Here is a 57,671-nt window from a genome sequence, read left to right as displayed (position 1 = left end):
GTTGATATTGCCGAACAGCGTGAAGCTGTCGCGCACCCGGAACTGCGCGCCGATATCGTTGTTCACCAGCAGATCGCCGTCCACGCCGTTCAGCAACGGATTGAACTTGCCGCCGCCGACATAGCGGATCCGGGTGTCGAAGCCGAATCCGTCGTCCTGATAGGTGAGGCTCAGCACGCCGCGCCATTTGGGGCCGCCGCTGTTGACCTGCAGGCCGCTGCCGCTGTCGCCGACGACGCCGGCATAGTTGAGCGCATTGGGCGCGCCGCCGGTTCCTGTATCGAAGCGCGTCCATTCAGGAATTCCGGAAAGCGCGTCGTGTTCTTCAGCCTGGCCGTGGTGTGGACTTCGCCATCCAGCGCGTTTCGAGCTTTCAATGCCTCGCCAAGGGCATCTGCCGGGTGTGAGTCAGGTGGCTTGCTAGCGCCCTATGATGAAGCATGGAGAGTGGAGCAGACTCGCCACTGAATGCGGCGGCCTTGTCGCGCGGCTCGCCGCGGTTGCCCCAACGAGATCGTCAGCGCGCATCCCGGGTACACGCGAAATTGCTCGCGGACCGCGTGGACCCCGAGCCGCGATAGACCGCCTTTCCGGGATAGGGGCAGATCGGCCGCTGCATTTCGATTGCGCGCCTGTCCTCGCTCGAGAATTTCGTCGCGACGATGCGGTCGGGCGCAGTGCCTCCATTCGTCCATGCGATCAGGGCCGAGAAGATATCATGATCCGCGTCGTCCACCGGCGGCCGTGGCGGGATGCCGAGCGTGGCGTTGAACGCGTCGGGGCCGGTGCCTCCGCCGCAGTGCATCATGCCCGGCGCCAGGAACAGGCGCGCATTGTCCTCGATCTTGCGCCCGGCACCGAGTTGGGCCGCCTGCCGTTCGTAAAAGGCCACCGACTGCCCCGGCGCCACAAGCGTGTCGGCCAGGCCGTGGTAGATGATCAGCTTGCCGCCGCGCGCGACGAACGCCTGGAGGCTGCCGCGCGTCGCATCGTTCACGATGCCGTCCAGACGCGTCTGGACCTCGGGCATGTCACGATCGAAATCGAAACCCTTCCAGTCCCAATCGGCGCCGAAGACCCATTTGAACAGTCCTCCGAAGGGCGGCTGGCCGTTGATCGGCGTCTGCAGGAACGACCAGCCGAACGTGTCCGGCATTTCACTCCCCGGCAGCCAGCCGAAATAGCGCGGCTTGCCATCGCGGCTCGCCGGCCCCGAATAGAAGGCGCGCGCGGTCGCGATCTCGCTTTCGGTCAGGCAATTGTCCGATGCCCCGCTCTTGCATTGCAGCACGGCAGGGTCGAATTGGCAGCTCATCGGATCCGAAACAAAGGGGTCTCCGGCCAATCCATGGCCCTGGCGCCAGCAGGTCGCGATGGCGGCCTGGTTGAGCAGCTTGAGCTTGCCGGCCGAAAGCGGGCTGGCCGGCGTGCGGTGCGCGGCCGCATAATCCCAGAGCACCGCCGCATGGCCCCATGTCCGGTTGATCACCGGAGCGCCCACAAGGATGCCGTCATAATCGGCCGGGTAGTACAGCGCCTCTATCAGGCCCTGCTGACCGCCCGTCGAACAGCCGGTGTAATAGGAACGCTTCGCATCCCGGCCATAAAAGGCTTTGGTGATCGCCTTGCCCGTCGTGGTCATCGCATGCGTGGACAGGCGCGCCCAGTCCCGCCACTTGCGCGGCTGGCCGATGAGCGCATCACCCTCGAGCGGGGTTGCCGGGGCGGTGCCGGTGTCGGTCGTCGCGGTCGCGAAGCCGCGCCGCAGCCCATCGGCCATGCCCGAATAGCCGGAGGCGAGGATGCCGGCGAAACCGCCATTGCCGTTGCCGTGGAAGACGCCGGCCCACCCGTCCACGGGCAACCAGATCTCCACACCGACATCGGAGTCGGGCGCCGAACGCACGCGCGCGACCACGCGGCAGAAACTGCGATAACCCGGCGTCTCCCCCACGACCGTCGTCTCGGCGGCCTTGGCGGGAACGAGCGCCGCACTCACGATGCCTGTGTCGGGAAGGCGTAATTTTCCAAGCGCCTCGCAACGTGCGGCCATCGCCTCGGGCGCCGGCGCCTGAACCGGCGCCGCGACCGCCTGTGGCGGCACGGTTGGCGCCGCCATCAAAGCCGCCGCGACGACGACACCCCGTCTCCGATGCATCGATCGTCTCCGCAAATCCGACTGTCCCGTCACGCACCAAACCTCCATCAACCGGGCTACGGGCCTCATGCGCATCCCTTCCCTGCCACGGGCAGCACCGGCGCATAGGCGCCGACGCGCCAATCCCATGGCTGGGCACCACTCGCGCGACGCCGACACATGATCCGTTCGTGCAGGTCGAAAACACCCGGCATGAACCTCGGCGCCATGCGCGGCTTGCCTTCGAAGCGCATGAACGCATTGTCGGCACCGAATGGCAACCACTCGGGTGCCCGTTGCGCAATGGGACGGCCGGTGCGGGCGAAGCTCGTCCAGTAATCGAGCATTGCGTCCGCGATTTGCCGCTGGCCCGCATCATCGGGAATTCTGGGCCAATTGGGCGGTGTGGCAGCGAAATTCCCGAACAGGAACGGCACTTCCGACGCGTGAAAGCCGGCCAGGCCCGCTGCATCGGCGCTCGGGTAGCTGTGGCTGAACAGATAGAGATAGGATGGCTGGCCGAGCCGCGCCTGGGCGCGGACCATGCGCTCCATCGCCCAGGCATATATGCCGTCCCGGCTCGCATCGAGCCGGGCCTGTTCCGGGTGAGCGGCGGGATAGAGCCGCAGATAGGCTTCGGACAGGTCGCCGTAACGCGTGCGGATATCGGCCGCATACGCCTCCTCATTAGCGGGCAAGGGCGGCAGGAGCTGGCGCAGGCTGCGCGTCTCACCGCTGTTGAGGCCGGCGATGATCGGCACCGGGGCCTGCTCGCCGCGATCGAACGTATCGACGAGCTGGCGCTTCAGGAGATGCCCGTCGATCGTGCCATAGGGCAGGAAGCCGGCCATGGTGGATGCGACGCTCAGCGCGCGCGCATCCATGGCGCGCAGGTCCGCGATGGACTTCGCACCCAATTTGCCGGCGAGCGTGGCCCCGATCGCCTCGGCCGACTGCTCGCCATGGCGCCCGTCTCGCAGCTCCGGCATGGTGAACATATAGCCGCTCTGCGCGATCGCCCTGCCGAAGAGGCCCCGCGCGCGCGGCGAGGCAAGAAGATATTCGATGCTGAGCGCCCCCGCGGATTCGCCGAAGATCGTCACGTTGCGCGGGTCGCCCCCGAACGCCCCGATATTGCGGCGGACCCATTGAAGCGCGGCGATCTGGTCCTGCAGGCCGTAATTGCCGGAAATGCCCTCCGGCGTCTCCCTGCCGAGCTCGGGATGCGCCAGATAACCGAGCACGCCGAGCCGGTAGTTTATCGAAACAAGAATGATGCCGCGCTTCGCGAATTCCCGGCCATCATACATGGCCGACTGGGCGCTGCCCCAGATCAGGGTGCCGCCGTGAATCCAGATCATGACGGGCGCGTCGCGGGCATTTTCGGGCGCCGTCACGTCCAGCGTCAGGCAATCCTCGCTCATGTCGATCTCGCCGCGATTATACGGCCCCTGCGCCATGGGCGGCTGGATACAGGCGGCTCCCCGGCCTTGCGCCTCCCTGATCCCTTTCCAGCGCGGCAAGGGTTCCGGGGCACGCCAGCGGCGCGCGCCGAGCGGAGGCTTCGCATAGGGGATAGCGCGGAACTTGCGGGCGCCATCCTCCAGCACGCCCCGCACCGATCCGGCGGGCGCGCGGACCACCGGATGCGGCGCCATCGCCCCCTCCCCGGTTTCGGCATGAACCGCCGCCGACAGGGCAAGCCCGACAAGGGCGATCAGTGCGCGGACCGGCATGGTCATGCCGCGCTCGGCGCCGGACTGGAGGACGATTGCCTGATCAGCCGGGCAAGCCACAGGAACAGAAGCGCCGCGATGAGGTACATCGGCGCCAGCGCGTAAAATCCCATGCGCAGGGCATGGTCGCCATAATCCGGGCGAAAGAAGTCGCTCGCCATGCCGACGAAGGTCGGCCCCAGGCCCAGCCCGATCAGGTTCATGACGAGCAGCAGCAATGCACCGGAAATCACGCGCGCGCCCGGATCGACCTCGCCCTGGACGAAGGTCACGGTCGCGGGGAGGAAGAAGGAATTGAGGAACAGCGGCACGCACAGCAGCGCCAGCGACGTCTCCCAGCGATCCGCGGCGGCGAAGCCCAGGAAGAATGGCAGGGCCAGGACGAGCGAGAATGCGGGAATGGTCGCATAGGCGGCCTTGTTCGCGGCGCCGAAGCGATCGATCAGGCGCCCTGAGACGAAGATGCCCGCCCCCATGCCGAGGCCGACGGCCAGCGCATACCAGATCGCCACCTCCTCCAGCGCCATGCCCTTCTCGCGCATCAGGAACAGGGTGGCGAAGTTGCTGAGGCCATAGGTGATGAAATTGGCGGCGCCGCTGGCGAGCGCCGCGACCGCCAGGATCCTGTTGCCGAAAAAGCCGCGGATCGCCTGTCCGAAGCTTTCGCCGCGTTCGGGCGCGATCGGCGCAAGGGGCGCCGGATCGAACCGGCCACGCTCGGGCTCGGGCACGATCATGTACACGACCAGCGCGGTGACGACGCCGATCGCGCCGACGACATAGAAGGGAACCCGCCAGTCATAGGCGGCCGCGAGCGACGCACCGAACGCCACGCCCAGCGCCGAGCCGAGCGGCGGGCCGAGATTGAAGATGCCCATCGCCGTACCGCGCCGCTCGCGCGGGAAGGTATCCGAGATGATCGCATAGGAAGGCGGCACGCCGCCCGCCTCCCCGACGCCAACCGCCATGCGGGCGACGACAAGCTGGCCGTAGGTTCCAGCCATGCCGCAGGCGGCCGTCGCGGCGCTCCACAGGCCGCAGGCGATCGAAAGCACCTTCACGCGGTTCGTCCGGTCCGCCAGCCAGCCGACCGGAATGGCGATGAAGCAATAGAAGAGCGCGAAATAGAAGCCGGTGATCCGGCCAAGCTGGCTGTCGGTGATCTGCAGCCCGTCCTGGATCGGCTTGGCCAGGATCGAGACGAGCTGGCGATCGAGGAAGTTCAGCACATAGACGAAACACAGCATGCCGAGCACGAGGCCGCGATTTCCGTGCGCGCGCTCGCCCGCGTCGACCATGCCTGTCTTCACGATTCTTCTCCCGCGCGCGGCCCCGTCCCGGCGGCATGTTCGTCCCGCCAGCGCCGTGCCCGGTCGATATACCATGGCAGAACATCCGGCGTGGCGGTCGCATCGGCGTTGATCACCTTCGCGACCGGCCATCCCGCGAACAGCCGCTTGATCGGCAGCTCCTGTTTCTTTCCGGAGAGCGTGCGGGGAATGCCCGGCGCGGCGATCAATCGATCCGGCACGAACCGTGGCGAGAGGCTGGTGCGGATCGCACCCGCCACGGCCGCTTCCATCGCCGCGTCGACCGCATGCCCGGCCGCCGGGACCACGAACATGATCAACTGGCTGTCGCCGCCCTCGCGCTCCACATCCACGATCATGGTGTCGGCGATCGCCGGAAGCGCCTCGACCGCCGAATAGATCTCGGCCGTCCCCATGCGCAGGCCATGCCGGTTGATCGTCGCGTCGCTGCGGCCCGATATCGTGCAGCCGCCGTCCGCCCCGATCGTCAGCCAGTCGCCATGGCGCCAGACGCCCGGCCATTCGGCGAAATAGGCGTCGCGGTAGCGACTGCCGTCCCCGTCCCCCCAGAAGTATAACGGCATGCTCGGAAAGGGGCGCGTGCAGACGAGCTCGCCGACTTCGCCGATCACCGGTTCGCCGCGTTCGTCCCAGGCCTCGATCGCGGCGCCCAGATGACAGCATTGCAGCCGCCCGGGCGTGTCGGGCAGTTCGGGATTGCCGGCCATGAAGGCGGCGGCGATTTCCGTTCCGCCGCTGACATTGCACCACCAGATGTCCGGACGGCCCATCCCGGCGAACTGCGCGGTCCCCCAGCGCTGGACATCGGGCGGGAGCGGCGATCCGGTGCTGCCCAGCGCCCGGATATGATCGAGCCCGCCGATCCGGGCAAGATCGAGCCCGGCCTTCTGGCAGCTCGTGAAGAAGGCGGCGCCGGCGCCGAACCAGGTCGTCCGCGTCCGCGCCGCGAAATCCCAGAGCCGGCTCCAGTCGGGATCGGCCCTGGATCCGCTGGGCGATCCGTCGAACAGGCAGATGGTCGTGCCGCTCAGCAGCCCGCCGACCTGGATGTTCCACATCACCCAGCCTGTGGCGCTGTACCAGTGGAAACGGTCGCCGAACGTGTTCGCGGCGTAGCTCGGCCCCAGATCGAAATGAAGCTGCCCCGCGCAGGTCGCGAGCAGCACTCCGCCATGGCCGTGCACGATCGGCTTGGGCAGGCCGGTCGTTCCGCTCGAATAGAGAATCCACAAGGGGTGGTCGAAGGGCAGCCATTCGGGTTCGAAGGCCGCGACCATGGCGTCGTCGCGCGCGACCGCAGTGTCGAAATCGATCGCGCCCGGCACCTCGGCCTTGCCGAAGCCGCTGGCGATGACGAACAGACTATCGATATCGGGAAGCCCGTCGCGGATCTCGGTCACGGCGGCGCTGCGGTCCATCGACTTGCCCGCATAGAATACGCCATCGACGGCGATCAGGGCCTTTGGCCTGATCTGCCGCAGACGGTCGAGCACGGCATTGGTGCCCATGTCAGGCGAACACAGCGTCCAGATCGCGCCGAGGCTGGCGCAGGCGAGCAGTCCGACCACGGCCGCGGGAATATTTGGCAGATAGGCCGCCACCCGGTCGCCACGCACAATCCCGCGCCGCCGCAGTTCGAGCGCCAGCGAAGCCGCCTGCCGCCGCAGTTCCGCCCAGGACAGGACGACGCCCTCGCCGCGCTCGTTCCCGGCCACGATCGCGGGCTGGCCCGCCGCGTCGGCCGGATCGGCATGGCTGAACAGGTGCCGGGCGTAATTGACCTCGGCGCCCTCGAACCAACGCACCGCCGGCATGGTCTCCTCGCCCAGGACCGTGGAGAAAGGCGTCGGGGATTCGATCCGGCCATAGTCCCAGATGGCGCGCCAGAATCCGTCCAGATCCGTCACCGACCAACGCCGCAAAGCCTCATAGTCCGAAAAATCGAGATCACGCTCGGCGCGAAGCCACTGCGTGAACAGGCGGATCTGCGGAACGGGGCCGGAAACGATCGCACTCATCGAACAATAGACCTTGCTTCAATCTGGAAGGGCGGACGGAGGCGCATGGGTGAACGGCTGCACCCCTTCTTGTCGGTCATTCCGGCGAAAGCCGGGATCTCACTTGTCCTTCTGCGACCGTGAGCAGGCAGGGAGATTCCGGCTTTCGCCGGAATGACCATTTGTAATCTTCTGTTTTAAAATGCTTTTGTTGACGTTCGCCCATCAGAATGCGGTGCGGAGGCTCATCGCCGCGTAGCGGCCAATCGCGTTGTACGTTCCGCCGATGCCGTCCGTGCCCGGGAAATAGGGCGGGGTGGCATCGAAGACATCGTTGATCTGCAGCGCCAGTTCCGTGCCCTTGGCGAAACTTGTGTCGGGCAACCGCACCGACAGGCGCAGGTCGACGGTCGTGTAGCTCTTGGCCTTGTAGACGCTCGTTCCGGTCGGGGTCGCGAAGGGCGCGGTGACGCCGCTGCGATGATTGACGAAGTTGACGAACGTCACCGGTCCGGCGGTCAGGCCCAGCGTGGTGCGCAGGGTGGTCCGCGGGATGCCGGCGTCGAGCGAGTTGCTGACCGCCGATGTCGGCGACAATTGCGTCCGGTATTTCAGGATGTAGTTGCCCGCGATGCCGCCAAAGATCGTGCCGAAGCCGGTCGTGCTGCGATAGCGTATGTCGAAATCGATGCCGTTGGTCTTGCGGATGCCGAAATTGCCCTGGCGCAGGTCCAGGATGTTCCCGGTCGTCGGCACCGCCGCGAAGGTGTAGAAGAAGGGGACCGTGTTCGCGATCGCCGAACTGACCTGCGCCGCGCTCGGGTTGCGAATGACCAGCGACGCGAAGGTCGGATCGGTGAAGATGAGCGCGCCCAGGCCCGATGGCGTTCCGATCACGTCGTCATATTTGATGTCGTAGAAGGTCGCGCCGGCGCTGAAGCCGGGCGCGAATTGCGGGCGAAGGTCGACGCCGAGCGAGAAGGTGCGCGCCTTTTCAGGCTTGAGGTTCTGGTTGCCGCCGAAGAGCAGGATCGTGTTGACCTGGGTCGCGCCGCGCAGCGGATCGCGGGCGCCGAAGGCGTCGACCAGCGCCGCGGCCGAATAATAGGATCCGACGGTGGAACCGAGATCGCGAAGGCCGGGCGCCCGGAACGATCGGCCATAGCTGCCGCGCAGGTTGATGCCCTGGACCGGTTCCCAGGTGATGCCGACCTTCGGATTGGTGGTCGAACCGAAATCGCTGTAATGATCGTAGCGCCCCGACAGCGACAGCGCGAGGCTGTGGAACATCGGCACCGCATTGCCCGCGCCGAAGACGGGTACGAACAGTTCGGCGTATAGCGACTGGACGCTGCGCCCCAGATCCTCGGGAAAGCCGACCCCGCCGCTCGATCCGCGCTGCCTGTAGGTTTCCCGGCGATATTCGCCACCAAGAGCGACCTTGACGGCCCCGCCCGGCAGATCCGCCAGCGATCCGTCAACCTTGGCGGCCGCGATCCAGGTCCGCTGCCGGTTGGTGAAGTCGGTGGGGTTGTCCAGGATGGCCGCGACGACGGTCGGGCTGGTCCCGAACCCGAAGGGATCGAGCGCCGTCGCGGTCGTGGTGCCGGCGGCGGCCGTCGCCAGCGCCGTGGTGTTGATGCCGGGCTGGAAGGTATCGTTGCGCGACCAGTTGAACGTCCCGAAGACGCTGGCCTTGAAGTCGCCGGGCAGCTTGACGTCGATCCCGGCCGTCGCATTGCCCGACCGCACGCGGAAGGTCTGGTCGAAATGATCCGCGCCCACGAGCTTGTCGGGCCGGAAATCGACGAATTCGAACACCGCTCCCGTCCCGGGAGGAGCCCGGAAGAAGGGGTTGGCCGGGGTCAACAGGATGAGGCTCTGTCCCGGCAAGGCAGCCTGGACGACGTCCTTGCGGTCCGAATAGAGCAGATCGCCCCACAGGGTGATGCCCGACGACAGATCCTGCCGGGCCGAGAGGAACACGCTGTGCGTGCGGTTCTCCGGAACCAGATCGACCGGGCCGCGCGCGTCGCAGGTGTTGATGCCGGGGGCGAGCGTGGGCGCGGCATAGATCGTGCCGGCGAACAGGTTGACGTTCGCGTCCGGGCAGACGGTCGATCGCGTGTCGACGCCGCCCGCCGCCCGGAAATCGAGCGAACGGTAACGGCGGTCGGCGCCCGTGATGTTGCTGCTCTCGGAATATTGATAGGCCGCGACGAACGATCCGCTGCCCCAGTCGTGCCCGAAGATGCCGCCCGCGTTGAACGCATGATAATCGTCCGCGAAGCCGTAGCGGACATTCGCCTCGAACCCCGAGACGCGCTTGCGGGTGATGAAGTTCACGACGCCCGCCACCGCGTCCGAGCCGTAGATCGCCGACGCGCCGTCGGCGACGATCTCGACGCGCTCGATCGCGAGTTCGGGAAGAAACGGATAATCGGGATTGGTCTGCTGCGTGCTCCCCGAGATCAGGCGATGCCCGTTCATGAGCGGCAGAGTGGCGCTCGGCGGCAGGCCGCGCAGACCGGGGGCGAAGGAACCGAGCCCGCCGTTGCTGGTGCGCGGCGCGGTGTTGAAGCTGTTGAGCTGCGGCACGGTCGCCAGCAGTTCCGGGGTGCTGGCCGCGCCGATCAGCTTCGCATCCTCGCGCGACACGCTGATGAGGCCCGATCCGGTCGGCGGAATGCCGCGAATGCTGGTTCCGGTGACGACGATCTCCGCATCGGAGTCCGCCTCTTCCGCCTGCGCGCCATCGGCGGCGGCCTGGGCATGGACGGCGGCGGGCGCGCCCAGCATCGCGGCCGCGATCGCGGCTCCGCACAGCATGCGCGCACGGCATCCCGTGAGACTGGTTCTGATCGACATGATGATCCTCTCCCCTCGCTGCTCAATTCCGGTCGCGGATGCGTCCGCCGCCGGACTGTGCCGGCTTGATGTCGTGCTTATGGTTTGCCAGAGCAGTTTGTAAGAGCATCAGCGGACATCACTGTGTCTTTGGCGGACACATGACATGCGGAGAAGAACCATCATGGCTGTCGACGATGAACAGGGCGGCCCGGCGAACCGCAACGCGCGCGCGGGATTTCCGTCGCTCAATCAGCGCATATTCGCGCCTTTCAAGCTGGCGACGGTCATCGACACGGTGGCGGGTCGCGGGATCACGCCGGAAACCGTGCTCGATCGCACCGGACTGACGCTCGCGGAGGTGCGCGATCCCCACACGCTGACCTCGATCGGGCAATATCTGATCGCGTGCGAGAACATCGTGTGCGCCGGCGCCCAGTTCAGCGATGCCTTCGCGATCGGTTCGCGGCTCCATCTGTCGGCTTACGGCATGTACGGATATGCGCTGATGTGCTCGCCCACCATGCGCGACTTCTTCGATTTCGCGGTGCGATACCAGCCGCTTGCCACCCCCACCGTCCGCCTTGGCTGGCGCACCGAGGGAGAGGTCGCGATCTGGCAGTTTCGCGAAATCTATCGCGACGTGATGAGCAGCGACCTGCGCACCTTTCTGGTGCGGCAGCAGATGAAGATGACCTACACGCACATCCGCGACACGGCCGGGGCGGACAATCTGCCGGTCCGCGCCCTGTTCGCGCTGGCGGAGGACGCCCACGCCGCGGAGGACGCGCGCGAACTCTCCTGCCCCTGCCTGTATGGGCAGGATGCGAACGAACTCCATTTTCCGATCGGCATCCTCGAACAGACGCCCGAACTGGGCAACCGGCTCACAAGGGCGATGCTGGAAGAGACGTGCGACCGGCTGATCGGACAATCCAGGATCTCCTCCGGCCTGTCCGGCGAGGTCTATCAGCTCCTGCTGCTCGCCCCGAACCAGTTCCCCTCGATGACGGCGATCGCGGAACAGCTCGGCCTGCAGGAGCGCACGCTGCGCCGCCGCCTCTCGGCCGAGGAGACAAGCTATGGGGAGATCGTCGACGACGTCCGCCGCAAGCTGGCGATCGAATATCTGCAGACGACCCGCATGAGCGTCGACGACGTGGCCTGGAAAGTGGGCTTCAGCGACAGCGCGAACCTGCGCCGTGCGATCCGGCGATGGACGGGCCAGACCATCAATGAAATCCGCGCGCGATAATCCTGCGCGGGACACGCCGGGAGATCATCGCCGCCGGGATGGCCGCCCCTGCTCGCGGCTGACCAACTGGCGCCGCGATACGATCAACATGCTAGAGCCGCGCCGCCACCCAGTCGCAGATATAGCTGCATGACGGCTCCATGTTGTCGGCGCTCACATGCTCGACGCCGCCTTCGCGGTCGGTGAAGAATTTGAGCTCCAGATCGGGGCTGTTGAGCGCCTGGTCATGGCTCTGGTGCGCGTACTCGATCGGTATCTGCCGGTCGTTGGCGCCATGGGTGATCAGATACGGGATCGTCATCCGATCCATGTGGCCGTTCAGCGTGATTTGCGGGACATGGGCCATGAACGCCTCCATGTCGGGCTGCCCCCAGACCCACATGACGTGATCCCAGTAATGCGGCACGGGCCGGTCGCCCTCGCGCTGGAGGCGGCGGGCCTGGAGTTGCCCCCAATCATGGTTCGCGCCCCATGACACGCAAAGCTTGAAGCGCTTCTCGTAGCAGGCGGCGCGCGGCGCATAATATCCGCCCAGCGACCAGCCCATCATTCCGATCCGATCGGCATCGACATCGCCGCGCGTCTCGAGATAGTCGATCGCGGCGCCCGCCCAGCGTTCGCTGTCGTGGATCGCGGCCAGGCCCTTCAGGCGCAACGCCTCGCCCACCCCGGGATGGTCGATCGCCAGCATCGCGATGCCGCGCTTCGCGAACTCGTCGCGCATGCACAGCACGATCATCTCCTTCACCGAATCGAGCCCGTTGCAGAAGACCATGCAGGGCCACGGCCCCTCCCCATGGCCGGGCACGAACAGCCCGGGATAGCTTGTCCCCTCATAGGCGATCTCGACCCGCTCCGCGGGCAGGCCGGCGGCGATCGCCTTGTCCATCGTCGCCAGCATCGTCGCGTACATGGCCTTGCGCGGCGCATAGCTGCGGCTCTGCATGCGTTCGGCCGTGACGTAATAGGCGGTGGCGCGCTTGTACTTCTCACAGGCGCTGAAGCGGCGGCCGGCCGCCATCGCCTCGTCACCGAGCATCGCCAGCCGCTCGGCCATCGCGCCCCAGGCGGTGAAGAAGGCTTCGGTGCCCTTGTCCTCCCCCTCCCGCGCGATGGCGCGCACCTCCCCGTTCGCGCGGTCCATCTCTCCCATCGCGCCCCCCATGCCGATGCAGATGTTGACCGAGAGGTTCCAGACGTAATTGCCGGGGAAAGGTTCGTACATGCGAGCGTCCTTTGACGAGGGATCAGTCGGCCCAGTGGACCATCGGCAGGCCCGGAACCGGGCTCTGGAATGCGGGTATGCGGGTGGCGCGCAGCCCGCCGAGATAGACGGTGGAGAGGTCCGGCCCGCCGAAGGTGATGCTGGCGAGCCACGGGCAGATCGCGCCGCCACACGCCATCATCGTATCGAAGCCGACCGGATCGCCGCTCGCGAACTCAGCCTCGAAGCGGGCCGTGGCGGCGGGATCGCCGTCGTTCATCACCTCGATCAGATCGCCTTCCGGCGTGATCGCCACCAGGCGATCGGCGAAGATCATCGTCGCCCAGAGATTGCCGAACGCGTCGAAGGCGATGCCGTCGACCACCCCGTCACCGAGCGAGGACGGGCCGTAGACCTCGCGGTCGGTGAGCGAGCCATCGGGCTGGACGCGCAGCCGCGTGACGCGCTTTCCCGTGGTTTCGGCGACGTAGAGCCACTCCTCCCCGGCATCGAGGCGGATTTCGTTGGTGAAGCGGAAGCCGTCCGCCACGATGCGCGGTCCGTGCTCGTCCAGCAGGAAGATATAGCCGTCCGCCAGATTGGCATTGACCGCGTCGCTCCAGGGATTGACCCGGGTCGAGACCGTCACCCACAGCCGGTCCCTGCTGTCGCGCAGGACGAAATTGACCTTGCCGATCGGCTTGCCGTCGATGCGGTCGGCCAGCACGCGCACCTCACCGGTGCGGGTCATCACCTCCAGCCGGTCGGTGCCGAAATTGGCGATGAGGATATCGCCGTTCCGCGCGAAGGCGAGGCCGTTGGGCAAGGTGCCGGCGAGGAGGCTCGCCGCCGCGTCCGCCACGGGATCGAAATGCGGGTCGGGCTTGAGCGCGATGAGCGTTTGCGTGCCGTCGGGCGCGATGCGCATCACGCCGCCGCGCGCATCGGCACTCCAGAGCGCGCCGTCGCGCGCCGCGAGGATGCACTCCGGGCGTTGCAGGTCGCGCCCGACATAGCGGATCGCCGCCGGGTCGACCCGCCAATCGAGCAGGGGATTTGGGGGTCGCGCCGCCATTCAATCCTCGAAGATCGCCACGGCACGGGTCCAGCCGGCCGAGGCCGCGCGGATCTTCATCGGGAAGCAGGCGATGGTGAAGCCGGTCGCGGGCAGCGCCTCCAGATTGTGGAGCTTCTCGAGGTGGCAATAGCCGATGTCGCGCCCGGCCTTGTGCCCCTCCCAGATCAGGCCGGCGTCACCCGTCTCCAGATATTTCTCTCGGGTGTGGACGAAGGGCGCATCCCAGCTCCAGCCGTCGGTGCCGGTCAGCCTTACGCCGCGCTCCAGCAGGTACATGGTCGCCGCATACCCCATTCCGCAGCCGGCGGTGACATAGTCGTCCCCCCCGTAGCGCTTGCCTGCGGCGGTGTTCACCACCACGATCTCCAGCGGCGAGAGCCTGTGCCCGATCCGCGCGAGTTCGTTCTCCACATCGTCCGCGGTGACGACATAGCCGTCCTCGAAATGGCGGAAGTCGAGCTTCACGCCGGGCTGGAAACACCAGTCGAGCGGCACCTCGTCGATGGTGATGGCGCGCTCGCCCTTGTTCATGGTCGAGGCGAAATGATACGGCGCGTCCAGATGCGTGCCATTGTGCGTGATCAGTTCGATCCGCTCGATCGCCCACGCTTCCCCATCGGGCAGATCGCCGGGCGCCAGTCCGGGAAAGAAGCCCGCCAGGTCGGGAACCGACATCTTGTGGTCGATGTAATCGATCTTCGGCCGGAAGGGCGGCGGATCGGAGATCACATCGTTTTCCAGATAGATGGACAGATCGACGATGGTGCGCGCCATGATCAGAACTCCACGCGGTCGCCGCCCTTGAGGCCCAGCATCTCGCGCGCCTCGCTCGGGGTGGCGGGTTCATGTCCCATCTCGGCCAGGATGCGGACGATCTTCTCCACCTGCTCGGCATTGGAGGCGGCAAGCTGCCCGCGTCCGATGAACAGGCTGTCCTCCAGCCCGACACGGACATGCCCGCCCATCAGCGCGGCCTGGGTGAGGAAGGGCATCTGGTGCCGGCCCGCGGCCAGCACCGACCATTGATAACTGTCCCTGCCGAACAGCCGGTCGGCGGTCTGCTTCATGAACATGAGGTTGTCGAGATCGGGGCCGATGCCGCCGAGGATGCCGAAGATCATCTGGACGAAGAATCCCGGCTTCACCAGCCCGCGATCCAGGAAATGCGCCAGGTTGTAGAGATGGCCGACATCGTAGCATTCATGCTCGAACCGGGTGCCCGATCCGCTCAGGCTCTCGAGGATATGGGCGATGTCGCGGAACGTGTTCTTGAAGATATAGTCGTCCGAATTGACGACATAGCCCTCTTCCCAGTCGTGCTTCCACCGGGTGATGCGCTTGGCGGCGGGGAAGAAGGCGAAATTGATGCTGCCCATGTTGAGCGAGCACATTTCGGGCTTGAAACGCTCGGCGGCCGCGAGGCGCTGTTCAACCGTCATCGTCACCGCGCCGCCGGTGGTGATGTTCACCACCGCATCGGTCGCCTGCTTGATGACCGGCAGGAAGCGGTCATAGATTTCCGGATCGCCGGTGGGGCGTCCGTCCTTGGGCAGGCGCGCGTGCAAATGGAGGATCGCCGCCCCGGCCCGCGCGGCCGCGATCGACTGGTCCGCGATCTCCTGCGGAGTCACCGGCAGCGCATCGGACATTGTCGGCACATGCGCCGATCCCGTCACCGCGCAGGATATGATCACTTTCGCCATGTCAGTAGTCCGCCATCAGAGCATGGGTGGCCTCGCCCAGGAGCTGGCCGGGCCGGGCGGCGGGGTTCTGGATTCCCGCCCATTGTTCCATTTCCCAGTCCGCGATCTGGGTGGAGCAGTCGATCACGAACCTGGCGCGGTCGAAGCGGCGGGCCATGAACTCGTCGAGCAGATCGGCCAGCGGCCGGTCGCTGCCGAGCAGTTCGCCCAGCAGCACCGCGTCCTCGATCGCCATCGCCGCACCCTGCGCGAGATGCGGCGTGGTGGCGTGCGCACCGTCGCCGATCACGATCACGCGCCCCTTGTGCCAGGGGGCGGGCAGCAGCAGATGCTCCATCGGCTTGTAGACCACCGCATCCGCATCGGTGATCGTTTCCCTGAGCGCGGCGACCAAGCCGGTATAGCCATCCAGTCGCTCGCGCATCAGCGCGGGAAGCTGCTCGCGCGGCATGCGCGGATTGCCCGGCTCATGCGTGACGAGGAACATGTACATCAGGTCGGGTGACATCGGCACCAGCCCCACCTTGGTCCTGGCGCCGTAATAGACATGGCCCCATTCGACCTCGGCGGGACGCGGGAAATTGTAGCGCCACACCGCCTGTCCGCTGAACTGCGGCGCGGGGCTGGAACCGAACAGGCGCGTGCGGATGTCCGAATACAGCCCGTCCGATCCGATTACGAAATCGTAGCGGGCGGCCCTTCCGTCCGTGAAGCTGACATCGACGCCGTCGCCATCGTCCGCCATCGTCCCGATGCCCACCCCGGTGCGGATGTCCGCGCCGCTCGCCCGTGCCGCCTCCAGCAGCACGCGCTGGAGAAGCGGGCGGGTGATGCCGTTGACGGGCGGATGGCGCGGAGAGGCGTCGCTATGGTTGGGCGCATCCATGATGTGCTCGCCATGCGCGTCGAAGATGCGCCAGCCGGGAAAAGCCCCGCCGAGCCGAACGCACTCGTCGGCCAGGCCGATGCGGTCGAGCGCGCGCAGCGTGTTGTTGGGCTGGATGATCCCGACGCCATAGACGCTGTGGTCGGGATTGATCTCGACCAGATCCACCGCGATCCCTTGCTGCCGGAGCGCCGTCGCCGCGGTCAATCCACCGACGCCGCCGCCCACCACCAGTATCCTCGACACCGCCGCCATCAGTGATGCTCCCCGCTGGCCGGCTCGATCCCGGTGATGTGCCGTACGTCCCATGCGGGCGGCTTCATCAGGAAGGGCGGCAGGTTATGGACGAAATGCGAATAGGCGAAGAGCGGCTCGGCCCAGTCGCGCGGCACCCAGCTATCGTCGATATAATCGGCGTCGGCGCCATATTCGGCCTCGCCGCCCGCCGGACACGGCAGATAATAGAAGAGCGCTGAATCGATGCGGTGCCGGCCAAGGCCCAGATGGGACGGCTCCCAGCCCTGGCGGACCATATGGTTGGCCCCGACCATGATCTCGTCGATATCCTCCACCCCGAAATTGGCGTGATGGAAGCGCAGCATCCCGTCCATGCCCGGAAACGGCGCATTGGCGTTGAGCAGCAGCAGGTTGTGATGGTTGTTCGCCCCCGGCGCGCGCAGATACTGGCCGAAGCCGCGCTGGTTGTCGGAAAGGCGGAAGCCCAGCCGCTCGATCATGAACACCGCCGCCGCATCATAGCCCGGCACGGCGAACACGACATGCGCGATCACCTTGGGCATGGCGCGCAGCCGCCATTTGCGGTGCTGGTTGAGCCGGTTGACACGGCCCGGCGCGTTCACGGGATCGGGCGCCGACACCACCGGCTTCTTCGCATGGATCCGCAGCGCCATCGGAAGCCCGAAATCGGTGAGGAAATGCACAGTTCCGTCTTCGTCCCGAAGCAGGTCGCGATCGCGCCCAAGGTCGTCCGCGAGCGCTTCGAGCGCGCCGCGGTCCTCCACGCCCCAGACGATCTCGCGCACGCCGATCCCCTGGATATCGGACATGGGCAGCGACGGATCCTGCTTGTGCCGGATGATCACCCGCGATCCCTCGGCCAGCAGGAAGACCGCTTCGTCATCGCCGCCTCGGGCAAGCGGCAGACCGAAATCCGCGAAGAAACGCGTGCATTCGGCGACATCGTCGACGCCGTAGATCAGTGACTCGATACCGGTAATGCTCACGCGGCCTTCCCCTGCGAAACTTGTGATGCGATCGTGTCGAAATTGACGGCGAGCCCCTGTTCGGCGAGCTGCCGTGACGCCGCCGCGTGGATATCGAGCACCGTGCGGACCGATGGACGCTCGGAGAGCCGCCGGTCATGGTCCTGGAGGCGCGGAAAGGCCGACGCGTCCAGGCCGCAGCCGGTCACGCGGAACCATATCCAGTTGATATAGACGTCGATGATCGACCAGCGCGCGCCGTACCACCAGGGCCCGGCGGCCAGGCGGGCCTCGATATTCAGGAATTCGGCGGTGATCGCCGCCTCGGCCAGCGCGCGGACATTGGCGGCTGCCTCGGGCCGGTCGCAGAAGAAATGCGGCAACCGCATGCGCGTGACGATCGGGTGCAGCCCCGACGCGCACCAGGCAAGATCGGCCAGCGCGCGCGCTTCCTCAAAGGCGCCGGTCGCGTCCGGCAACAGGCCCGCCCGAGGAAAGACGCGCGACAGCCAGTGCAGGATCGCCATGTTCTCGGTAAGCGGCGCGCCGTCGATCACCAGGGTCGGCACCCGGCCGCGCGGATTGAGCGCGCGGAACCAGTCCGAGCGGTGGTCGCCGCGCACGAACGAAATGAGCTTCGCTTCATAGGCCGCACCGGCTTCCTCAAGCGCGACCATGGTGACGCGGGCGCACGTGTCGGGCGCGTAATAGAGCGTCAGGTCCATCATCTGTCCTCCTCACCGACCGCGAAGCGATCGAGATCCTTCGCGACGGTGACCGGGCCGGTGAACCGCCCGGCCAGGCCGTGCACATAGCCCGCGTCGCTGGTGTCGCCGTCGCGTCCGGGAACGAGGTGGCTGAGCACCAGCGCCCTGACGCCCGCGCGCGCCGCCATCTCGCCTGCCTGCGCAGGGGTGAGATGATTGGCGTCCATATGTTTCATGAAGCCCTCCAGCGCAGACCCTGAGAAACCGCTCGCGGCCAGGTCGCGCGCGATCGCGGCGCGATCCATCACCTCGCTCACCAGCATATCGGCGCCCTTCGCCAACGCCTCGACCCGGCGGGACGGACCGGTATCGCCCGTGAGCACGATGCTGCGTCCTGCCGCTTCGATCCGGTAGGCATATGAGCGCGCGGTGCGGGCGGACTCGGTGCCCGGGGCGAAATGATAATGGTCGTTGACCACCGCGAACACGCGGATCGCCTCGTCCTGATAGACCAGCGCGGGGCTGTCCATCTCCGCAGCCAGATCGCGGACCTCGACGCCGCTCGCCATCGGGGGCGGCGCTTTCGGCCCCAGCGTCACCGGCGCCAGTTCGATCGGGCGATATGCCTGCACCAGCCCGGCGACCATCCCCAATGTTCCCGGCGGCCCGATCACCGGCAGCGGCGCATGGCGCATCTGCACCCAGCGGTTGGCGATCAGCGGCCCCAGGCCGCCGACATGATCGAGATGATGGTGCGTCAGGAACACGGCGCGCACCGAGGCGAGCGGAAGCCGCGCGGCCTCCATCTGCCGCTGCGTGCCTTCGCCCACGTCGAACAGGTAAACCGCGTCGCCCACCCTCACCGCGTTGGCGGGCTGGGCACGGCGGGTCTGCACCACCGGCCCTCCCCCGGTTCCGAGCGTCACCAGCTCGACCGGCGGGTTCGCCGCCACGGCTGGAGCACATGATATCGCCGCCAGCAGCAAGAGCGCGCCGCGCATGGGATCAGAACTCGATCGCCGCGCGCAGGCCGTAGGTGCGCGGCGGACGGAGAATGTTGAACACCACCGGGAACACCGGCCGCAGGCTCGCGCCGGCATAGACGGTCTCGTCCTCGAGATTGTTCACATAGGCGGTGAGCGACCAGTTCCGCTCGGACTTGAGCTGCACGAACAGGTCGGACATCATATATCCGCCCTGGCGCTCCTCCGGCAGATATTCGGGCGAGAGATAGCGGCCGGATTCGATCCGCGTCCGCGCGCCCAGCAACAGCTCCAGCCCGCCGCCCAGCGGGACAGTCCGCTCATAGCCGAGGTTGAGGCTCCATTTCGGGGTATTGATCTGCGGCCGTCCCGAACAATCCACCAGGAAGGTGGTGCCGGGCGCGGGCAGGACATAGCCGGGCACGCTGGTCACCGTCGTGCCGCAGGTGGTGCGCGGCGGCGTCGGACTCGCCGAGGCGGCGAGATAGGTGAAGTTGGTGTATTTGGCGTTGAGATACTGGAGGTTCGCCGTGAACAGGTCATCGGGCGTGATCTGGAAGCTCAGCTCGGCCTCAGCGCCGTAGATGCGCGACGCCCCGGCATTGGTGGTGGTCAGCGCCGAGCCGACGACGACCTGCCCAGCGGCGTTCAGGTTGCGCACCGGGCCGATATAATTGATCTGCTGGTCCTTATAGTCCCAGTAGAACGCCTCCAGATTGAGCTGGAGCCGGTTGTTCATGAAACGGTTCTTGCTGCCGATCGTGTAGGCGGTGATCTTTTCGGGATTGAAGGTGTTGTCGAGCGCGGCGACGAAGAAACCGCCCGATTTGAAGCCCGTCGCGACATTGGCGTAGACCAGGTTGCGCGCGCCGGCGTCCCATTCGACGCCCGCCTTCCATGTCACCTTCTCGAAGCTGAGCTTGCCGCCGACGAGCACGGGCGGGACGGTGTTGTTGAACGGATCGACGGGAGTCCCCGCGAAGATGCCGGTCTGGGTGAGCGCGGTCGATTGCTCCTTGCGCTCCTTGCTGTAGCGGATGCCGCCAAGCGCGCGGAAGCCGGGAGCAAGTTCATAGGTGGCCTGGCCGAACAGCGCCGCGCTGCGATTGTTGAGGTCGACCGCGAACTTGGTGCTGAGCACGGTGCCCTGGACGAAATGGTTGAAGGAGTTCTGGTCCTCGTCGAAATAATAGCCGCCGAGCACGTATTTGAGCGGTCCGTCGCCGTTCGAGGACAGGCGGATCTCGAGGCTCTTCTGCTTCGCCACCTCGATCACCCGGCCGTAATAGCCGCCATTATAGGTCAGGTAATTGGGCCGGCTGTCGCGATAGCCGGGGATCACGGTCAGCGTCGCGAAGCCCAGATCGGCGTCGATATTGGCCGAGATGCCCCAGAACTCGCTGTCGACGAAACCGTCACGCTTCGGACGCAGCACGCCCGGCAGCGTCGGGCTGTCGGTCTTGGCCGGGGGCGGCAGCGCGCTCGCAAGGATGCCGGCGTAGAGCGCCGCGGTGCTGACCGGATCGGCCGAACCGATGCGCCGATCGATATCGGGCGCGCCCGGAACCAGCGGCGAAGGAACGAGCACGCTTCCCGGACCATTGCCGCCCTGATGGAAATAGTCGGCGACCAGATTGATCGAGACTGTGTCGCTTGGCTCGAACAGGAGAGACGCGCGCGCGGCTTCTCCGCTCTCGTCGTCGTAACCGTCCGAAAGATAGCCGTCGCGCCGCGACAGGCGGCCCGCCACGCGCAGGGCGGCGGTGTCGCCGAGCGCCAGATTGAGCGCCGCCTGCCCGCGCACCAGGTCGTAATTGCCCACTTCCAGCTCGACCGAGCCGCCATTGTGACCCAGCTTCGGGCGTTTCGGAATGACGTTGATCGCGCCGCCGGTGGCATTGCGGCCATAGAGTGTGCCCTGCGGGCCTTTCAGCACCTCGACCCGCTCGAGATCGTAGAAGGTGCCGAGCAGGCCGGCCGGCCGTGCGACGTAGATCTGGTTGAAGTTGAACGCGACCGGGTTCTCGGTGAAGGCGTTGCCCACCAGCGCGCCCACGCCGCGCAGATAGAAGCCGACGGACGTGCCGGTCGCCGGCTGCACCACCAGCGAGGGGACGAGCTTCGTAAGCTGGGTCACGTCCGACACGCCGGCGTTGGAGAGCTGCTGCGCATCAACCGCGGACACCGCGAGGGCGGTGCGCTGCAGGCTTTCCTCGCGCCGCTGCGCGGTCACGACGATGTCGGCCAGCCCTTCATTCTCTTCGCCCGCGGGCGCGCCGGACTCCTGCGCCGATGCCGTCGCGCTCATGGCGATGGCCAGCGCGGCGACCGATGCGCGCAGCGCCAGCACGCGCGTCCCCTGGATGAATCCTCTCATCTCCCTCTCCTCCTCAGCGCCGCCTTTTGTCCCCGGCGGCTTGCTGAGTGGAATGTGACGCGGTGCACCCGATCCGCAAAATCACATCGGGGATGGCGAACTACAATCAGGGCTTGTGGTTCGAATCCAGCTTCCCGGCCAGTTTGCGGAAGGTATGGCGGATATAGAGATGCGCCGGATCGCTCTCGTTGCGGACATGCCACATCATATGCTCGTCGAGCGTCGGCACCGCGACCGGGCATTCAAGCACCTTGAGGCGGAGCGGCGGCGCCAGCGTCCTGGCCAGCCGCCGCTGCGCCGTCGCGACGAGCGGGGTGCCCGGCACCATGAACATCAGCGCGGAAAAGCTGGGCGCGGTCGCGGCGATCTGCGGCTCGAATCCGATATGCCGCCACGCGTGTTCGACCAGCGTCTCGATTCCGTTGCCGAACCGGACGACATTGTGGAGCGCAGCGCGATAGTCCGCGAGCGACATGGTTTCCGCCGGATGGCTGCGGCGATCGACCACGCAGACGAAATCATCCTCGAAAAGCTGCTCGTTGAGGATGTCCGCGCTGGGGCCATGATCGTTGTACAGCCCCCAATGCGGAACCGTGATGCAGAAATCGAGATCGCCATGCTCCAGCCGGCGAAAGCTGGTGCTGTTGAGGGACTCGACGCGCACGGTCATGCGCGGCGCCTCGGCGGCGAGCAGGCTCATCAGCTTCGGCAGCACGATCAGCGAGGCATAGTCGGACATGGCGAGCCGGACGATCCGCGTCGCCCGCGCCGGATCGAAGCTCGGCTGGGTCGCCAGCGCCGCCTCCACGCGCAGCAGCGCCTCGCGCACCGGGACGACGAGCGACTGGGCGAGCGGCGTCAGCTCGAAATGCCGGCCGACGCGGACCAGCAACTCGTCCTCGAAAAAGTCTCTGAGCCGCCGGAGCGCGCCGCTGGCCGCCTGCTGCGTCACGAACAGCTTCTCGGCGGCACGCGTCACGTTCCGCTCGGCCAGCAACGCATCGAGCGCGCGCAAAAGGTTCAAATCGAAATGGCTGAACTGCACGCGCGCCTCCGGTCCGGGCCGCAGATTGACACCGAATTCGGGCGATACGCAAACCGCCAGGCCGTTCGGCCGCCGGTCCGGGAGTTTCCCGAGTCGGCCTGGCGCGCGCCGTGCCCCTTGCGTGATCGTCTCTCGGCGAGAAAACGGCCCATGTCCGCCGCGCCCCTCCATAATACTCACACACTAGAGAGTGAATATTGACATATGCATGTTTAGCCCTCATTCATTCCCCACGAGGCCGGCGTTCGAACGGCAGAACTGGAGAGGACATGATGAGGGGAAGGCTTTTCACATCGGTTTGCGCCGGCGCGATGATCATGGCGTCGGGCGCGGCCGCGGCGCAGGACGCGTCATCGACCGGCGACCAGGCCAATGAGCGCGGCCCCGGCGAGGACATCATCGTCACCGCGACACGGCGCGAAGAACGTATCCGCGACGTTCCGCTCAGCATCACCGCGTTCACGCAGGAAGCGCTGACGGAAAAAGGCATTGTCGGCTTCGAAGGCATCGGCCGCGAAACGCCCGGCGTGGTGCTCAACCGCCCCACCCAGAACTTCAACAATTTCACCGCGCGCGGCATCGCGACCAACGGATACAACGCCAATCTGCAGAGCTCGGTCGCGGTCTATATCGACGAGCTTCCGATTTCGACGATCGGCAACACCACGGTTGTCGATCCAAACCTGTTCGACGTGGAGCGCGTGGAGTTCCTGCGCGGCCCGCAAGGCACGCTGTTCGGTTCGGGGTCGCTCTCGGGCGCGATGCGGATCCTGACGAAGAATCCCGACCTCAACCATTTCGACGCCTCGGTTCTCGTCGATCTCGGCCTGACCGGCTCCGACTCGCTACGTCAACGCTACAATGCGATGGTCAACGTGCCGCTGGTGGACGATCGGCTCGCGATCCGTGCGGTGGGCTTCTATCGTCACGAGGAAGGGTATCTCGACAATGTCGGCACCGGCGTGAAGAATTCCAACACGCTGGTCGATTATGGCGGACGGGTCAGCCTGTTGTGGAAGCCGACGGACCGGCTGTCGATCAAGCTGCTGGGCTCGTACGAATACAGCAATCCAAAGGATTCATCGCTCACCAGCCCGTCGCTCGGCCGCGAAAAACGCATCTCCGACGAGCCCGACCGTTTCACCGGCAAGCAGCTGATCGCGAACGCGACGATCAACTATGAGTTCGATTTCGCCAAGCTCACGAGCTCGTCGACCTATTCCGATTTCGACCAGCGTTTCTATGTCGACCTGGCCGGCACCTTCGCCCCTGGCTCGTTCCCCGGCGCCCCGATCGCGTTCGGCCTGGACGCGGACGCCTATGACAAGGTGTTCGTCCAGGAGACGCGGCTCGCCTCGACGCTGGACGGTCCCTTCCAGTTCGTGGTCGGCGGCTTCTATATGCATCGCCGCCGCGACGTCGATTATTTCTACCGGTCGAACCCCGCCTTCCTCCAGGCGCGCGGCATCACCGGATTGCCCGACAAATATTTCCAGAAGCAATACACCCATCAGATCAGCGAGGAACTGGCGGGTTTCGGCGAGCTCACCTATCGTTTCTCGGATCGCTTCTGGCTGACCGGCGGCATGCGCTACGGCCGGATCTCGGCCCAGGGCTTCACCGAGGCGGGCGGCTATCTCGCGACGGCGTTCGGATTCAACTATTATGACTATGCGCTGCTCGGCCTCCCCGTGAACTTCAACACCTTCACCCCCTATGCGGCGGTGACGGGCGTGAAGGCGAAGGGATCCAAGCCGTCATGGAAAGCCAGCGCCAGCTTCAAGCCGAACGACGACATCACCACCTACGCGACATTCTCAACCGGCTTCCGCGCCCCGATCGTCAACGCCTTCGCGGGCCGGCCGAGCCTGGTGAATCCCAACGACATCATCATCCCCTATGGCGCGTCGTCGGACGATCTGAAAAGCTACGAGCTCGGCGCCAAGGCGCGCTGGCTGGATGGGCGCGTCAGCATGAACGTGGCGGCCTATCTTATCGACTGGAGCAATATCCAGGCCCAGGCCAACCGCGTGTCGGACTCGGTGCAGTTCGCCACCAATATCGGCGCGGCGCGATCGAAGGGCTTCGAAGTGGAGATCGGCCTGCTGCCCGGCAGCGGCTTCGCCATCGGCTTCAACGCGGCCTATAACGATTCGAAGATCACCGAGCTCACCGCGGCGGAGGCCGCGATCTCCGGCGCGGTGCTCGGCCATCGCCTGTCCGCCCCGCGCCTGCAGGGCGCGCTGAGCGTGGCCAATACATTCGACATGGGGCCGGACATGCAGGGGACGCTGGCCGTCAGCACCCAATATGTGGGATCCTATAACAGCTCGTTCCCGAACACGCCGGGCAACCCGCTGCGGCCGCTCTCGACCTTCGGCAAGACCGACGAATATGCCAACGTCAACCTGACCTTCGGCGTGAAGAAGGGGGCGCTGTCGGGCCAGCTCTATGTCGAGAACCTCTTCGACGACCATTCGATCACCTATATCCATCCCGAAGCCTTCCTGGTCAGCCGGTTCGGCACGATGCGGCCGCGTACGATCGGCATCCGCATTGGTTACGGCATCTAGGGCGATGGCGGCCGTCGATCCGTCGTCCGCCCGTGCCGCGCGGCCCGCATCGGCGGCCGCGCGGCCGGACGGGCGCGCCTGGTTCGTGCTGGGCGTGCTCTGCTTCGTCTATGTGCTGAACTTCCTCGACCGGCAGTTGCTGTCGATCCTGGCCAAGCCCATCCGCGACGAGCTTGGGCTGACGCACGGCCAGATCGGGCTGATCAGCGGGCTCTATTTCGCGCTCTTCTACGGCGTCATCTCCATTCCCGTCGCATGGTTCGCCGATCGCGCGAACCGGGTGAAGGTGCTCTCCTTCGCATGCGCCTTGTGGAGCGCCGCGACCGTCGCGTGCGGCTTCGCCGCCAGCTATCCGCAACTCGCGGTGGCGCGCATGACCGTCGGCATCGGCGAGGCGGGCGGCGTTCCGCCATCCTACGCGATCATCTCCGACTATTTCCGGCCGGGCACGCGCGGCACCGCGCTCGGCATCTACAATCTCGGCCCGCCGCTGGGCAACGCGCTGGGCGTCGCGTTCGGCGCGTCGGTCGCGGTGGCGTTCAGTTGGCGCGACGCCTTCATCGCGGTCGGCGCGATCGGCGTGGTCACGGCGGTGATCGTATGGTTCACCGTGCGCGAGCCGCGCCGCGGCGGGCTGGACATGCCGGCCGACGCCGCGCCCGACACCTATGCGCCGCCGCCCAAGGCGCCATTCGCCGCGACCTGCCGCATGTTCTTCACACGGCGGGTGCTGCTGCTGGTCGCGCTCGCGACCGCCGCCAACCAGTTCATCACCTATGCCGCGGGCAATTTCGCGACATTGTTCCTGATGGAGGAAAAGGGGATGACGCTTGAGCAGGTCGCGCTCTGGTATGCGCTGCTGATCCTGTTCTCGATGGGCGGCGGCATCTTCCTGGCCGGGCGGCTCGTCGACAAGTTCGCGCCGCGCGACAAGCGCGCCTATGCCTTCATCCCCGCGATCGGCCTGAGCGTCGCGGTGCCCTTCTTCGTCGCCTTCATCTGGGCGCCGGGCTGGGAACTGGCGATGATCATGCTGATCGTGCCGTTCGCGCTCAACTATTTCTATCTCTCCCCGGCGGTCGCGCTGGTGCAGGAGGAAGTGAAGCCCAATGAGCGGGTGCTGGCGGGCGCGTTGCTGCTGCTGGTGATGAACCTTGTCGGGCTTGGACTCGGACCGACCTGGCTGGGCGCGGCAAGCGACTGGTTCGCCGCGCACGGCCATGACAGACCGCTGCAATCGGCTTTCTTCACGCTCGTGCCATTCTACGCGCTGGCGATCCTGCTTTTCCTCATGCTGGCCCGGGCGATCCGGAAGGAGGACGCATCATGATCCGCGCGTTGATCGCGCTTTCCGCGCTCGCCATGGCGGGCGACGCGTCCGCGCAGGTGATCAAGGCGCCCGCCGGCGCGGTCGAAGGCAAGGCCGTGCGTGGCGTCTCCGTCTTCAAGGGCATCCCCTTCGCGCAGCCCCCGATCGGCCCGCTGCGCTGGAGAGCCCCGGTGGCGCTCGCGCCCTGGCAGGGCGTGCGCAAGGCGCAGGCATTCGGCCCGGCGTGCATCCAGCCGCGCCCGCGCGCGGGCAGCATCTACGCCAACCCGCCCGAGGCGATCTCGGAGGATTGCCTCACCCTCAATATCTGGATGCCGGAGAATGCGAGGAATGCGCCGGTGTTCGTCTGGCTGCACGGCGGCGCGCTCAGCACCGGCTATAGCCATGAGGGCATGTATGACGGCGCGAAGCTGGCCGCGCGCGGCGCGATCGTCGTCACGGTCAATTACCGGCTCGGCGTGCTCGGCTACATGGCGCATCCCGGACTGAGCGCTGAATCGCCCGACGGGGTATCGGGCAATTACGGGCTGCTCGACCAGATCGCGGCGCTGCGCTGGATAAAGGACAATATCGGCGCGTTCGGCGGGGACGCCGGCAATGTGACGATCGCGGGTGAATCCGCGGGCGCGCTGAGCGTGATGTATCTGCTGGCCGCGCCGCCGGCGCGCGGCCTGTTCCACAAGGCGATCGCGCAGAGCGCCTATATGATCTCCACGCCGTCGCTGAAGGAGGCGCGTTTTGGCGAACCGGCGGCGGAAGCCGTCGGCACCAGGCTCGGCGCCGCGCTCGCCGCGCCGGACATCGCCGCGCTGCGCGCGATCGACGGCGAGAAGCTCACCGCCGACGCGATGAAAACCGGCTACATGCCATGGGGCACGATCGACGGGAAAATCCTGCCGCGCCAGCTCGTCGAAACCTTCGATCGCGGCGAACAGGCGCCCGTGCCGTTGATCGCGGGCTTCAATATCGGCGAAATCCGCTCGCTTCGTTTCCTGGCGCCGCCAGTCCCCGCGAACGCGGCCGCTTATGAAGCCGCGATCCGGGAGCGCTATGGCGACCTCGCCGATCCCTGGCTGCGCCTGTACCCGTCGCGCGACCTGGAACAGGCGGTGCTCGCCGCGCCGCGCGACGCACTCTATGGCTGGACCTCGGAACGGCTGGCAATCGGGCAGCGCGCGATCGGCCAGCCCGCCTATCTCTATCTGTTCGCACATGGCTATCCGGCATCGGACGAGAACGGCTTGCATGGCTTTCATGCCGCCGAAATCCCCTATGTCTTCGGCACCGCCACACGCACCCCGCCCTTCTGGCCAAAGATTCCCGACAGCTTGGCGGAACGCCGCTTTTCGGACGCGATGGCCGACTATTGGATCTCGTTCGCGCGCGACGGCAAGCCGGTCGCGAAGGGGCAGGCCGCATGGAGCGCCTATGGCCGCGACGCCGCCTTCATGGCCTTTGCCGACATCCCGCGCCCCGGCGTGCGGCTGATGCCCGGGATGTTCGCGGTGCACGAGGCGGCCGTCTGCCGTCGCCGCGCGGCGGGCAACCTGCCCTGGAACTGGAACACCGGCATCATGTCCCCGCTGCTGCCCAAGAAAAGTGCCGACTGTCCATGATCCACGGTTCGATGCAGGATTTTCCGCTGACGCTGAACATGTTCCTCGATCATGCGGCCCGCTGGCATCCGGAGGCCGAAGTGGCCACGGCGCGCGAGGACGGCACCATCGCACGGATCGGCTATGCCGGGTTGCGTGCGCGCAGCCTGGCGGTGTCATCCCTGCTGGCCGGCTTCGGCATCGGCCAGGGCGATCGCGTCGCGACGCTCGCCTGGAACAGCCAGGCGCATGTCGAGACCTGGTATGCCGTGATGGGCATGGGGGCGGTTTGCCACACGCTCAATCCGCGGCTGGCCGGTGCGCAGCTCGCGGCGATGGCAGTCCAGTCGGGTGCGCGCATCCTGGTCGCCAGCGCCGACCTGCTGCCGCTCGCCCGGCATATCGTCGAGCGCGCGCCCTGTATCGAGCGTGTCCTGCTGATCGATGGCGAGCCGGGTGACTGGCCTCTGGCGGCGCCGCCGCTGGCTGACCTTGAGCGGCTGATCGCGGATGCGCCCGGTGGCGCCGACTGGGGCGGTTTCCCTGAGACGGCGCCCGCCGGCCTGTGCTTCACCTCGGGCACCACCGGTGCGCCAAAGGGCGTGACGTACACGCACCGCGGCAGCTTCCTGCACACGCTGCGCGCGCTCCAGGCCGATGTGATGGCCTTTACCGCGCGCGATAACGTGCTGGCGGTGGTTCCGATGTTTCACGCGAATGCGTGGGGCCTGCCATTCGCGCTGCCCGCGGTGGGCGGCAAGCTGGTGCTGCCGGGCCGCAAGGCGGATGGCGCGAGCCTCGCCAGGCTGATCGCGGCGGAGCAGGTGACGATCGGCGTCGGCGTGCCGACCGTGTGGCTGGGGCTGGTCGAGCATCTCGAGGCGGCGGGAGGAGACCTCGCTTCGCTCGAGCGCATTATCGTCGGCGGCGCACCCATGGCGCCTGCGCTGATGGAGCGCCTGGAGCGGCGCCTGGGCGTTACCGTGCAGACAAGCTGGGGCATGACCGAGTTGTCGCCGCTCGGCACGATCACGCCGCCCGCCGATCCGGAGCGCACCGCATCGATCTCGGGCCGCCCGGCGATCGGCGTCGATCTGCTGCTCACCGACGCCGCGGGCACGCCGCTCCGCCAGCAGCGTGGCGGAGAGGGTCATCTGCGTGTGCGCGGCGCGGCGGTGATCGAGCGCTATTTCGGGCAGGACGAGCCGGCGACGGATGCGAGAGGCTGGTTCCCCACCGGCGATCTCGCGCGGATCGATGCCAGGGGCAACCTGACGATCACGGGCCGCGCCAAGGATCTGATCAAGTCTGGCGGCGAATGGATAAACCCCGCCGAGATCGAAGCGGTCGTGGGTGCGCTCCCCCATGTATCGCTCGCGGCGGTGATCGGCCGGGCGGACGCCAAATGGGGCGAGCGGCCGGTCCTGCTCGTCGAGATGCGCGCGGGGCAGCACGCGAGCGACGAGGAACTGCTCGCGCCGCTCGACGGGCGGGTGGCGCCCTGGTGGATTCCCGATGCCGTGGTGCGGCTCGATGCGATGCCGCTGGCGCCCACCGGAAAAATAGACAAGATGCGCCTGCAGACTGAATATGGAGGGGCCTGAGACAGGATATGAGCGCGCGCGTGAACCTGGCAGGAATGGACGGACCTTAGTGACTGAACCGACAAAATCGCGCCGTCGTTCCACCAAGGCGGAGCAGCGCGCCGAGACGATGGAGCAAATCCTCGACGAAGCGGAATATCTCTTCTCGAAGCACGGCCTTCACGGCGTCACCCTGAAGGACGTCGCCAAGCGCGTCGGCGTGCATCACACGCTGCTCAACTATTATTTCGAGGACAAGCAGAAGCTGTTCGACGCGGTCTTCTCGCGCCGCGCGGTCGTCACCAGCACCCGCCGGATGCAGGCGCTCGACGACTATGAGAAGTCGGTGTCCGGCAAGCCCACGGTGGAGGGTGCGCTCCACGCCTATCTCGATACCGATCTCGATCTCTATATCCATGGCGGCGAGGGCTGGAAGAATTATGGCGCGCTGGGCGCGCTCGTTTCCAACACCCCTGAATGGGGCGCGGAAATGATGGACGCCCATTTCGACCCGGTGGTGCTCCGGCTGATCGACTTGCTCAAGAAGGCCCTGCCCGACTGCGCGGAGGAAGACATCTTCTGGGGCTATCACTTCGTGACCGGCGCGCTGATGGTGACGCTGGCGCGGACGGGGCGTATCGACAAGCTGTCGGGCGGATTGTGCCAATCGGAGGATTTCGAGGCGATCAAGGCGCGCATGGCGTCGTTCATGGCCGCTGGCTTCCTCAAGATCTGCGACCGCCGCTAGGGCCGAGGCCCACCGGGCGATGCCGCGCGTCCAATATGTTAACTCACTAGAGAGTGAATGGAGTTGCACATGAAATCAGATGACCGCCCCGCCCTTGTCGGACGTGTCGCGATCGTCACCGGCGCGGGCGGCGGGCTCGGCCGCAGCCACGCCCTGTATCTGGCGAGCCAGGGCGCGATGGTCGTGGTCAACGATCTCGCGGCGGATGCCGCCCAGGCTGTCGCCGACGAGATTGCGGCCAATGGAGGTCGGGCGCTGGCGATCGCCGCATCGGTCACCGACGAAGCCGCGATCGCGGCGCTGGTCGGGCAGACCCTTGATCGCTGCGGCCGCATCGACATTCTCGTGAACAATGCCGGCATCCTGCGCGACAGGAGCTTCACCAAGATGAGTCTCGACGATTTCAGGCTGGTCGTGGATGTGCATCTGACGGGCGCCGCGGTCTGCTGCAAGGCGGTGTGGGATGTGATGCGCGCGCAGAATTACGGCCGCATCGTGATGACCACCTCGTCCTCCGGCCTGTGGGGCAATTTCGGCCAGGCGAATTACGGCGCGGCGAAGATGGCGCTGGTCGGCCTGATGCAGACGCTCGCGATCGAGGGAGAGAGATACGGCATCCGTGTGAACAGCCTGGCGCCCACCGCCGCGACGCAGATGACACACGGGGTGCTCTCCGACGACAGCCTCGACCTGCTCGACCCGGCGCTGGTCAGCCCCGGCCTGCTCGCGCTTGTCGCCGAGGATGCCCCGACAAGGGCGATCCTGTGTGCGGGCGCGGGGCATTTCGCGGCGGCGCATATCACCCTGACCGAAGGCATTCAGGTCGGACGCCACACCGATGCAGGCGCGCGGATCACGGCCGACTGGTCCGCGATCGTGGCGCGCGAGGCCGATATCGTGCCGGCTTATGGTTTCACGCAAGCCGAGCGGGAGCTTGCCGCGGCGGGCTTCGAAGCACCGCTTGCCGTCATTCCGCGCTGACGCCGGCAAGCCATCCCCGCGCCATTCCTTCCAAATCGGATCATGTTGATGATGCGCCCGCGCGATACGGCTGATAGCTTTTGATCGCCGCATCGGAGGAGACCCCTGCCTCCGTGCGGCGCGTCCCGGGCCTGGCCCAAAAGCGGCCCCGGATCCATTTGGGATCCGGGGCCAGGAGCGATCCGTCTGCGCCCCGGATCGCGGGAGACAGGCTATACGCGCGAGCATGCGGCAGGGTTGCGATCGGCATCCTCACAAGAGCGGGCTGACCAGCCGCGCGCCGTTCTCCACCAGCTTGCGCGCGCCGCTCCGCGCGCGCCACGCGTCCAGCGCGATCTCGTCGCTCGCCGCCAGATAGGCGTCCTGGATGCGCCGAAGCGCCAGGATCGCGTCATGATCCAGCAGCAACAGGCTCACTTCCTCGTTGAGGCGGAAGGACCGGATATCGACATTGCTCGATCCGACGATGCCCAGCGTGTCGTCGATGCGCACCGCCTTCGCGTGGAGCAGATAGTCGCGATAGCGATGGATACGCACGCCGCCCGACAGCAGCTCGTCATAATAGGATGACTGGGCCAGGCTCACCAGCCACTGGTCCACCACCGCCGATACCACGACATGCACGGCCACGCCGCGCAGCACGGCGGTCTTGAGCGCGCCCAGCAGCCCTTCGTCCGGCACCAGATAGGGGGTGACGATGACGATCTCGCGCCGGGCGGCGGCGACCTGCCAGGTCATCAGCGCCTGGAATCCCTCCAGCGGATAATCGGCGCCGCTGGGCAGCAATTGCACCGTCGACGCGCCCGCGCGCGGCGGCACGGCGATGGCGTCGTCCAGCAGCTCCTCGGTCTCCAGATACCAGTCCGACACGAAGATCGCGGACATCGCGGCCACCGCCGGCCCGGTGACACGCGCCACCAACTCGCGGTTGACGACGCCCGGCCTGAAATCGCGCGCGACGATGTTCTGCGATCCGGCATAGCCGATCGCGCCGTCGACGATGAACAGCTTGCGATGGTTGCGCATGTCGCGCCGCGTGCGTTCGCGCCACAGCCGGAACGGCAGCACCGCGCGCACCTGCACGCCGCGCGCCTCCAGCGCGCGCATCGTGCCCTTGATCCAGCGATGCGATCCCACCGGATCGACCAGCACATGGCAGGCGACGCCGCGATCGACCGCCCGGCCCAGCGCGTCGATCACCTTCGCGGCGGTCGCGTCGTCGGCGAAGATATAGGCGAGCAGGCGGACATGGCGGCGCGCGCCGTCGATATCCGCGACCAAGCGGCCGATCGCCGCGTCATAATCGTCGACCAGCTCGACCGCGTTGCCGGATGTGGCGGGCAGCCGCCCCAGCCGGTCGGCCAGCGCGACGATGTCCCGCGCCATACCCTCGGCCGCCGCCGGCGCCGCCTGCCGCATCCGTGCCGCCACATCCGCGACATGGGGCTTCAGCCGCTCGAACCGCGCGGCGCGCCAGTGCGGGAAGCGCGGCGATCCGATCGCCAGGAACAGGATCAGCCCGGGTATCGGCAGGAAGAAGATCAGCAACAGCCAGCTCGCCGCGGCGGCGGGAGACCGCCTGAGCGGCACCACCGCGAGCATCGTCAGCCGGATGATCCATTCGGCGGCATAATAGATCTCGCCGATGCTCGGCAGCGCGGTCATGCCGATGTTGTTGGCCAGCCCGCCCCGCTTTGCAAGGACCGATGCTTTCGGTTTGACGCCGCTGCCGGACGATATCACCGTGATCGCGCCCATTCCCGCATGAAAGACTCGATCATGGCCGTGAACCCGGAAGAATCGCCGCATCGCGCGCTCAGCCGCGCGGAGATGCGGATCCTGCGCATCCTCCAGGAAAATGGCCGCATCGCCAATGTCGACCTCGCCCGCCGCGTCAATATGAGCGCGGCCACCTGCTTCCGCCACACCCAGCGGCTGTTCGACGAAGGCTATGTCACATCGGTCCGCGCGCAGCTCGCGCCCGAAAAACTGGGGCGCGGCTCGCTGGTGTTCATGGGCGTGGTGCTCGACCGGTCGACCCCCGAATCCTTCGCCGCGTTCGAGGCGGCGGTGCGCGAGATCCCGATGGTGATCGATTGCCATCTGGTCGCGGGCGATTTCGACTATTTCCTCAAGATCCGCGTCGAGGACATGGCGGAGTTCAACCGCCTTCACGCACAAAGGCTGATCGCGCTGCCCGCCGTGCGCCAGACGCGCACCTTCTTCGTGATGCGCGAGGTGATCGACAACGCGCCGCTCAGCATCTGAGCCGCGCGACTCGCGATCCGGTGAATGATCCTTTCAGTATTCAACGATCGATATGCCAATTCATCCGATCGATTGCCATAGATCAGAATCATCGCATAATGATCCGCCGAATATAGAAAAGACCCATCCCGCCCGTCCGGCTAGCCTGCCGCCATCGTCACACATCAGATGGAGCAGGCAGATGCTGTCCGATTTCGCGCGTTACCCCCTCACCTTCGGCCCCACCCCGATCGAGAAACTCTCCCGGCTTTCCGATCATCTCGGCGGCGGGGTGGAGGTGTTCGCCAAGCGCGAGGATTGCAATTCCGGGCTGGCGCTGGGCGGCAACAAGCTGCGCAAGCTGGAATATATCGTGCCGGACGCGATCGTGAGCGGGGCGGACACGCTCGTTTCGATCGGCGGCGTGCAATCCAACCATACCAGGCTGGTCGCCGCCGTCGCCGCGAAGATCGGCATGAAATGCCATCTGATCCAGGAAGCCTGGGTGCCGCACGAGGACGCCGTTTATGATCGCGTCGGCAACATCATGCTCTCGCGCATCATGGGCGCGGACGTGAACCTGGTCGATGACGGGTTCGACATCGGCATCCGCGAAAGCTGGCTGAACGCGCTGGAGGCGGTGCGCGCGGCGGGCGGCGTGCCCTATGCGATTCCGGCGGGCGCGTCGGTGCACAAGTTCGGCGGGCTCGGCTATGCCGCCTTCGCGGACGAGGTGCGCGCGCAGGAACGCGATCTGGGCTTCGCCTTCGACTATATCGTCACCTGCACCGTCACCGGATCCACCCATGGCGGCATGATCGCGGGTTTCGCGGCGGACGGTCGCCAGCGCCGCGTGATCGGCGTGGACGCATCCTTCACCCCCGTCCAGACGCGCGCGCAGGTGTTCGACATCGCCGGCAAGACATCGGCGCTGATCGGCGGCCCCGCGATCGTCGAGGACGATGTCGTCATCGTCGAGGATTATGCCTATCCCGCCTATGGCGTGCCCTCGGCCGAAACGCTGGAGGCGATCCGCCTCGCCGCGCGGCTGGAGGGGATGGTCACCGATCCGGTCTATGAGGGCAAATCGATGCAGGGGCTGATCGATCTGGCCGGCAAGGGCTATTTCCCCGCCGGATCGCGCATCCTCTACGTCCATCTCGGCGGCGCACCCGCGCTCAACGGATACAGCTATACCTTCCGAAACGGCTGACCGGGGCCGCGCGATCGGGACATTGGGTTGGCAGCGCGGGCCCGCGCCGCTACCCAATGCCGATCCAGAGCAACGGAGTCTTCCATGCGCCTTTTCGCGAGCGCCGCCGTCATCGCCCTTCTCGCCGCCGCGCCCGTCGTGGCCCAACCCGCGAAACCGGACATTCCGATCGAGACGATGAAGCGCGTCACGAAGGAACTCTCGTCCGACGCGTTCGAGGGGCGCGCGCCCGGCAGCGCGGGCGAGGAGAAGACGCTGGCGCTGCTCGCGGCCGAGTTCGCGAAGCTGGGCCTGAAACCCGGCAACAAGGGAAGCTGGCTGCAGGACGTGCCGCTGGTGGAGATCACCGCGAAGAACGTCTCCGCCCTGTCGTTCACCGGCGGCAAGGCCCCCGTCTCCGCCGCCTATGGCCCGGAAATGGTGATCGGCACCTATCGCGTCACCCCGCATATCGCGGTGAAGGACAGCCCCGTCGTCTTTGTCGGCTACGGCATCAACGCGCCGGAGAAGAACTGGAACGACTATGCCGGGCTGGACGTGAAGGGGAAGACCGTCATCATCCTCGTCAACGATCCCGATTATGAGACGCCGGGGCTGGAGGGGCCGTTCGGCGGCCGCGCCATGACCTATTATGGCCGCTGGACCTACAAGTTCGAGGAAGCCGCGCGCCAGGGCGCCGCCGCCGCGATCATCGTGCACGATACCGCGCCCGCCGCCTATGGCTGGAACGTCGTCCAGTCGAGCTGGACCGGCGCGCAGCAGGTGGCCGACGCACCCGACGGCAATATGGGCGCGGCCCCGGCGGTGGGCTGGATCAGCAACGACAAGGCGAAGGCGCTGATGGCGAGCGCGGGGCAGGATCTGGCCGCCCTTACCGCCGCCGCGAAAAAGCCGGGCTTCAAGGCGGTGGACCTTGGCGTGAAGGCCTCGGTCTCGTTCGACAACAGCCTGCGCAAGCACGCGTCGAAGAATTTCATCGCGGTGCTGCCCGGCAAGACGCGGCCCGACGATTATGTGCTCTACACCGCGCACTGGGATCATCTGGGCCGCTGCAAGCCCGCGCCCGACGGCGACGATATCTGCAACGGCGCGGTCGACAACGCCACCGGCACCGCCGCGCTGGTCGCGCTGGCACAGGCGCATGCGAAGGCGGGCGCGCCCGATCGCAGCATCGCCTTCCTTGCGGTCACGGCGGAGGAATCGGGGCTGCTCGGCTCCAAATATTATGGCGAGCATCCGGTGCTGCCGCTCGCCCAGACCGTCGCGGGCGTCAACATGGACGCGTTGAGCGTGGCGGGCGCGGCGCGCAACGTGGTGGTGATCGGCAAGGGCAAGTCGGAGCTGGACGCGTTGCTCGATCGCGCGCTCGCCGCCGAGGGCCGCGTCGCCACGCAGGAGCCGACGCCGGAGAAAGGCTTCTATTACCGTTCGGACCATTTCAGCCTCGCCAAGCAGGGCGTGCCGATGCTCTATTTCGAGGGCGGCGACGATCTGGTGAAGGGCGGCAAGGCCGCGGGCGAAGCAGCCGCGAAGGATTATGAGGAGCATCGCTATCACGGCCCCAAGGACGAATATGATCCGTCCTGGGACTGGGCGGGCGTCGCATCCGACCTGCGCCTCTACTACACGATCGGCCGCGAACTGGCGGAGGGCGACGCCTGGCCCAACTGGGTGCCGGGCGACGAATTCCGCGCCGCGCGCGACAGGAGCCGCGCCGGGCGCTGAGCGGTCGCGGCGGCTGCGGCGGGCCGCCCGCAAATCGCGCCGGGGCGGCGGGGCATGATCGCGGCCGGGCGTTATACTGGCCGCGCTCCATGCCGGAGCGGACGATGGAGATTGCCCATGTCGTTCCACGCCGCCATCATTCGATGCTGGAAACTCGAACTGCGCGCCGCCGAGGCCGCGGGCGACGGATTGCGCCGCCTGGCGCATATGGCGCGCGCCGCGCGCTACGCCAAACGCGCCGCGCGCGGGCTGGCGGGGCTATCGCCCGATCGCGCTTCTCCTGCCCCGGCGAGATTACAACTAGGTTGACTTCATCCTGATCGGATATATTTTTGCCGCTGGTGAAAACAAGATTGCCGGGCCTGTGCATCCCCGGTGACAGGGGGGTTCTAAGACATGGCAGAAAACGCTCAACCGAGCTGGTTCCAGCGGATTCTGCTGCCCGGTTTCGCCTTCAAGGCCGTGGTGATCGGCGGCGGCTACGCCACCGGCCGCGAGCTTGCCGAATTCTTCATGCCCAGCGGCCCCTGGGGCGGGCTGGGCGCGATGCTGCTGGCGACGGTGCTGTGGAGCATCATCGCGGCGGTCACCTTCGCCTTCGCACGCCATGTCGGCGCCTATGATTACCGCACCTTCTTCTCGCGGCTGCTGGGGCCGGGCTGGATCGCGTTCGAAATCGCCTATGTGCTGTTCGTCGTCCTGATCCTGGCGGTGTTCGGCGCCGCCGCCGGCGCGATCGGCGCGGCGATGTTCGATCTGCCGCCGATCGTCGGCACGCTGGTGCTGGCGGCCTCGATCGCGGGTTTCGCGGCGTTCGGCAATTCCTCGGTCGAGGAACTGTTCAAATATGTCTCCTTCCTGCTCTACGGCGTCTATGCGCTGTTCCTGGTGCTCGCGCTGGGCGTGTTCGGAGACAAGATCGCCGCCAATTTCGCGATCCCCGCCCCGTCGGACGGCTGGGCGATGGGCGGCATCACCTATGCCAGCTACAATATTGTCGGCGCCGTCATCGTGCTGCCGGTGCTGCGCCACCTGACCAGCCAGCGCGACGCCATCGTTTCCGGCATCATCGCCGGCCCGCTGGCGATGGCGCCCGCCATCCTGTTCTTCGTCTGCATGATCGCCTTCTATCCCGCGATCGAGCACGAGACGCTGCCGTCGGACTTCATGCTGACGCAGCTCAACATGCCGCTGTTCCACCTGCTGTTCCAGTTCATGATCTTCGCGGCGCTGCTGGAAAGCGGCACGGGATCGGTCCACGCCATCAACGAGCGGATCGCGGGGGTATGGCGGGCGCGGCGCGGCAAGGAACTGAGCACCGTCGCGCGCGCGGTGATCGCGGCCAGCCTGCTGATCGGCTGCATCTTCGTCGCCAATTATTTCGGCCTCGTCGCGCTGATCGCCAACGGCTACCGCCTGCTCGCCTACACCTTCCTGGCGGTGTTCGTGATCCCGCTGTTCACGCTGGGCCTCTACCGCCTGCTGCGCGGCCCGGCGGCCGAACCGGCGGCGGCGGACCTCAACCGATCGGAAGCCTGAGCACGGTCGTTCAGCCGCGGCGAGACAGCGCGCCGCGCCAAACCGGAAAGGCCCCGCATCGCCAGGACCGGCGGGCGGGGTCTTCGTGTAATGGCCCACACCCATCTGTCATCCCCGCATACGCGGGGATGACAGCGTGAAGGCACGGTATCGAGCCTTGCGCCAGAACATCGCGCAGGCGGGCCTCTTGCGCCGAATCAGATCCGATTTGGGGATGCCAGCCTCGCCGACGTCACAGCGCGGCGCGGGGATCGCATGGGCTCCGGCTTTCGCTGGAGCGACGGACGGGACCGCGTCCGGCCGGTCACTTTCATGCCGCCATCCCACGCGTCATGCCAGCACAGGCTGGCAGACGGCATGGACCTGGATCGCCTCCTGGCCCCCGCCAACAGCATACAGCGCCGCCGCTCACACCGTTCGGGCTGAACCTGTCGAAGCCCTGCCCTTCTACTTCGGTGTCAAGAAAGGACGGGGCTTCGACAGGCTCAGCCTGAACAGAGCTTTGGTTTCATTCCGAACAGAGGCTCAGGTCCAACCCGAACGAGGCGACAGGCTTACGGGCGTCACCGACGCCCGCCCGCCATCACTTCCCCTTCTTGCCCAGTTCCTCGAAGGTCTGGTTGCCGATGGGATAGTCGCGCCAGTCGCCATAGTCGAAGTGCCACCATTCCTCGGGATAGACGTCGAAGCCCTCGGCCTCGATCGCGGAGCGCAGCACCTCGCGCAGCCAGCGCTGATGATCCGTCCCGCCCACGAAGTTGGAGTATGACCGCGTCGAGAACTCGTCATAGCGGCCCGTGGTCACGATCGGCTTGCCGGTCTTGAGCTCGAACATGGTGAGGTCCACCGCCGCGCCGCGATTGTGGCGCGATCCCTGCGAGGGATCGGCGACGAACATCCGGCTCGACGGCGGGCTGGCGTCCCAGAACATCTTGGTGACGAACCAGGGGCGATAGGCGTCGTGGATCAGCAGGCCGAACCCGCGCTTGCGCAGCGCCTGGTTGACGCGGCCCAGCGCCTCGGCCGCCGGGCGCTGGAGAAAGGCGGCGCTGCTTTCATACACCGGGGTACCCAGGAAATTATTGGTGCCGGCATAGCGGATATCGAGCCGGATCGTCGGATCGACCGATGTCAGCGCGACAAGATCGCTCGGCTTGGGCCGTGTTTCCTTTGGCGGCGATGCCTTGAGCGCTTCCGCGCGCAGTGCCGCCCCACCCGTCTGCATGTCCGACCGCACCTTCGCCTCGATCTCCGCACCGAAGTCGCGGCGCGGAAAGCGTATGCCGCTCAGGCTGAGCGCCGTCACCGCGCCCTTGGCGTTACGCTCGAACGTCAGCGCTTCGAGCGGATAGAGCCCCCCGGTTTTGGGGAAGGCATAGCGGTTCGCATCCACGCGCGTCAGCGGCATATGATCAACCCACTCCACCCAGGCAAAGGGCCGTCCATCGCGCTCGTAGATACGGATCACATTATGATCCCAACCATAATTGCCGACCAATGCCGCGAAATCGGCCGCAGGCTGGGGCGGTTCGGGCATGGTGCCGCGCGTGTAGCGCGTGCCCGCCAGATCGATCCATGATCCGTCGTCGGCGATGGCGAGCTTGTCGAAGCGGGTCTGCGCGTCCTCGACGATGAAGCCGCTTGCGGTGCGGCGGATATCGCCCACCAGCTCGGGCGCGTCGATGACGAGATGTTCGTTGTAGATGCGCGTGCTCACGCTGGCCTTGCCGTTGGTGAACCAGCCCGAAAGCCGCTTCGCGTCCGGCCCGGTCACCAGCGTGCCGGTGCCGAAGGCGGGCGGGTTGGCGCCCTTGGCGATCGCGGCCACCGTCCGCAGCGCATAATCGGCGAGCTTGCCCGCGCTGTTGCTGGAATCAACAGTGGCGAAGGCGACGACGGCGATGCCGGCGTCGGGCATGATCAGCACGTCGGTGACATGACCATAGATCGCGCCGCCATGGCCGACGACGCGCTGGCCATCGACCTGCGACAGCGCGAAGCCGATGCCATAGCCGCGTGTCGAGGCGTCGCCCGGAAACTGCCGGCGCCACATCTCGTCGAGCGTCGCGGGCTTCAGCAGCACGCCGTCGGGCAGCTTGCCGCGATTGAGCATCGCCTGCGCGAAGCGGCCGAGATCGCCAAGCGTGGTGAACAGGCTGCCGGCGGCGGGCGTGCCCAGCTCGATCGGCGGTGCGGGAATGCGCGGCCCGTCGAACGCCGCCATCTCGCTATAGGCGATGCGCCCCTTGAAGGGGGCGGCGGTCATCCCGCTGGACGCCATGCCGAGCGGACGGAACACCAGGGTCGCCACCGCCTGTTCATAGGGCATGCCGGTCACGCGGGCGACGACCTCGCCCACCACCGCGATGCCGGCGTTCGAATATTTGGTGATCGTGCCGGGCGCCGCGACCAGGCTGGTCTCGTTCAGGCTGAGCACGGAATCGGCCTGCCCCTTGGGCGCGATGTCGAAATAATTGCCGCGCGGCGCTTCGCGGACCAGGCCGCTGCGATGCGTCATCAACTGGCGCAGCGTGATCTGCCCGCCGAACGGATTGCGCGGCTTGAAGCTGGGCAGATAGGTGCTGACCGGCGCGTCGAGGTTCAGCTTGCCCTGTTCGACCAGCCGCATCACCGCGACATCGGTGAACAGCTTGCTGACCGATCCGGCGCGATAGATGGTTTCGGGCGTGGCGGGCACCTTGCCCTCCGCGTCGGCCTTGCCCCAGGCGCCCGACCAGCGGACGCCCTCCGGCCCGACGACCGCGACCGCGACCGAGGGCACGCGCTTGTTCTCGACTTCCCATTTCGCGGCCTCGCCAATCAGCGCGGCGGCCCTGCCCAGATCGGGGGCGAGGCCGGGATCGGCGGAGGCCGTGGCCGGCGCCATCGCCGGAACCAGGAAAAGCAACAGGACCAGGAGCTTCTTCACGCGTCTTCCCTTCACAACCTGCTTGAACCCGCGCCCATCAGGACGGCGTCAGAAGAATGTTCGTATCGCGCCCGTCACGCGAAGGCCATCGTCGACCAGATAAAGCGCCTGCCATTTGTCGAACGTCGTGCAGGGGTGCGAGACGCCAAAGGCCACCATGTCCCCCGGCTGGAGCGGGGAATCGGCGGGAATGTCGAGATAGGCGTGCTGATCGTCGAGCCGGACGACGCGGTGATCGGCCGGAATGGGCAGCATTTCCGCGTCGGGACCGGGGCGCGCCCATCCGAGCACGGTGGGCGGCGCGACGTCGTCGGCGATATCGCGCTTGCCCAGTCCGACGACGAGCCGGGTCGGCTCGGGCCGCGAATGGACATAAGCCCAGATTTCGAGCGCACCGCGCAGGCCATCCCCCAGGCTCGCCGCGACCGGCGAGCGGCGGATCAATCCCTCGACGAGCTGCTTGTAGAAATGGCTGTCGTGCACGATGTAGCAGCCGCTGCGCAGGATCACCGTATAGGGCCGCTCGACCGCGGCGGCGGCGAAGGTTTCGGCGACCATGTCGAACAGCGAGGATCCGCCCGCGGTGATGATCGGCCGGCCGGTGAAAAGCTGTCCGTCGCTGCACGCGTCGGCCAGCCCGACCACGCGATCGAGCAGCGCGCGCACCTGTGGATCGCGGCTTTCGGCGGGCGTGCCCTGGAACACGCCCTCGAACGCCTCCACGCCGCGCAGCGACAGCAGCGGAGAGGCGGCGATGCGATGGGCAACGGCCAAGGCCGCGTCATTGTCGCGGAACCCCGTGCGGCCGCCGGGAAAGCCCAGCTCGATCAGCACCTGAAGCGGCCGGCCCGGCGGATCGGCGGCGAGCGCGGCCTCCAGCAGATCGACCGAGGCGGCGGAATCGACGAGGCAATAGAAATCGAAATCGGGATCGCGGCGCAGCTCGGCCACGACATAGGCGATGTTCTGCCGCCCGATGAGCTGGTTGGCGAGCAGGATCGTGCCGATGCCGTGCTTGCGATAGGTGCGGACATGGCCGATCGTCGCGGCGGTCAGGCCCCAGGCGCCGTCCGCCATCTGCATCGCGAACAGGTCCGGGCTCATCGTCGTCTTGCCATGCGGCGCGATGCGCGCGCCCGACAATTGCGTGAACTTGCGCATCCATTCGCTGTTGTGGCGCATCGCCGATTCGCGCAGCACGGCGGCGGGCAGCATCAGATCCTCGCGCAGCACGTGCCAGCCCGCATCGGCCAGCGCGTCCGCGCCAATCTCCTCGCAATCCGCCGGCATGCCCTTCAGGCGCCAGTCGAGCACGGCAGCCGGCCGCTTGTCGGTCATTCTCTCGTCGTCTCCCTTCGCCCCGCCAAAGGCGGCGGGGCGCATATGCACATGTTCGGAAATGTCTGGCCGCGCCTCAGGACGCGGGCTTGCTGAAGCGGATCACCTTGCCGGCGCGCGCGCCCGTCATCTTGCCATTGTCGATCGCGAGCACGCCGTTGACCCACACATAATCCATGCCCGTCGAATATTGCGCCGGGTTCTCGAAGGTCGCGTGGTCCTGCACGGTGTTGGGATCGAACAGCAGCAGATCGGCGGCATAGCCCACGCCGATGCGGCCGCGATCGTACAGGCCGAGCCGGTTGGCCGAGGCGGAGGTCATCCGCCGGATCGCTTCCTCCAGCGGGATCACCTTTTCCTCGCGCACATATTTGGCGAGCACGCGCGGCATCGTGCCATAGGCGCGCGGATGCACGGCCAGCCCGTCGACATCGGGGCTGGCGGGCGAGGTATCGGTGTTGATCATCATGAACGGCGCGCGCAGGCCGATATGCTTCTGCTCTTCGTTCATGCTGAGCGGGGCGACGCCGACGCCGCCCGCGGCGATCGTGTCGAACACGAAGGTCCATTCGTCCTTGCCGCGTTTCTTCGCCGCCTGCGCGATGCTGAGCCCGACCAGGTCGGCGCCCAGCGCATCGTCGGTGATCTGCACATTGTTCCAGTCCTGGCCGACATGGTCGTACCAGTTCTCCCACGAGGTATCGGTCTCGACGGTCTTGCGCAGCGCCGCGCGCACCTTGGGATCGGACAGCGTCTTGTAGAAGGCCTGCGGCCCGTGCGCATAGGATTGCGGCGGCACGAACGAGCCCAGGCCGATGCCGTTGCGGATATAGGGATAGATGTCGGCGGTGACGTCGATGCCCGCCACGCGCGCCGCCGCGATGCGATCGACCGCCTTCTGCATCAGCGGCCAGTTGCGCACGCCCGCCGCCTTCAGGTGATAGATCTGGACGGGAATGCCCGCGCCCTGGCCGATCGCGATCGATTCATCGATCGAATCGAGCAGCTTGTTGCTCTCGTTGCGCATATGCGTCGAATAGAAGCCGCCATAGGGCTTCACCATCTTCGCCAGCTCGATCAGTTCGCCCGTCGTCTGGTAATTGCCCGGCGGATAGATCAGCGCGGTCGACAGGCCAGACGCGCCGTCGCGCATCGCCTGATCGACGAGCGTCTTCATCTTCTCCATTTCCTGCGGGGTCGGCGTGCGATCCTCCACGCCCATCACCACACGGCGCACCTGCGCGGCGCCAACATTGTGGACCACGTTCACCGGCACGCCCAGATCGTCCATGATCTTGAAATATTCGGCATAGGTGCGCCAGCGATAGGGCTTGCCCGCGATCATCACCGGTTCGGGCTGGGTCTGGTCGTTCTGCGGCGCGGGCGATCCGCCCTCGCCGCTCAGATGCACGGTGATGCCCTGGGTCAGGCGCGACTGGGCGGAGGCGGGATTGGTCAGATAGACCAGGGTGCTCTGCCCCATGAAATCCATGAAGCCGGGGGAAAGCACGCGATCCTTCGCGTCGATCACCTTTTCGGCGCGCGTCTCGTCCGGCTTCGACGCGCCGATCCAGACGATCTTGCCCTCGTCGACCGCCACGGCGCCCCGGAACCAGGGCGCGCCGGTGCCGTCCACGATCCGCGCATTGGTGATCAGATAATCCCATTTGCCCGCGTCGTTCGCCATCGCCGCGCCGTGCAGCGACAGTCCGACCAGGCCAACCAATGCCGCGATCCGCTTTTTCATGGTTCGACATGCTCCCCTGCTAGAAGCGCGGGAAGCTACGACGGAACGATCCGCCGGAAAAGCGAATTTTTCAAACACCGGAACAATTTTTCCGTTCTGAAAACGTGGTCAACGACGCGTCACCCGCCGAGCAGGAAATAGTCATATGCGGTGCGCGCGACATCGGCGATCACCCGGTCCTGCACCTCGGTGCCCTTGGTATCGCCCTTCACGAACACCGCGATCGCGAACTGGCTGCCGTCGGGCAGCGTCACCAGCCCGACATCATTGGCGATGCTCATCAACGTGCCGGTCTTGTGCGCGACGACGGTGTCGACGGGCAGCAGCCCCTTCAGCCTCTTGTCGCCGGTATGGCAGCGCTCCATGATCTCGATCAGCGTCTTCGTGCTCGCCGCGCTCACCGCCTTGCCCGCGCGGATCGTCAGCAACAGCTTCAGCATCGCTTCCGGCGTGGAGGCGTCGCGCGGATCATTGTTGAACGCGACGTTCGGCGCGCGCTTCTGGCTGCGTTCGCGCATCGCGGGGTCGGCCATCGCCGCCGCCCGGCGCTCGCGGAAGCTGCCCGGCCCCGGCGGCACGCCCAGCGCGCGCAGGATCAGCGGGCCGGTGCCGCCGTCGATCTGCTGGCCGGTGATGCCGATGCCGCGCAGCCACGCCGTCACCGCCGCCGGGCCGCCCGCCTCCGCCAGCAGCACGTCGGTCGCGGTATTGTCGCTGCGCGTCAGCATCAGTTCGAGCAGGTTGTGGACCGACAGCGCGACGCCGTCGTGCGGCGTCTGTTCGGCGATGCCGGCGGAATTGACGATCAGCGCGGGATTGACGGTGACGAGCTGGCCCAGCGTCATCTCCCCTTTGTCGATCCGCGCCAGGATCGCCCCGGCCACCGCGATCTTGAAGGTGCTCGCCATCGGGAAGGTCGTGCCCGCGTTGAGCAGCGCCGCGTCGGTGCCGCCGACACGCTGCACCGCCACGCCGACGGTGCCGTCGGTCTGCTTGGCGAGCTGCGCGAACGCCGCCTCCAGCCGCGCGCGGGCGCCCGCTTCCGCGCTTTTAGCGGCGGGCGCGGCCAGGAGCGGGGCCGGGATCGCACCGGGCATCGCGACCGCCAGGGCCGCCACGACGGGAAGAAAGCGCATGCGCCGCATCGATGATCCTTTCAGGCTGATGACATCGATCGCCCCCGGTTTCGTCCCGGCTTCCGGCGATTAGATCCGAAATGGTTGTTTCAGATTTTTCATATTTGTCAACTTGGGCGATCCCGACTATCCTGCGGCAGCGCGACGCCCGATCGGCGCCGCCCCGGGGGGACGATGACAGCTCGACAAGGCTCTGCTATTCGGCGAGGCCGGGAAAGGACGAGAATGTCTTCAGCAAATCATCGCGAGCCCTCCGGGCTTGCCCCAGCCACGGCGGAGATCGATCCGGGCGCGGTCCTGCGCGGCATCCGCACCGAACGCGGCTGGACGCTGGCCGAGGTCAGCAAGCGCACGGGCATGCCCGTCTCGACGCTTTCCAAGGTGGAAAACGGCAAGATGTCGCTCAGCTATGAAAAGCTGCTGCGCCTCAGCCGTGGCCTCAGCATCGACATCACCCGCCTGTTCGCCGCCAGCGCCCCGCCCGTGGCGCCCAGCGCCGCGACCGGCCGCCGCGCGATCACCCGCGCGGGCAAGGGGCCGTCGATCCGCACCGCCACCTATGGCTATGTCTATCCGGCGGCCGATCTGCTCAACAAGACGCTGAACCCGATGATCATCGACGTGCAGGTGCGCTCGATCGAGGAATTCGGCGAGCTGATGCGCCATCCCGGCGAGGAATATGCGCTGGTGCTGGAAGGGCAGTGCGAGTTCCATTGCGATCTCTACGCCCCCGCGCTGATGGGCGTCGGGGATTCCATCTATTTCGACGGGCTGATGGGCCATGCCTATGTCGCGGTGGGCGACGGCCCCTGCCGCATCCTCTCCATCTGCTCGGCGACCGACGCCGATCTGAAATCGGCGCTGAACCCGATCGAGACCTCCGAGGAAATCTAGAGCGATTCCGCGTTGGCCGTTTCCGGTCGACGGCCCGGAAAAATGCGGCCGTGAGGGGGCCGGGCGCTCCGGCTCGCCGTGGAAGCGTCCCAGGCGTTCGCACGCCTGACCGGGCGCTTATTTCCGCTTCGGAAACGAAAGTTGCGTTTCGGAAAATCCCGTGCGACTGTCCGCCGCGCGGCCGGGGGACTCACCCCGGCGACGCGACAGTCCGGTACCGCGCTTTCCCGAGCGGAAAAGCCGATCTCGAGGGGACATGCATGAAACGCCTTCTGCTTTCCGCCGCCGCCATGCTGCTGGTGTCCAACGCGCCCGCCCCGTCGGGGGCGCCGGAATATGACATCGTCATTCGCGGTGGCCGCGTGCTCGACGGCGCGGGCAATCCCTGGGTGAAGGCCGATGTCGCGGTGAAGGGCGGCGTCATCGTCCGCGTCGGCGACGTTTCAGGGCGCGGCGCGAAGGAGATCGACGCGCGCGGCCGCTATGTCACCCCCGGCTTCATCGACATGATGGACCAGTCCGGCCGCGTGCTGCTGAAGAATGGCGGTGCGGAGAACAAGCTGCGCATGGGCGTGACCACGGTGATCGCGGGCGAAGGCGGCACCCCCGTCGAGGCGAAGGACATCCCGACCTATTTCGACACGCTGGAGAAGCAGGGCATCGCCGTCAATTTCGGCACCTATTATTCGACGATGCAGGCGCGATCCAAGGTGCTGGGCGACGCCGCCGGCACGCCCAGCCCCGAGCAGATGAAGGTGATGGAGCAGGAGGTGGAGACCGCGATGCGCGCTGGCGTGTTCGGCATCAGCACCGCGCTCGTCTATTCGCCGAGCAATTTCCAGTCGACCGCCGATCTCGTCGCGCTCGCCAAGGTCGCCGGGCGCTGTGGCGGTTATTACGCCACGCACATGCGCGACGAGGCGGCGAAGCTGGTGCCCGCGATCGAGGAAGCGATCGAGATCGGCGAAAAGGGCGGCGTGAAGGTGGAGATCTTCCACCTGAAGGCCGGCTATCGCCCCGGCTGGGGCAAGCTGATGCCGCAGGCTGTGCAGGCGATCGCGGCGGCGCGCGCGCGAGGCGTGGACGTGGCGGCGGACATGTATCCCTATGCGGCGGGCGGCACCGGGCTCGACATCACCGTGCCCACCTGGGTCTGGGCAGAGGGCAAGGCCAAGGGCATCGAGCGGCTGAAGGATCCGGCGGTCCGCGCGCGGCTGAAACAGGAGGTGGCGGCGGGATCGCAGCCCGACTGGTCCAACTTCGTCGAGGCGGCGGGCGGCTGGGACAATGTGATCCTCGCCAACGGCCATAGCGACACCTATCGTCAGTATCACGGCAAGAGCATCGCCGCGATCGGCAAGGCGCTGGGCAAGGATCCCGCCGATGCGGCGTGGGATATCCTGATCGGCGCGCTGCCCAAGCGCGCGACCGCGCTCTATTTCATGATGGGCGAGCCCGATATCGAACTGGCGATGCGCCAGCCCTGGGTCAGCATCGGCAGCGACGCGGGCGCGGCGGAGGTCTATGGCCAGGTCGACGGGCTGGGGCTGCCGCACCCGCGCGCCTATGGCAATCATGCGCGCGTCATCGCCGAATATGTGAAGCGCCGCCCGGTGCTGACGCTGGAGGACGCGGTCCGCAAGATGACGAGCTGGCCGGCCGAACGCATGGGGCTGAGCGACCGTGGACTGGTGCGCCAGGGCATGCGCGCCGACCTGCTGGTGTTCGATCTCGCCAAGGTCGACGACGGCGCCAGCTACGAAAAGCCGCTGGCATCGCCGACCGGCTTCGACGACGTGATCGTCAACGGCGTGGTGGCGATCGACAAGGGCCAGATCACCGGCGCGCGCGGGGGCAAGGTGCTGCGCCATCGCTGTAGCTAGGATCAATCCAGGCGCCGGCTTTCGTTGTTCGAGGCCAGGGCCTTTATCCTGGCACTGCGCGGAAGAAGAACAGGGCTTCGACAGGCTCAGCCCGAACGGGGTTGGTCGGCTGAGCCCTGTTCTGACGAAGAGGCGCTTTCACTCGCTCCGTTCGGGCTGAGCGTGTCGGGGCGAAGTCGGCCGTAGGCCAACCCCTGCCTTTCTCTTTCAAAGCCCGGCGAAAGCCAGGTTTGGACAAGCCCGGCCGATTGGTTCCGGCGACCGCCGCCTTCCGGATCAGATCCCGCCGCTCGCGTCATCTCCGTGCAGGTTCATCAGCGAATCCATCAGCCCGTCCTCGGCGCTGGAGCAGCAGGCGATCACCAGCGCCTCCTCGCAATCCTTGCCGACGACATAGGCGTGGCCCATCGTCGAATCGATGTAGATCGACTGGCCTTCCTCAAGCGGGATGGGGTCGTAGAATTCGGTGTGGACGACGATCCGCCCCTTCACGACATACACGAATTCCTCGCCGGGATGGCGCACGGGCTCGCCGAACTCGTCGACCGATTTGGCACGGATCCGCGTGTAGATCGGGATCATGCGCTTGCGGCGCAATTCGGTGCAGAGATAATAATAGTCGTAATTGGCGGTCTGCACGCGCACCGCGCTGGCGAGATCGCCGACGCTGCGCCGCGCGGTCACCGGCGCGTCGCCGCCGGCCTGCGCGTCCTCCGCGAACAGTTCGGACATGCGGATATTGAGCCGCTGGCTGAGCTGGAGCAGCTTGTCATAGGTGAGCGTCAGCCGGTCATGCTCGACCTTGGACAGCGTCGAGATCGGGATGCCGCTATGATCGCTCATCTCCTTGAGCGTCCAGCTATTGCGCGTGCGCAATCCGCGTATCAGCGCCCCCAATGTGGGTTGCCCCCCCTTCATCGCTTCGCCCCCTCGAGAATTTTCAAATTCGACAAACCACTGATTGACAATTTTCCAAACAGGACCATTACTGCCCAATCAGGATGTAATCCGTCGTTCTTTGCTGCGCACGATATCTCCGCAGCCGCCCAAGCGCAATCAATTGCCTTGCCGGGCGGGCCACGGCGAATTTTTTGGGAAGGGGGTTGATCATGAGGCGTCTGAAACTTGCTTTCGCGGCATTGATCGGCCTGGCCGCATCGCCCGCCGCCACCCAGGCGCCCGCCACGCCCAGGCCCGCCGCGCCCGCGCCTGTTACGGTCTCGGCCCCTGCCGCCGCCGCCACGACGCCCGTGCTGACCAAGGCGGATGCCGATGCGTGGCTCGACGGCTTCTTTCCCTATGCCCTGCAACGTGGCGACATCGCGGGCGGCGTCGTCGTGATCGTCAAGGACGGCCAGGTCGTCACGCAGCGCGGCTATGGCTTCTCGGATGTCGACGCGCGCAAGCCCGTCGACCCCGAAACCACGATGTTCCGCCCCGGATCGGTCTCGAAACTGTTCACCTGGACCTCGGTCATGCAGCTCGTCGAACAGGGCAAGCTGAACCTCGACGCCGACGTGAACACCTATCTCGATTTCAGGATCCCGCCGCGCGACGGCAAGCCGATCACGCTGCGCAACCTGATGACGCACACGCCGGGCTTCGAGGAAGCGGTGCGCGGCCTGATCGCCAGCGGCACCACCGCCACGCCGCTGGACGCGGTGCTGAAGCGCTGGACGCCGAAGCGCATCTTCGATCCAGGCACGACGCCCGCCTATTCCAACTATGCCACCGCGCTCGCCGGCTATATCGTCCAGCGCGTATCCGGCATGCCCTTCGACGATTATGTCGAGCGCAACATCTTCGGCCGGATCGGCATGACGCGTTCCAGCTTCCGCCAGCCGCTGCCCGCCAGTCTCCAGCCGCTGATGTCCAGGGGTTATCAGCTCGGCTCCGGCAAGCCGATGCCCTACGAAGTCATCGAGGCGGCGCCGGCGGGCAGCCTGGCCGCCACCGCGTCCGACATCGCGCGCTTCATGATCGCGCATCTCGCCCAGGGCGGGCCGCTGCTGTCGCCGCAGACCGCGCGGACGATGCACACCACCTATCTGGACATATTGCCGCCGCTCAACCGCATGGCGCTGGGCTTTTACGAGCAGAACCAGAACGGCCACCGCGTGATCATGCATGGCGGCGACACGCGCCTGTTCCACAGCGCGCTGTGGCTGTTCATCGACGACAATGTCGGCATGTTCGTGTCGCTCAACAGCACCGGCCGCGACGGCGCGACCGGGGCCATTCGCGGCGCGCTGCTCGCGCAGTTCGCCGATCGCTATTTCCCGGCGCCCCCGCCCAAGGACGGCAGGGTCGACGCGAAGACGGCGGCCGAACATGCGCGCATGATGGTGGGCAACTATATCGTCAGCCGCCGTTCGCAGACGAGCTTCCTGTGGGCCGGCGCGCTGATCAACCAGATCGAGGTGACGCTCAACCCGGACGGCACGCTGCTGATCCCGTCGAGCAAGACCATCGGCGGCGCGCCGCGCAAATGGGTGGAGATCGCACCCTTCGTCTGGCGCGAGGCGGGCGGCGAGATGCGGATGGCGGCCAAGGTCGTCGACGGCAGGGTGCAGCGCTTCAGCTACGATCCCGGCGCGCCGATCTCGCTGTTCGAACGCGCGCCCTGGTATGCGGACAAGGGCTGGCTGAACCCGCTGGCATGGGTGGCGTTCGCCATCCTGCTCATCACCGCCCTCTCCTGGCCCGCCGCCGCGATCGCCCGGCGCATCTATGCCGCGACGCTGCCGCTCACAGGGCAGGATCGCAGGGCCTATCACCTCGTGCGCGGCTTCGCGCTGGCGGCGCTGCTGGTCGCGGGGGGCTGGGCCTATCTGCTCAGCATCATGGGCGCGAACCCCAACAACATAAACGGGGCCTATGACACGCATGTCATCCTGCTCCAGATCCTCGGCCCCATCGTCTTCTTCGGCGCCGTCGGCATCGCCGCCTGGAACGCCTGGCGCACCTGGGCGGGCAAGCGTTCCTGGATCGCGCGGATCTGGAGCGTGCTGGTGCTGCTGGCCGCCGCGATCCTGTTGTGGGGCGTGGTCAGCTATGGGCTGATCGGCTTCGGCCTAGACTATTGATCCGAACAACCAAGGAAGGAAAACTGGCGTGAACGCCCTTACTCTCGATGTCGCAGTGGAATCGCTGCCGCTGGCGAAACCGTTCCGGATCTCCGGCCATGTCTTCACCGAATCGGACGTGGTGGTCGCCACCCTGTCCGACGGCGTCGCCTCCGGGCGGGGCGAGGCCTCGGGCGTCTATTATCTCTATGAGAACGTCCCCGCGATGACCGCCGCGATCGAGCGCGTCCGCGCCGAGATCGAACAGGGCGTCACGCGCGAGGCGCTGCGCGACCTGCTGCCCGCCGGCGGCGCGCGCAACGCGATCGACTGCGCGCTGTGGGAGCTGGAGGCGCGCCGCACCGGCCAGCCCGTCTGGGCGCTGGCCGGGCTGGAAGCGCCCAAGCCGCTGCTCACCACCTTCACGCTGGGCGCCGACGATCCGGCGGTGATGGCGGATGGCGCGCGCGCCTTCGCCTCCGCCCGCGCGCTGAAGCTCAAGCTGACCGGCGACCTGGATATCGATATCGCGCGCGTCCGCGCGGTGCGCGCCGCGCGCCCCGAATGCTGGATGGGGGTGGACGCCAATCAGGGCTTCGCGATCGACGCGCTCGAAACGCTGGTCGGCGCGCTGGTCGACGCCGATGTGAAGCTGCTCGAACAGCCGCTGCCGCGCGGGCGCGAGGCGGATCTGGACGGGTTCGAATGCCCCATCCCGATCGCGGCGGACGAAAGCGCGCTGTCGCTGGCCGATGTGCCGGGGCTGATCGGCCGCTTCGACGTCGTCAACATCAAGCTCGACAAGTGCGGCGGGCTGACCGAGGGGCTGATGATCGCCCATGCCGCGCGCGAAGCCGGCCTGGGCGTGATGGTCGGCAACATGGTCGGATCCAGCCTCGCCATGGGCCCCGCCTTCATCCTGGGCCAGCTTTGCGACATCGTCGATCTCGACGGGCCGATCTTCCTGGCGGCCGATCGCACCCCCGCGATCGATTACAGCGGCGGCCTCGCCTGGTGCGACGAAGCGATCTGGGGCCGCGCGGCCGAAATGGCGGTGCCGGCATGAGCGCGCGCCACACGCTTCGCCGGCTGGCGACCGCCGCTGCGGCCACCGCGATCGTCTGGGCCGCGGCGCCCGCCGCCGCGCAGGCGGACGGCACCACCTATATCCAGGCCGGGCGCCTGCTCGCCGATCCGGCGAGCGGCCGGGTGGAGCAGGGCAAGACGATCGTCGTGCGCGACGGCCGCATCGCCGAGATCCGCGACGGCTTCGTCGGCGAGGGCAAGGTGGTCGACCTGCGCGACGCCTTCGTGCTGCCCGGCTTCATCGACAGCCATGTCCATATCACGTCGGAGAACGGGCCGAACGCCCGGCTGGACGCGGTGACCAAATCGGATTCGGACGTGCTGCTCGACGGCGTCGTCTATGCCAGGCGCACCGTTCGCGCGGGCTTCACCACCGTGATCGACCTGGGCGGCACGCCCGAGGTGACCTTCGCGATGCGCGACGCGATCGCGGCGGGCAAGATCATCGGCCCGCGCATGATCGCGGCGGGCGGCGTGGCGGCGCATGGCGGCCATGGCGACATCCAGGGCTATCGCCAGGAGATCCTGGACCTCTACCGCTCGCCAACCCTGTGCTCGGGCGCCGACGATTGCGCGCGCGCGGTGCGCCAGGCGGTGCAGAGCGGCGCGGACGTCATCAAGACCGCCTCCACCGGCGGCGTGATGTCCGCCACGGCGGCGGGCGTGGGCCAGCAGATGAGCGACGCGGAACTGACCTCGCTGGTCGAGACCGCGCACCGGCTGGGCCGGCAGGTGGCGGCGCACGCGCACGGCACCGACGGCATCAACGCGGCGCTGCGCGCGGGCGTCGATTCGATCGAGCACGGCACCTTCCTCGACGCCGAATCGATCAAGCTGATGAAGGCCAAGGGCACCTACCTCGTCCCCACCCTGCTTGCCGGCGATACCGTCGCGCGCCAGGCCAAGACGGCGGACTGGATGCCCGCGCCCGTGCGCGCAAAGGCGTTGCAGGTCGGCCCGCTGATGGTCGACGCGGCGCGCCGCGCGCGCGTCGCCGGGGTCAAGTTCGCCTTCGGCACGGACAGCGGCGTTTCGGTCCATGGCGAGAACGCCAAGGAATTCGCGCTGATGATCCAGGCGGGCTTCTCCCCGCTCGACGCGATCCGCTCCGCCACCGTCTGGGCCGCCGATCATGCGCGCCTGTCGAACGAGATCGGCACGATCACGGCGGGCAAGGCGGCCGACATCATCGCGGTGAAGGGCGATCCGCTGAACGACGTGAAGACGCTGGAGACCATGGCCTTCGTGATGAAGGGCGGCGTGATCGCGCGCGCGGTGGGGGATTGATGCACTTTGGTTTGACCTTTTCCCAGTGGGACAATATGATCCTGATCAGGATCATAGAATCAGGGGAGTGACAATGCAGCAGGACAAGGGACTTTCACGACGCCGGATGCTCGGCGGCGGTGCTGTAGCTGTCGCCGCGGTCGCCGGTTTTCCGATGATCAATCTCGGCCAGTACCGGCTGAACGCGGCCTCCCCCAAGACCTATTCGAAGCGGGCGGTCGATCTCGTGCGCAAGTCGCTCGTGATCGACATGCTGGCGCCGATCAAGCTCGACTTCCGCCCCGAATATTTCGCGGCGCCGCTGAGCGAGAAGGACGCAGCCGAGTTCCGCGCCAGCGGCATCACCGGCTTCCACAATGCCGTGGGCGTCGGCGGCGCGGACGCGCGTTCCAGCGTGCTGGAATGGATGAACGCGTGGCAGGGCTTCGCCGGCCGCAATTCGCACGTCTTCTCGCTGGTCGGCCTTGCCACCGATCTCGACCGCGCCAAGCGCGAGGGCAAGTGCGCGGTGATCATGGGCCTGCAGAATTCGGACCATTTCGAAACCGTCAAGGACGTGAAGACCTTCTACCAGCTCGGCCAGCGCTGCTCGCAGCTCACCTATAACAGCCAGAACCGGCTGGGATCGGGCAGCACCGACCGGGTCGATGGCGGCATCAGCGATTATGGCGCCGCGATCATCAAGGCGATGAACGAGGTCGGCATGCTCGTCGACGTCTCGCATTCCGGCGACAAGACCACGCTCGACGCGATCGACATCTCGACCAAGCCGATCGCGATCACGCACAGCAACTGCCGCGCGCTCAACGACCATCCCCGGCTGAAGCGCGACGAGGCGATCCTGGCGCTGGGCAAGAAGAGCGGCGTGATGGGCATCACCGGCGTCCGCAACTTCGTCAGCGGCAAGGAACCGACGACGATCGTCGAGATGGTCAATCATATCGACCATGTCGTGAAGCTGATCGGCGTCGACCATGTCGGCATCGGATCGGACGCCGATCTCAACGGCTATGACGACATGCCGGCCGACCAGTACAAGATGCTGAAGAGCGGCTACAAGGAAAGCTACGCCTTCCGTGACAAGCTGGACACCGACGGGTTCGACCAGCCGATGAAAATGTTCGACCTCACCGAGGAGCTTATCCGCCGCAATTATTCCGACGCCAACATCTCCGCCATTCTCGGCGGCAACTTCCGTCGCCTGCTTGGCGACACCTGGCTTTGACCCTTTCCATTTCCACACGGTCCTGAACGGACCCCAGACAGAGTACTCGCATGAACGCTCAATTCGATCCCGAGCAGGGATCAGCCATCCGACTCCCCCAGCCCTACCTCCTGTTCCTCGCGGACACGGTTGAGCCCGGCTTCGCCAAGACGGCGTTCGGCCTGCGCGACTGGGCGGGCGACAAATGCGTCGGCGAGTTCAGCATCGGCGCCACGGTCACCACCGGGCTGCCGCACATGACCCCGGCCCAGGCCTATGCGGCGGGCGCGCGCGCGCTCGTCATCGGCGTCGCCAACAGCGGCGGCGTGCTGGCGCCGAACTGGGTCGCCTCGCTGGTAGAGGCGCTGGAGGCCGGGCTCGATATCGTCAGCGGCATGCATGTGCGGCTGAGCGACATCCCGCAGCTCGCCGACGCCGCCGCGCGGCTGGACCGCCGCCTGATCGACATCCGCGTCCCCCCCGCCGGCCTGCCCGTCGGCACGGGCCGCAAGCGTTCGGGCAAGCGCATCCTGACGGTGGGCACCGATTGCGCGCTGGGCAAGAAATACACCGCGCTCGCGCTGGCCAGCGCCATCGCCGAACGCGGCATTCCCGCCGATTTCCGCGCGACCGGCCAGACCGGCATCATGATCGCGGGCGGCGGCATGCCGATGGACGCGGTGGTTTCCGATTTCGAGGCGGGCGCCGCCGAAATCCTGAGCCCCGACGCGGCCGACGATCACTGGGACGTGGTCGAGGGCCAGGGCTCGCTGTTCCACCCGGCCTATGCCGCCGTCTCGCTGGGCCTGCTCCATGGCAGCCAGCCCGACGTGATCGTGGTCTGCCATGAGCCGGGCCGTGACGAGATGCTGGGCACCGCCGGCTACAAGACCCCGTCGATCGAGGAGACGATCGAGCTCAACCTGATGCTCGGCCGCCGCACCAATCCCAATATCCGCTGCGGCGGCATCTCGATGAACACGTCGAAGCTCGATGCCGATGAAGCGGCGCGCGTGATGGCCGCCGAAAGCGAGCGGCTGGGCCTGCCCGTCGCCGATCCCATCCGCGGTGGAGAGGCGTTCGCGGCGCTTGTCGAGAACTGCCTGAAATGAGCATGGCCGGGGCCATGGCGGACGCGCGACACGCGTGCCCGCCTGGCCCCGGCTTCATGCCGACCGCGCCCTCCCGTCCCCAGGAGTTTCCCCAATGACGCTTAATCCGCGCACCCTGCGCCGCGCGCTGCTGCTCGGCTGCGCCGCCGCGCTGCTCGCCTCCAACGCCTCGGCCCAGTCCGGCGCCCCCGAATATGACATCGTCATCCGTGGCGGCCGCGTGCTCGACGGCGCGGGCAATCCCTGGGTGAGCGCCGATGTCGGCATCAAGGACGGCCGCGTGACCAGGGTCGGCACGATCGCCGCGCGCGGCAAGCGCGAGATCGACGCCAAGGGCCGCTATGTCGCCCCCGGCTTCATCGACATGATGGACCAGTCCGGTGAGGTGCTGCTGGAAAACGGCACGGCGGAGAACAAGCTGCGCCAGGGCGTGACCACGGTGATCGCGGGCGAGGGCGGCACCCCCGTCGAGGCCACGAAGATCCCCGCCTATTTCAAGCAGCTCGAAACCCAGGGCATCGGCGTCAATTTCGGCACCTATTACGCGACCCATCAGGCGCGCTTGCAGATCATGGGCGACAAGGCCGGCGCCCCCACCCCGGCGCAAATGGCGGCGATGGAAAAGGAAGTCGGCATCGCGATGCGCGCCGGCGTCTTCGGCATCACCAGCGCGCTGATCTATCCGCCCAGCAGCTTCCAGACCACCGAGGACCTGATCAAGCTCGCCAAGGTCGCCTCGCAGTGCAACGGCTTCTACGCCACGCACATGCGCGAGGAGAGCTCCAAGCTGATCCCCGCGATCGAGGAAGCGATCGCGATCGGCGAGAAGGGCGGCGTCAAGGTCGAGATCTTCCACCTGAAGAACGCCTATGCGCCGCAATGGGGCAAGGGCATGCCCAAGGCGGTGGCGCTTGTCGACAGCGCCCGCGCGCGCGGCGTCGATATCGCGGCGGACATGTATCCCTATCCCGCCGGCGGCACGGGCGTCGAGATCACCGTGCCCAACTGGGTATGGGCCGACGGCGTCGAAAAGGGCATCGAGCGGCTGAAGGATCCGGCGGTCCGCGCCAAGCTGAAGCAGCAGGTCGCGGCGGGATCGATGGCCGACTGGTCGAACCTGGTGGAAGCGTCGGGCGGCTGGGACAAGGTCGTCCTCGCCAACGGCCAGAACCCCAAATACGAGAAGTTCCACGGCAAGAACTTCGTCGAGATCGGCAAGGCGCTGGGCATCGATCCGGAGGACGCGGCCTGGAACATCGTGATCGAGGCGTATCCCAAGCGTTCGATGGCGCTGTATTTCATGATGAGCGAGCAGGATATCGAGACCGCGCTGCGCCAGCCCTGGGTCAGCATCGGCAGCGATGCCGGCGCGTCGGCGGGGCCGGGCAAGATCGATACGCTGGGCCTGCCCCATCCGCGATCCTACGGCACCTTCCCGCGCGTGATCGCCGAATATGTGAAGCGCCGCCCGATCCTGTCGCTGGAACAGGCCGTCCGCAAGATGACCGGCTGGCCCGCGCAGCGCATGGGCCTCAGCGATCGCGGCCTGATCCGCCAGGGCATGCGCGCCGACGTGGTGGTGTTCGATTACGACAAGCTCGACGACGTCGCGGGCTGGACGAACCCGACCGATTTCCCCACCGGCATCGATACGGTGATCGTCAACGGCGCGGTCGCGCTCGACCAGGGCAAGCTCGGCAACGTCAAGGCCGGAGCGGTGCTGCGCCACGCCTGTAGCTGACGGCCCCTTCAAAAGCTCCCAGCGACCAGGGCGATCCCGCAAGGGGTCGCCCTGGTTTTTTGTGGGGGGCCCCTTACCGTCGCTCCAGCGAAAGCTGGAGCCTATACGATCGTCGAGCCACGGTGCAGTCGGAGGCATCGCATGGGCTCCAGCTTTCGCTGGAGCGACGGCGAGATTTGTGGATCGGAAACACCTCGTCATGGGGG

Annotated in this window: 42 protein-coding genes (1 of these 42 running past the window's edge); 20 read left to right on the top strand and 22 right to left on the bottom strand. The window is 66.8% G+C overall.

The genetic code is table 11. The features are described from left to right. The 6 genes from ACODTA_RS25125 to ACODTA_RS25100 all read right to left on the bottom strand — a co-directional run. Positions 1-177 carry the 5' portion of a hypothetical protein gene (locus ACODTA_RS25125; RefSeq protein WP_489069823.1) on the bottom strand. The gene continues 99 nt to the left of window position 1, outside the view, so the window shows 177 of its 276 coding nt (coding positions 1-177); it begins with the start codon at positions 175-177; the stop codon falls past the left edge of the window. A 340-nt stretch (positions 178-517) separates the two neighbouring features. Next, on the bottom strand, positions 518-2,158 hold the full coding sequence (locus ACODTA_RS25120) for a tannase/feruloyl esterase family alpha/beta hydrolase (protein WP_489069821.1): 1,641 nt from the start codon (positions 2,156-2,158) through the stop codon (positions 518-520). 65 nt (positions 2,159-2,223) lie between these two features. Beyond that, entirely contained in the window at positions 2,224-3,879 is a 1,656-nt protein-coding gene (locus ACODTA_RS25115) for a carboxylesterase/lipase family protein (RefSeq protein WP_489069819.1), read from the bottom strand. Further along, on the bottom strand, positions 3,876-5,183 hold the full coding sequence (locus ACODTA_RS25110; protein WP_489069817.1) for a spinster family MFS transporter: 1,308 nt from the start codon (positions 5,181-5,183) through the stop codon (positions 3,876-3,878). Before ACODTA_RS25110 ends, ACODTA_RS25115 begins: the two co-directional genes overlap by 4 nt. Further along, the gene (locus ACODTA_RS25105; protein WP_489069816.1) at positions 5,180-7,222 is read right to left on the bottom strand and encodes an acetoacetate--CoA ligase; all 2,043 of its coding nucleotides are present in this window, start codon (positions 7,220-7,222) and stop codon (positions 5,180-5,182) included. The genes ACODTA_RS25110 and ACODTA_RS25105 overlap by 4 nt, the downstream gene beginning before the upstream one ends. Positions 7,223-7,426: 204 nt before the next feature. Further along, positions 7,427-10,069 carry a TonB-dependent receptor plug domain-containing protein gene (locus ACODTA_RS25100; RefSeq protein WP_489069814.1) on the bottom strand — a complete coding sequence of 881 codons (2,643 nt, stop codon included), beginning with the start codon at positions 10,067-10,069 and terminating at the stop codon, positions 7,427-7,429. Between the two features lie 163 nt (positions 10,070-10,232). On the opposite strand from ACODTA_RS25100, the gene ACODTA_RS25095 reads away from it, so the two are divergent. Continuing rightward, complete coding sequence (locus tag ACODTA_RS25095; RefSeq protein ID WP_489069812.1) at positions 10,233-11,303, top strand: helix-turn-helix domain-containing protein; 1,071 nt, start codon at positions 10,233-10,235, stop codon at positions 11,301-11,303. A gap of 91 nt (positions 11,304-11,394) precedes the next feature. Here ACODTA_RS25095 and ACODTA_RS25090 read toward each other — a convergent pair whose 3' ends face one another. From ACODTA_RS25090 to ACODTA_RS25045, 10 genes are all read right to left on the bottom strand, one after another. Continuing rightward, the gene (locus ACODTA_RS25090) at positions 11,395-12,528 is read right to left on the bottom strand and encodes an alpha/beta hydrolase family protein (protein ID WP_489069810.1); all 1,134 of its coding nucleotides are present in this window, start codon (positions 12,526-12,528) and stop codon (positions 11,395-11,397) included. A gap of 22 nt (positions 12,529-12,550) precedes the next feature. Beyond that, positions 12,551-13,582 carry an SMP-30/gluconolactonase/LRE family protein gene (locus ACODTA_RS25085; RefSeq protein WP_489069808.1) on the bottom strand — a complete coding sequence of 344 codons (1,032 nt, stop codon included), beginning with the start codon at positions 13,580-13,582 and terminating at the stop codon, positions 12,551-12,553. After that, positions 13,583-14,359 carry a cyclase family protein gene (locus tag ACODTA_RS25080; RefSeq protein ID WP_489069806.1) on the bottom strand — a complete coding sequence of 259 codons (777 nt, stop codon included), beginning with the start codon at positions 14,357-14,359 and terminating at the stop codon, positions 13,583-13,585. 2 nt (positions 14,360-14,361) lie between these two features. After that, the gene (gene kce / locus ACODTA_RS25075; RefSeq protein ID WP_489069804.1) at positions 14,362-15,288 is read right to left on the bottom strand and encodes a 3,5-dioxohexanoate:acetyl-CoA acetone transferase; all 927 of its coding nucleotides are present in this window, start codon (positions 15,286-15,288) and stop codon (positions 14,362-14,364) included. A 1-nt stretch (position 15,289) separates the two neighbouring features. Then, entirely contained in the window at positions 15,290-16,429 is a 1,140-nt protein-coding gene (locus tag ACODTA_RS25070; protein ID WP_489069802.1) for an FAD-dependent oxidoreductase, read from the bottom strand. Continuing rightward, on the bottom strand, positions 16,429-17,418 hold the full coding sequence (locus ACODTA_RS25065) for a VOC family protein (RefSeq protein ID WP_489069800.1): 990 nt from the start codon (positions 17,416-17,418) through the stop codon (positions 16,429-16,431). Before ACODTA_RS25065 ends, ACODTA_RS25070 begins: the two co-directional genes overlap by 1 nt. Then, the gene (locus ACODTA_RS25060) at positions 17,415-18,125 is read right to left on the bottom strand and encodes a glutathione S-transferase family protein (RefSeq protein ID WP_489069798.1); all 711 of its coding nucleotides are present in this window, start codon (positions 18,123-18,125) and stop codon (positions 17,415-17,417) included. The genes ACODTA_RS25065 and ACODTA_RS25060 overlap by 4 nt, the downstream gene beginning before the upstream one ends. Then, complete coding sequence (locus ACODTA_RS25055) at positions 18,122-19,057, bottom strand: MBL fold metallo-hydrolase (protein WP_489069796.1); 936 nt, start codon at positions 19,055-19,057, stop codon at positions 18,122-18,124. Before ACODTA_RS25055 ends, ACODTA_RS25060 begins: the two co-directional genes overlap by 4 nt. A 52-nt stretch (positions 19,058-19,109) precedes the next feature. Then, entirely contained in the window at positions 19,110-21,464 is a 2,355-nt protein-coding gene (locus ACODTA_RS25050) for a TonB-dependent receptor (RefSeq protein WP_489069794.1), read from the bottom strand. Between the two features lie 106 nt (positions 21,465-21,570). After that, positions 21,571-22,509 (bottom strand): LysR family transcriptional regulator, encoded by a 939-nt coding sequence (locus ACODTA_RS25045; RefSeq protein WP_489069792.1) that lies wholly within the window; start codon positions 22,507-22,509, stop codon positions 21,571-21,573. A 272-nt stretch (positions 22,510-22,781) separates the two neighbouring features. Here ACODTA_RS25045 and ACODTA_RS25040 point away from each other — a divergent pair, with 272 nt between their 5' ends. The 6 genes from ACODTA_RS25040 to ACODTA_RS25015 all read left to right on the top strand — a co-directional run bounded on the left by ACODTA_RS25040 (position 22,782) and on the right by ACODTA_RS25015 (position 31,319). Further along, the gene (locus ACODTA_RS25040; protein ID WP_489069790.1) at positions 22,782-25,082 is read left to right on the top strand and encodes a TonB-dependent receptor; all 2,301 of its coding nucleotides are present in this window, start codon (positions 22,782-22,784) and stop codon (positions 25,080-25,082) included. A 4-nt stretch (positions 25,083-25,086) separates the two neighbouring features. Further along, positions 25,087-26,412 (top strand): spinster family MFS transporter, encoded by a 1,326-nt coding sequence (locus ACODTA_RS25035; RefSeq protein ID WP_489069788.1) that lies wholly within the window; start codon positions 25,087-25,089, stop codon positions 26,410-26,412. Continuing rightward, entirely contained in the window at positions 26,409-28,028 is a 1,620-nt protein-coding gene (locus ACODTA_RS25030; RefSeq protein WP_489069786.1) for a carboxylesterase/lipase family protein, read from the top strand. The genes ACODTA_RS25035 and ACODTA_RS25030 overlap by 4 nt, the downstream gene beginning before the upstream one ends. Further along, on the top strand, positions 28,025-29,611 hold the full coding sequence (locus tag ACODTA_RS25025; RefSeq protein WP_489069784.1) for an AMP-binding protein: 1,587 nt from the start codon (positions 28,025-28,027) through the stop codon (positions 29,609-29,611). The genes ACODTA_RS25030 and ACODTA_RS25025 overlap by 4 nt, the downstream gene beginning before the upstream one ends. Before the next feature lie 109 nt (positions 29,612-29,720). Then, positions 29,721-30,338, top strand: a complete 618-nt coding sequence (locus ACODTA_RS25020) for a TetR/AcrR family transcriptional regulator (protein ID WP_489069900.1) — start codon at positions 29,721-29,723, stop codon at positions 30,336-30,338. A gap of 69 nt (positions 30,339-30,407) precedes the next feature. Then, positions 30,408-31,319 (top strand): SDR family NAD(P)-dependent oxidoreductase, encoded by a 912-nt coding sequence (locus ACODTA_RS25015; protein ID WP_489069782.1) that lies wholly within the window; start codon positions 30,408-30,410, stop codon positions 31,317-31,319. A gap of 252 nt (positions 31,320-31,571) precedes the next feature. On the opposite strand, the gene cls is transcribed toward ACODTA_RS25015, so the two are convergent. Continuing rightward, the gene (gene cls, locus ACODTA_RS25010; protein ID WP_489069780.1) at positions 31,572-32,984 is read right to left on the bottom strand and encodes a cardiolipin synthase; all 1,413 of its coding nucleotides are present in this window, start codon (positions 32,982-32,984) and stop codon (positions 31,572-31,574) included. A 99-nt stretch (positions 32,985-33,083) separates the two neighbouring features. Here cls and ACODTA_RS25005 point away from each other — a divergent pair, with 99 nt between their 5' ends. The 5 genes from ACODTA_RS25005 to ACODTA_RS24985 all read left to right on the top strand — a co-directional run bounded on the left by ACODTA_RS25005 (position 33,084) and on the right by ACODTA_RS24985 (position 38,043). Next, positions 33,084-33,587, top strand: coding sequence for an Lrp/AsnC ligand binding domain-containing protein (locus ACODTA_RS25005; RefSeq protein WP_489069778.1), 504 nt, complete (start codon positions 33,084-33,086; stop codon positions 33,585-33,587). Between the two features lie 181 nt (positions 33,588-33,768). Next, on the top strand, positions 33,769-34,779 hold the full coding sequence (locus tag ACODTA_RS25000; protein ID WP_489069776.1) for a 1-aminocyclopropane-1-carboxylate deaminase: 1,011 nt from the start codon (positions 33,769-33,771) through the stop codon (positions 34,777-34,779). 84 nt (positions 34,780-34,863) lie between these two features. Next, positions 34,864-36,504 (top strand): M28 family peptidase, encoded by a 1,641-nt coding sequence (locus ACODTA_RS24995; RefSeq protein WP_489069774.1) that lies wholly within the window; start codon positions 34,864-34,866, stop codon positions 36,502-36,504. 117 nt (positions 36,505-36,621) lie between these two features. Continuing rightward, positions 36,622-36,813, top strand: coding sequence for a hypothetical protein (locus ACODTA_RS24990; RefSeq protein WP_489069772.1), 192 nt, complete (start codon positions 36,622-36,624; stop codon positions 36,811-36,813). An 87-nt stretch (positions 36,814-36,900) separates the two neighbouring features. Beyond that, a complete protein-coding gene (locus ACODTA_RS24985) occupies positions 36,901-38,043 on the top strand; it encodes a YkvI family membrane protein (RefSeq protein ID WP_489069770.1) in 1,143 nt (380 codons plus the stop codon). Positions 38,044-38,626: 583 nt separating this feature from the next. On the opposite strand, the gene ACODTA_RS24980 is transcribed toward ACODTA_RS24985, so the two are convergent. The 4 genes from ACODTA_RS24980 to bla form a co-directional block, all read right to left on the bottom strand. Continuing rightward, positions 38,627-40,972, bottom strand: a complete 2,346-nt coding sequence (locus ACODTA_RS24980) for a serine hydrolase (RefSeq protein WP_489069768.1) — start codon at positions 40,970-40,972, stop codon at positions 38,627-38,629. A 48-nt stretch (positions 40,973-41,020) separates the two neighbouring features. Continuing rightward, positions 41,021-42,310: an amino acid deaminase gene (locus ACODTA_RS24975; protein WP_489069766.1), complete on the bottom strand. Its 1,290-nt coding sequence runs from the start codon at positions 42,308-42,310 to the stop codon at positions 41,021-41,023. Positions 42,311-42,386: 76 nt separating this feature from the next. Then, positions 42,387-44,057 carry an N-acyl-D-amino-acid deacylase family protein gene (locus tag ACODTA_RS24970; RefSeq protein ID WP_489069764.1) on the bottom strand — a complete coding sequence of 557 codons (1,671 nt, stop codon included), beginning with the start codon at positions 44,055-44,057 and terminating at the stop codon, positions 42,387-42,389. Between the two features lie 119 nt (positions 44,058-44,176). Beyond that, positions 44,177-45,202 (bottom strand): class A beta-lactamase, encoded by a 1,026-nt coding sequence (gene bla, locus ACODTA_RS24965; RefSeq protein ID WP_489069762.1) that lies wholly within the window; start codon positions 45,200-45,202, stop codon positions 44,177-44,179. 216 nt (positions 45,203-45,418) lie between these two features. Between bla and ACODTA_RS24960 the strand changes: the two genes are divergently transcribed. Together ACODTA_RS24960 and ACODTA_RS24955 are read left to right on the top strand one after the other, a co-directional pair. After that, the gene (locus ACODTA_RS24960) at positions 45,419-46,087 is read left to right on the top strand and encodes a helix-turn-helix domain-containing protein (protein WP_489069760.1); all 669 of its coding nucleotides are present in this window, start codon (positions 45,419-45,421) and stop codon (positions 46,085-46,087) included. Between the two features lie 260 nt (positions 46,088-46,347). Next, the gene (locus tag ACODTA_RS24955) at positions 46,348-47,970 is read left to right on the top strand and encodes an N-acyl-D-amino-acid deacylase family protein (protein WP_489069758.1); all 1,623 of its coding nucleotides are present in this window, start codon (positions 46,348-46,350) and stop codon (positions 47,968-47,970) included. Between the two features lie 276 nt (positions 47,971-48,246). On the opposite strand, the gene ACODTA_RS24950 is transcribed toward ACODTA_RS24955, so the two are convergent. Continuing rightward, positions 48,247-48,888 carry a helix-turn-helix domain-containing protein gene (locus ACODTA_RS24950; protein WP_489069756.1) on the bottom strand — a complete coding sequence of 214 codons (642 nt, stop codon included), beginning with the start codon at positions 48,886-48,888 and terminating at the stop codon, positions 48,247-48,249. Positions 48,889-49,079: 191 nt separating this feature from the next. On the opposite strand from ACODTA_RS24950, the gene ACODTA_RS24945 reads away from it, so the two are divergent. The 6 genes from ACODTA_RS24945 (at position 49,080) to ACODTA_RS24920 (ending at position 57,465) form a co-directional block, all read left to right on the top strand. Continuing rightward, a complete protein-coding gene (locus tag ACODTA_RS24945; protein WP_489069754.1) occupies positions 49,080-51,056 on the top strand; it encodes a serine hydrolase domain-containing protein in 1,977 nt (658 codons plus the stop codon). Between the two features lie 28 nt (positions 51,057-51,084). Continuing rightward, entirely contained in the window at positions 51,085-52,101 is a 1,017-nt protein-coding gene (locus tag ACODTA_RS24940; protein WP_489069752.1) for a dipeptide epimerase, read from the top strand. Then, positions 52,098-53,408 carry a metal-dependent hydrolase family protein gene (locus tag ACODTA_RS24935; protein WP_489069750.1) on the top strand — a complete coding sequence of 437 codons (1,311 nt, stop codon included), beginning with the start codon at positions 52,098-52,100 and terminating at the stop codon, positions 53,406-53,408. Before ACODTA_RS24940 ends, ACODTA_RS24935 begins: the two co-directional genes overlap by 4 nt. A gap of 73 nt (positions 53,409-53,481) precedes the next feature. After that, a complete protein-coding gene (locus tag ACODTA_RS24930; protein ID WP_489069748.1) occupies positions 53,482-54,633 on the top strand; it encodes a dipeptidase in 1,152 nt (383 codons plus the stop codon). 50 nt (positions 54,634-54,683) lie between these two features. After that, a complete protein-coding gene (locus ACODTA_RS24925; RefSeq protein ID WP_222989245.1) occupies positions 54,684-55,724 on the top strand; it encodes an N-acetyltransferase DgcN family protein in 1,041 nt (346 codons plus the stop codon). A 94-nt stretch (positions 55,725-55,818) separates the two neighbouring features. Beyond that, positions 55,819-57,465 (top strand): N-acyl-D-amino-acid deacylase family protein, encoded by a 1,647-nt coding sequence (locus ACODTA_RS24920; RefSeq protein ID WP_489069746.1) that lies wholly within the window; start codon positions 55,819-55,821, stop codon positions 57,463-57,465. Positions 57,466-57,671 lie beyond the last annotated feature (206 nt).

The organism is Sphingomonas sp. FG14 (assembly GCF_057809675.1).
Note: the sequence above shows the minus strand (reverse complement) of the source record. Positions and strands in the feature narration are given on the sequence as shown.

Excerpts from the sequence above, each read along its gene's own strand:
- ACODTA_RS24990 (WP_489069772.1), top strand. The coding sequence starts at position 36,622 with ATGTCGTTCCACGCCGCCATCATTCGATGCTGGAAACTCGAACTGCGC.
- ACODTA_RS25040 (WP_489069790.1), top strand. The coding sequence starts at position 22,782 with ATGAGGGGAAGGCTTTTCACATCGGTTTGCGCCGGCGCGATGATCATG.
- ACODTA_RS25070 (WP_489069802.1), bottom strand. The coding sequence starts at position 16,429 with ATGGCGGCGGTGTCGAGGATACTGGTGGTGGGCGGCGGCGTCGGTGGA.
- ACODTA_RS25105 (WP_489069816.1), bottom strand. The coding sequence starts at position 7,222 with ATGAGTGCGATCGTTTCCGGCCCCGTTCCGCAGATCCGCCTGTTCACG.
- ACODTA_RS25035 (WP_489069788.1), top strand. The coding sequence starts at position 25,087 with ATGGCGGCCGTCGATCCGTCGTCCGCCCGTGCCGCGCGGCCCGCATCG.
- cls (WP_489069780.1), bottom strand. The coding sequence starts at position 32,984 with ATGACCGCGCTGCCGAGCATCGGCGAGATCTATTATGCCGCCGAATGG.
- ACODTA_RS25050 (WP_489069794.1), bottom strand. The coding sequence starts at position 21,464 with ATGAGAGGATTCATCCAGGGGACGCGCGTGCTGGCGCTGCGCGCATCG.
- ACODTA_RS25020 (WP_489069900.1), top strand. The coding sequence starts at position 29,721 with ATGGAGCAAATCCTCGACGAAGCGGAATATCTCTTCTCGAAGCACGGC.
- ACODTA_RS25005 (WP_489069778.1), top strand. The coding sequence starts at position 33,084 with ATGAAAGACTCGATCATGGCCGTGAACCCGGAAGAATCGCCGCATCGC.
- ACODTA_RS25015 (WP_489069782.1), top strand. The coding sequence starts at position 30,408 with ATGAAATCAGATGACCGCCCCGCCCTTGTCGGACGTGTCGCGATCGTC.
- ACODTA_RS24930 (WP_489069748.1), top strand. The coding sequence starts at position 53,482 with ATGCAGCAGGACAAGGGACTTTCACGACGCCGGATGCTCGGCGGCGGT.
- ACODTA_RS24975 (WP_489069766.1), bottom strand. The coding sequence starts at position 42,310 with ATGACCGACAAGCGGCCGGCTGCCGTGCTCGACTGGCGCCTGAAGGGC.
- ACODTA_RS25060 (WP_489069798.1), bottom strand. The coding sequence starts at position 18,125 with ATGATGGACCTGACGCTCTATTACGCGCCCGACACGTGCGCCCGCGTC.
- bla (WP_489069762.1), bottom strand. The coding sequence starts at position 45,202 with ATGCGGCGCATGCGCTTTCTTCCCGTCGTGGCGGCCCTGGCGGTCGCG.
- ACODTA_RS25120 (WP_489069821.1), bottom strand. The coding sequence starts at position 2,158 with ATGCATCGGAGACGGGGTGTCGTCGTCGCGGCGGCTTTGATGGCGGCG.
- ACODTA_RS24995 (WP_489069774.1), top strand. The coding sequence starts at position 34,864 with ATGCGCCTTTTCGCGAGCGCCGCCGTCATCGCCCTTCTCGCCGCCGCG.
- ACODTA_RS25115 (WP_489069819.1), bottom strand. The coding sequence starts at position 3,879 with ATGACCATGCCGGTCCGCGCACTGATCGCCCTTGTCGGGCTTGCCCTG.
- ACODTA_RS25085 (WP_489069808.1), bottom strand. The coding sequence starts at position 13,582 with ATGGCGGCGCGACCCCCAAATCCCCTGCTCGATTGGCGGGTCGACCCG.
- ACODTA_RS24970 (WP_489069764.1), bottom strand. The coding sequence starts at position 44,057 with ATGAAAAAGCGGATCGCGGCATTGGTTGGCCTGGTCGGACTGTCGCTG.
- ACODTA_RS24945 (WP_489069754.1), top strand. The coding sequence starts at position 49,080 with ATGAGGCGTCTGAAACTTGCTTTCGCGGCATTGATCGGCCTGGCCGCA.
- ACODTA_RS25080 (WP_489069806.1), bottom strand. The coding sequence starts at position 14,359 with ATGGCGCGCACCATCGTCGATCTGTCCATCTATCTGGAAAACGATGTG.
- ACODTA_RS24960 (WP_489069760.1), top strand. The coding sequence starts at position 45,419 with ATGTCTTCAGCAAATCATCGCGAGCCCTCCGGGCTTGCCCCAGCCACG.
- ACODTA_RS25095 (WP_489069812.1), top strand. The coding sequence starts at position 10,233 with ATGGCTGTCGACGATGAACAGGGCGGCCCGGCGAACCGCAACGCGCGC.
- ACODTA_RS24985 (WP_489069770.1), top strand. The coding sequence starts at position 36,901 with ATGGCAGAAAACGCTCAACCGAGCTGGTTCCAGCGGATTCTGCTGCCC.
- ACODTA_RS25100 (WP_489069814.1), bottom strand. The coding sequence starts at position 10,069 with ATGTCGATCAGAACCAGTCTCACGGGATGCCGTGCGCGCATGCTGTGC.
- ACODTA_RS25000 (WP_489069776.1), top strand. The coding sequence starts at position 33,769 with ATGCTGTCCGATTTCGCGCGTTACCCCCTCACCTTCGGCCCCACCCCG.
- ACODTA_RS24935 (WP_489069750.1), top strand. The coding sequence starts at position 52,098 with ATGAGCGCGCGCCACACGCTTCGCCGGCTGGCGACCGCCGCTGCGGCC.
- ACODTA_RS24925 (WP_222989245.1), top strand. The coding sequence starts at position 54,684 with ATGAACGCTCAATTCGATCCCGAGCAGGGATCAGCCATCCGACTCCCC.
- ACODTA_RS25090 (WP_489069810.1), bottom strand. The coding sequence starts at position 12,528 with ATGTACGAACCTTTCCCCGGCAATTACGTCTGGAACCTCTCGGTCAAC.
- ACODTA_RS24920 (WP_489069746.1), top strand. The coding sequence starts at position 55,819 with ATGACGCTTAATCCGCGCACCCTGCGCCGCGCGCTGCTGCTCGGCTGC.
- ACODTA_RS25030 (WP_489069786.1), top strand. The coding sequence starts at position 26,409 with ATGATCCGCGCGTTGATCGCGCTTTCCGCGCTCGCCATGGCGGGCGAC.
- ACODTA_RS24950 (WP_489069756.1), bottom strand. The coding sequence starts at position 48,888 with ATGAAGGGGGGGCAACCCACATTGGGGGCGCTGATACGCGGATTGCGC.
- ACODTA_RS25025 (WP_489069784.1), top strand. The coding sequence starts at position 28,025 with ATGATCCACGGTTCGATGCAGGATTTTCCGCTGACGCTGAACATGTTC.
- ACODTA_RS24955 (WP_489069758.1), top strand. The coding sequence starts at position 46,348 with ATGAAACGCCTTCTGCTTTCCGCCGCCGCCATGCTGCTGGTGTCCAAC.
- kce (WP_489069804.1), bottom strand. The coding sequence starts at position 15,288 with ATGGCGAAAGTGATCATATCCTGCGCGGTGACGGGATCGGCGCATGTG.